The following is a 57,671-nucleotide window of genomic DNA, read 5'->3' as shown; positions in this document are numbered from 1 at the left end:
ATGCCGTGCTGCGTAAGTACGGCTTTAATGGCGAAGCCTACCCCCAAAAGCACTTTATCATCACGGAAACCAACGTCAGCCGCCGCACGGCCGAATGGCGCTACGGCTCCGATGAGATGCAGCGTAACTTTGGCATGAAGGCCTTGGTTACGGCCCAAAAGAATGGCATTCGGCAGGTGCATTTCTACAGCGTGGGTGAAGCCACCAGCGCCCCCCGGGAGCCCGCCGGCATCCCCACCGACGATGAGTTCAAGCTTATGGGTCTCTATGAAAATATGAACCGCGACCTGCCCGGCCGTGAAAAGCTGACCCAGTTGGGGCAGGGCTTCAAAACGACGGCCGAGCTGTTGGCGGGCTGGCGCTACGATGCCGACCGCACCGCCGCCCTGCACTTGCCCAAGGAGGTGGATGGGGCCGCGTTCCGCCGCGCCGACCAGTACCAGTACGTGCTCTGGGCCAAAACCCAGCTCGACCAGCAGGAAGATGCCACGGCCCGCTATGCCTTCCCGGCCAGCTGGCCGGTAGCTGGAGTGGAGCGTCGGGGCTGGGATTTCGGGATATCTGGCACGAGCATGCGCCTGCCCGGCCGCGAGGTACTGCTGGATGGAGCGCCCGCCTTCTTTACCATTCTGCCCCTGACGGGCCTGCAACTGGCCACTGTTGCCCGGCCTCACCCTAGCCCAAAGCAGTGATACCCCGACCACCATGCATCGCAAAATGCACAGGGGACAGTGTGCGTTAATGGCGGCTAATCAGCTGAATGTTATTTTTGTATTATTAAGTTAATGATTTTTGAATTATATATAAAAACGCGTTAAATCAGGTATTTATAACCGTAATTAAATTTGGCAATTGTATTTTTAACGAAAATTGAGCGGTTGCTAAATAGGGCAGGGCAGTACGAAAGAGTCTGCACTTAGTAGGGGATAATGAGGCGGGCCGCCCGATGGCGGGCCCAGCCTTGGCATGTAACGCGGGGGTAGTCCGGCTACTCTCCTGGGGGTAGTGGGAAAAAAATACGAGTACGGACGCAGTTTGCTTCTGCTATACCAGTGGCAAACGATGGGGCTTCCCACGAGGAAGAGCGGGCGCTTCACAGGGTCCCGGCGGCGGTTTACTAGTCGGCGGGCTTGGTCAGGAAGCCGGGAGGCAAGAGCAGACATTACAGCTTCCGCAGTGGCGGAAACCACACCAGCGCACTAGTCTAATACACTACTCAGTCTGGCGCATAGCGGATTGGCCAACCAAAACGAGGGTAGCGCCCAAGCCAGACGCTACCCCACACCTTCACTAAACTTCTTTTGAAATGGGGAAATTTTCCAGATGTATGGCGCTATTGGCCTGCATGGTGGGCTTTTTGCTGGCCCTTACGGCCCAGGCCCAAACCGAAACGCGCGTCAGCATCACCGCCATTACGCCCAGCGTACATACGGGCCAGGACTACTCGCCCTGGCTGAACGACAACCTCAACGACCTGGTCCGCAACCATTGGGAGCCAGCCAACTTTCAGTACATCGACGTAACGCTACCCCTGGCCCAGCGCACGAACGTTACCCGCGTGCGGCTCTATGATTTCGAGGGCTCCTTTGCCGACAACCCTGCTTCCATTTACGCCCTCAACGGCACCCAGCGCACGCTGCTGGGCACCTTCACCGGGGACCTTTACCAGCAATGGGTGGAGCTGAAAACCAGCGCGCCGGTAACCGCCGAGGCCATCATCGTGCGGAAGTACTGCAACAACATCCCGCAGAAAATTCAGGTGTTTGGCTACGCCAGCGGCACTACAGCTCCCACGCCAACTCCTGCCCCAGCGGCGGCGCCAACGCCGGCCGTTATCAGCTTTGGCCCGTTGGCAGGCAAAACCGTGGGTGAGGCACCGTTTGTCCTTAGCGCCACCAGCAACAACCCGGCTACGCCCATCACCTTTACCTCGTCGAATCCGGCGGTGGCCTCGGTTTCCAATGCCGGCGGGCAGTGGCAGGCCACGGTGGTCGGGGCGGGCACTACCACCATTACCGCCTCCCAGGCCGCCAGCGCCGCTTACCTGGCGGCCAGTGCCAGCCAGAACCTGGCCGTGCAGGCCGCGCCCGCCCCGGCGCCTACCACGCCGGCCCCCACTACCCCAACCACGCCCAGCACCGCGGCCCGGCCCATCAAGCTCAAGCAGTCCTTCGGGGTGAATGCCTTCGAGTGGGACCTGGAAGACCCCAACCGGCCCTGGGAGGTGGAGGCCACGCGCTTGGCTGCCATGAAGAACTTCACTGGTATGCGCCACTACCTCGACTGGGAGCGGCTGGAATCCACGGAGGGCAGCTACACTTTCAACCCTACCCACAGCGGGGGCTGGAACTACGATGCCATGTACCAGCGCCTCAAGGCCGAGGGCATTGAAGTGCTGGCCTGCATCAAAACATTGCCGGGCTGGCTGCTCAACACCTGGCCGGCCGACCAGCGCGACCACGAAAACGTGCCCGTGCGCGGCGGCGCCGACTTTGGCAACCCCGCTTCCTACCGCGAGCAGGCCCGCATGGGGTTTCAGTTTGCCGCCCGCTACGGCCGCAACACCGGCCTCAGCCGCAGCCTCGTGACAGTGAATACTACCCCGCGCTGGCCCGGCGACGGTATTAATGAGGTGAAGATTGGTCTGAACCTGATTACCTACATGGAGTGCGACAACGAGCGGGACAAGTGGTGGAAGGGCGCCAAAGCCTACCAGACGCCCGCCCAGTACGCGGCCAACCTCTCGGCCTTCTACGACGGGCACAAGAACACTATGGGCGCGGGCATTGGGGTGAAAAACGCCGACCCCACCATGCAGGTGGTCATGGCCGGCCTGGCCAAGCCCGACCCGGAGTACGTGAAAGGCATGGTGGAGTGGTGCCGCCAGAACCGCGGCTACCGTCCCGATGGCAGCGTAAACCTCTGCTGGGACGTCATCAACTACCACAACTACTCCAACGACGCGGGTACCTCCCAGGGCGGTAACTCTACCCGCGGGGCGGCCCCCGAGGTGTCGGATGCCGCGCCCGTGGCCCGCAGCTTTGTGCAGATGGCCCGCCAGCACTGCGGCAACATGCCCGTCTGGATTACTGAAACCGGCTTCGATACCAACCAGGGCAGCCCCTTCAAGGCCATTGCCATTGGAGGCCGCTCGGTGCAGGAAACCCAGGCCGATTGGATTCTGCGCACGGCCCTGCTCTACCCGCGCTACGGCGTGGAGCGTGTGTTCTTCTACCAGCTCTACGACGACAACCCCGGCAGCTCCACGCAGTTTGCCACCATGGGCCTGCTCAACGCCGACCGCACCCCGCGCCTGGCCACCCAGTACCTGCGTCAAACCAACCAGCTGCTGGGCGAATACACCTTCAAGGAAACCCTGAACACGGACCCCGTAGTGGACCGCTACGAGTTGAACGGGCAGCAAGCCTACGCCCTCGTGGTGCCAGATGAAAAGGGCCGCACCGTGCAGTACACCCTTAACCTAGGCACCGCGGCTTACGCCGATGTGTACCGCCCTACCAGCGGCAGCGCCCTGGCCGTGCAGCGCATCAACCTAACGAACGGGCAGCTGAGCATTCAAGTAACGGAAACGCCGCTGTTTGTGCTTCCGGCGGCGGGTAGCACCGTAGGCAGCACCCCACCGGCCACGACGGCCCCGGCTACCTGCTCGGCCACGGGCAGCATCTTGCGCGAGCAGTGGAACAACGTGGGCGGCTCGGCCGTGACCGACATTCCGGTGCAGACTACCCCAGCCAGTACCACGCCGCTCACTCAGCTTGAAAGCAGCCGCAACCTCGGCGACAACTACGGTGCCCGCATCCGGGGCTACCTCTGCCCGCCCCAAACCGGCGCCTACACCTTCTGGATTGCCGGCGACGACAACTGCGAGCTGTGGCTGAGCCCCGATGGCGACCCCGCCCGCAAAGTGCGCATTGCCTCGGTCGGCGGCTACACCAACTCCCGGGAGTGGAACAAGTACGCCAGCCAGAAATCGGCCCCCGTTACCTTAACGCCCGGCCAGCGCTACTACGTGGAGGTTCTGCACAAGGAGCAGGGCGGCGACGACCAGGTAGCCGTGGGCTGGCAGCTGCCGGATGGCACGATGGAAGGCCCGATTCCGGGCAGCCGGTTGTCGCCCTACGTGGGCGGCGCCGCCAGCCTGACGGCCACGGCCAGCAGTGCGCTGCTCGGCGAGGGCACCGCGGCCCTCGTAGCGGCCAGCACCTCCGAGGCCCTCGCCTTCACGGTAGCGCCTAACCCCTTCAGCACCAGCACCGAAATCACCTTCCGCCCGCTAACAACCGGTCGGGTTACCCTGGCCGTGTACGACTTGCAGGGCCGGCTGGTACGCCAGTTGCTGGCGGGCCCGGTGGAAGCCGGTAGTACGCAACGCGCTACGCTGCACGCCCAGGGCCTACCCACCGGCGTGTACATCATCCGGCTGACCACTCCCTCGGCCGTCCTGAATCAGCGGGTAGTGCTGGCCGAGTAGCGGGCACGGCCCCCAGGCAACGCCCGCCCGCTATTCCGAGCGGGAGCGAGTAACCTGCCCCCACGCCTTGGGCGTGAACCGGGCGGGCTCGCTCCGCCCGGGATGGTGGGCGGGTTTTGCCGTTGGGACTGGTGCTAGCGTGCGCCGGCCCATCACCAGCAAACGGTGCAGAAAATAGCGGCTGAACGGGGCCTTGATCAAAGACTTTAGCGTGTACTTGAGGCCTGCCGTCGGCTGGCGGTTGGCAAAGGCGTAGAGGGCTCCCTCGCGGAGCCGGTCGGCCTCCACTCGCCGCTGCCAGGGGCCCGTCAGCTGCCGCACCTGCCGCAGGCGCTCCGGTAAGGGGGCCTGCTGAAACCCGGCCCGGAGCAGGAGCGCCAGCTGCGCGTCCATCAGGCCCTTCTGCTGCCGGCCCCAGTAGTGCAGCAAATATGCCTGGCAGCCCAGCAGCTGGGTTTGGTTTTGCAGCACCAGCGAGAAAGCCAGCTGCTCGCTGACAAACCAGCGGGTACGGGCAAAAAACGTATCGGTTAGCGCCAGCACATCGGGCAGCAGATCGGCGTGCTGGCAGCTGAGGCCCAGCACGCCGGAGTTCCAGGCCATCTGGCGGGAGTAGAACCGGGTCGGCTGCCCGGCCACCCGAAATGCCTCCCGGGCCAGCAGTTCCAGCAGTTGCTCGGGGTAGTGCTGCTGCCCAAACTCGGCAAATACGCCCACGGCATCCTGCAACAGGTATTCGGGCTGGTGCATGAGGCTGGTGCCCGGCCCCAGGCGGGCGAGCAGGGCCGCGGGATCGGCCACGAAAAACGTGTCGGTGTCGATGTAGAGAATGTCGCGGGCCGGAAAGCGGGCGAATATCAGCTCCAGCAGCCGCACCTTCACCCGGTGTACGTAGCGGGCCGGGCCTTTCATGTAGGTGAGCTGCTCCGGCGTCAGCAGCTCGTAGTGCACGGGCAGCCCGGCCAGGTAGGGCTGGAAATAGGCCGGATTATCGGTGTAAATAATGGTTTGTACGCTTGCTCTGTCCCCCCTATACCACGCCCAGAAGCTCAACACCGCAAACACCGCCCGCTGATACTCGTTTTGCCTGCCGTAGGAGAGGACGATAAAGTTCTTCATAACGTAGGGTTGCGGTGCGTGATGAGCTTCACCTTTTGAAAGAGCAGCGCCAGCCGGCTCCGAAACTCGGCCAGGGCCAGCGGAAACGTATCCTGGTAGTGCAGGGGCAGGTACTTGTTCAGCACCCAGTAGCCGTAGCCCAGGCTGGCCACCAGGGTAAAGCCCGAGGCCACCGCCGCCCCGTAAATGCTACCCGAAAACTTGATGCACAGGATGTCGGCGGTGGTGTTGATGGCCAGGGCAATGAGCACCTTGATCAGGTTGAGCTGGGGCTTGTTGATGATGTCCAGGGTTACGCCCAAAAACCGCTCGATGGGAAACAGCAGGGCGCACACAATCATGATGCGGTAGAGGTTGGCCGCTTCGGTGTGCACGTACTTCGAGCCCCCGATGGCCAGCACAATCACGTCGGCAAACACCAGCACGCCCAGCATAATCGGGATGAAGAGCAGGGTCAGGGAGCCGGCGTACTTTTTCAGGGTGTGGGCTACCTCGTCGTGGCGCTTGCGGTTCACGGCCGCCGACATATCGGGCATGGCCGTGGCCAGGCCGCTGCGCAGGGGAATCTCAATGATTTCGAGCAGGCGCTGGGGCAGGTTGTATACGGCCAGGGCGGCCGGCCCGAGCATGAACTTGATGATGAAGGTATCGGAGCTGCGCAGCAGGGTAGCGCACAGGAACGTGCCGAAGCTGAACTTGCCGAAGTGGAATACCTCGGCCACGCACGCCCGGGTTTTGTGGCGCAGCGCCCCCAGCCGGGCCCAGCCCATGACCAGGGCTACCACGCTGGTGAGCAGGGAGCTGGCCAGAAAGGAGTACACGATGCCCGGCAGGTTGATTTTGTTCAGCAGGTACAGCAGCACCGTCAGCAGAATAAACGAGCCCTGGTTGAGCAGCCGGATGGTCAGGATGGCATCGAAGCGCTGCTGGGCCTGTAGGAGCCACACGGCCACGTTGAAGGGCAAAGTCACAACCAGGCTGATGCCGAAGTAGGTGAGCAGCAGCAGCACGCCCGCGTCGGAGGTGTGGGCCGCCAGGGGCCAGGCCAGCAGGTTGAGCAGCACGAAGCCGCCCGTCACCAGCAGGCCAATAAACCACGAGGAGCCGGCCACGGTGGTCTGACGGGCCAGGTCGGCGCCGGCGTAAAACTTAATGAGCGGGGTTTGCAGCAGGCCCGTGCGGAAGGTGTCGAGCAGCAGAAAGGCAAACTGAAAAAACACCCAGTTGCCCATGTCCGTCTCGGGCAGGAAGCGGTACAGAATGCTGTACGTGAGGATGCTGAACACGGCCATCACGCCGTTCCCGGTTAAGGATAAGATGTGTCGGTTTTTAAACAAGGCGAGCATCAGCTACCGGGTAAAAAATGGTGGGAATAGAAGGAGCGGCGGGGCAACGGAGCGGTGGGGGAGTGCGCGGGGCCAGCGCTTAGGCGTGCGCCACAGAAAGTGGGGCAGCGGCCGGGGCCACGGCGGCCGCAATGGCCGCGTAAATCTGCCAGACGCTGTTTTCCCAGGTGTGGGTAGCGGCAAAGGCGGCCCGGCGCTGCTGCTGCGCCGCGGAGTCTTCCCGGAGGGCCTGCTCAATCAGGGCCCCGTAGTCGGCGCCCGAGTCGGCCAAGTAGGTGTGTTCGGCGAAGATGTCCATGGCCTGGGTGCGGGTAGCCACCACGGGTCGGCCCAGGGCCAGGTACTCGTCAATCTTGCGGGGGTAGTTGCCGATGGTCATGTCGTTGACCAGCTGGGGGTTAAGGCACACGGCAAACTCCCGGATGTAGGCCGGCAGCTCCGCAGGCGCCTTGGGCCCTAGGAAATACACGTTGGGCAGTCCGTGCAAGGCGCTGGCTTTGAACGCCTCATCCTCGGGACCCACCAGCACCAGGCTCCAGTCGGGGCGCTGCCGGGCCAGGCTCACCAGCAGCTCCCCATCCAGGCGCAAGCTCACCAGGGCCCCCACGTAGCCAATCAGCGGCCCGGGAATGCCCGCCAGGTCGGCGGGGGCGTCGGTGGTTGCGGCGGGCGCTACGTCGCAGCCCTGGCCCACGTAGTAGGAGCGGGGGTTGTAGCGCCGGCAGTAAGCGGCCAGGTAGCTGGAGTTGGCTACGCACACGTCGGCTTTGGCAATAAGCTGGGGCTCCAGGCGGCGGCCGTGCTTGCGCCAGTAGTCCACGGCCAGCATGTAGTCGCGGGAGTAGTACACGCTCACGGCGGGCCGGAGCAGCTCCTTGAGGTAGAAGCTGCGGAAGATGTCGTTGTCGTTGAAGAGCACGAACTCCCGGAAGCCCAGGGCCTGGATGCCGCGCGCAATGGCGGCGGCAAAGCGGCGGTTGTTGCGCCGGTTGAGCAGGTCGTAGAGCGGGGAGGCCGGCAGCCAGTTGATTGATTCCATCACGGCATCCGGGGTGAGCACCCACAGGTTGTCGCCGGCCATGTGCAGGGGCTGCTCCTGGCCCCGCACCACCCGCAGGCGCTGCTGCACCCAGCCCGCGCGGCGGTGCCGGAGCACGGTGTTGCGGTCCAGGGGAGCATTCACGTAGAGCACCCGGTTGTGGCGGGCAAACTCCAGGGCAATGTTGCGGCAGTTGCTGCCGATTTCGGTGTCCCAGGGCTGCTGGCCCACCACCACAATATCACGGCCGAGTAGGGTATTCTCCATAGGAAAGCAGGCTAATAGTAGGCGCGGCCACGGCCGCCAGGAGCATCAGGAAACGGGTTGCAGCGGGGCCAGGAGCAGCTGCTCGTCCACCAGATCCAGGACGGTAGCGTCCACTGCCGGGTCAAACTTGCGGGCGAACAGCTGGGGGCTGGCGCGCAGGCGCTCGAAGTCGGCGGTGGTCAGCACCTTGGGGTTGGCCCCGCCCTGGCTCCAGTCGATGTAGCGGTAGTTGTTGTTGATGATGGTGGGGCGGTAGGGCGAGTTCATCAGGATGGTAGAAATCAGAAACTCGTCGGAGCCCCAGGTAAACATGGTGAAGCGGCGCAGGGCGGGGTTATCATCCAGGAAATCAACCAGGTACTGGGCGCAGGTGCGGCTCAGCGTCCACCAGGAGCCGTCTTTGCCCCCGTACAGGGTGTAGGGCAGCGGAAACCGGCGCTTGGGCAGCAGCCAGTTCAGGGTAGACTGCAGCACGTACTGGCCCTTGAACTGGAAGTAAGTGGAGTGGTACTTCTCCACGCGGGTAATGGCGTGGGCCCACCACTCCGAATCGTCGGCATTGGCCTCAAACGAGAGAAAGGAGCGCCCCCGGTGGCGGGCGAAAAAGCGGTAAATGGTGTCGGCGGGCTTGATGGGGTAGTCCTGGGCGCTCATCAGGTTGATGAAGTCGTAGCCGATGCCCGTGGCCAGGATTTCGCGGGTGCACTCCACAATGGCCTTGGTGAAGCGGTAGGAGGCCCAGCGCACGTAGAGGCGGGTGGTAGTCAGGCGCACGCCCGGCAGCTCCTCCAGAAAGGCAAACTCCCGGCGGTCGGCCTTGGCATCCAGGTGAATGTAAAAGTCGAAGCCCTCGTGGGCCATGGCCGTTACCAGGCGGGCAATCTGCTCCGGACCTTTGTGGGCCATAATCAAATGGGCTATTCGCATCGCCGAAGGAAAGTTGGGTGAACGGCTACTGAATGGCGGGTGGGCAAGGAGCGGGGCGGGGTCAGGCTTTCGGGATGCTCAGGTTGCCTTCCAGGGGCTGGGTGCGGGCGGCCTTCTCCCAGGCCGCCGACTGCGTACCGCGCAGGTAGCGGCGGAAGCCGGCAAACACGGCCACGTTCATGCTGGTGAAGTACAGGGGCACGAGCAGCAGCTTGGGGCTGCGGCCCCGGCTTTCGGCGCGCCAGCCCAGGTAGGCCAGCCCGTAGAACAGCACCTGGGCCGCAAAAAAGGCCGCGTAGAACCCGCCGTGCAGGCCGGCCAGGGCCGCGCCCAGCACCAGCAGCAGCACCAGGGCCACCGGCGTAAGGCTCCAGCGCAGCACCCGGTGCGACACGTACAGGAACGTGACCAGCGGTTGGCGCAGCGGGTTGAGCAAGGAGCGCAGCCGCACCATCGACTGCCAGCCGCCGGCGCAAATGCGGATTTTACGCTTCATTTCCTCGGCCAGCGAAGCCGAGGGAGCTTCGGCGGCGTAGGCGGCCGGCTCGTACACTACCCGGTAGCCCTTCTCCACAATGCGCAGCGACTGAATAAAGTCGTCGAGGATGGTATCCTTTTCCAGGGGCTGGAACAGGTTGGAGCGGAACGATACCAGCTCGCCGGCCGCGCCCATGAGGGAGTAGATTTCCGAGTCGCAGCGCTTGAGGAAGGACTCGTACTTCCAGTACAGCCCCTCGCCGGCCCCGGAGGCCGAGTCGTGGGCCAGCACCTTTTTCTCGCCCGATACGGCCCCCACCTGCGGGTCCTGGTAGTGCTTCACCATTTCGCGTACGGCTTCGGGGTTCAGGAAGGAGTTACAGTCGGTGAAGATGACGTAGGGGGTGCGCACAAACTCCATGGCCCGGTTTTCGGCCAGCGACTTGCCGCCGCGGAAGGGGGAGTGCAGGTGCTCTACCTGGGGGTAGCGGGCCAGCACCTCGGCCGAGTTGTCGGTGGAGCCGTCGGTAATGAACACGAGCCGCAGCTTCTGGCGGGGATAGTTCAGAGCCAGGCAGTTAGCTACTTTGTCGGCGAGAATATCGGCCTCGTTGTAAGCCGGCACCACCAGCGTCACGTCGGGCTCGAAGAAGGCCAGGGGGCGGCGGGGGCGCACCAGCCGGCGGAGGCGGGCCAGGGCCCAGGCTACCAGGCCGTAGCCCACGTAGGTGTAAAACGCCACGGCAAACGCCGCCCAGAACAGATAGAGGTACACGTTGCTCATCATGGGAAAGGGTAGCTCAACAGCTGCTGAGGAGGTTGGGCGTCACGTGGGAGGAAACGCGGGTGTGAGGTAGAAGGAAGGAGGTAGGGTGGAAGAGCGGTCAGGACTGCTGGCGGGCCCGCAGGCCCCGGATAAAGCCGAACACCAGGCAGGCGGCAGCTGGCAGGGCAATGAGTTCGAAAGGCATAGCGCAGGAGAAGCTTAGTGGTCCAGGGAAGCGTCCAGGGCCTGCACCCGGTGCGGCGTGGCTAGGAAGGCCGTTTTGGAGCGGTTGATGCGCAGCAGGGCCAGCACCATGCACAGCAGGGCGTAGGGCAGGCGCACCACAGCCGTGAGCAGCTGCCGGTTGTAAAGCCGCGCGGGTAGGGAGATGAGCAGGGTTAGGGCCAATACGGCCAGCAGCCCGGCCCAGAACCAGGGCGTGGGCCCGGCGGGCAGCACCAGGCTCAGGCCCCCGGACACCACCAGCAGCAGCCCGAGCACGCCAATGAGCAGGGTGCGCGGCACCAGAAACGCCTGCACTACCTTGTTGAAAAACTCGAAGTTGTCGTGCTCAAGGAGCTGTTCCAGCCCCTCGGCGGCGTACTTCTTCAGGAACTCGAACTGCGAGGCCAGCCAGCGGCTGCGCTGCTGGGTGAACACCTGGGCGTTTTCCACCTTCTCGTCGTAGACGTACACGCTGTCGAGGTAGCAGATTTTCTCCTGGTCGCGGGCAATGCGGAAGTCCAGCTCCTTGTCCTCGCCCACCGTTTCACCGATGCCCTGCAGCAGCTGGCGCAGGTAGCCGAACTCAAAGGCCATGCCCGAGCCGATGAGGGCCGCCGAGAGGCCCACCGCAAAGTGGCCCTTGCGGTAAATGTGGTTGTTGATTTCCTCGTTGCAGGCGTCGAGCAGGGCAAAGGCCGAGTCGGTGTTTTTGGCCGTGCGGTGGGTTTGTATTACCTGGTAGCCGGCCTCAAAAGCCTCGTTCACTGCTTCCAGGCAGCCCCGGCCCATGAGGTTGTCCACGTCCAGGACCATGGCTACCTCAAAGGTGCGCTGGGGCAGGGTTTCCAGGGCGTATAGCAGGGCCTTGCCCTTAGTGCTACGCTCGAAATGCACTTCCAGCACCTGGGCGCCCATTTCGCGCAAGGCTACCACCGTTTCGGGCTGCAAGCCATCGGCAATAACGCAGACGGTGTGCGGGCCGCGGTAGGCGTGGCGCAGGGCGGCGCGGGTGGTTTCCAGCACCACCGTGTTTTCGCGGTAGGCCGGAATCAGTACGCACATGGCGCGGGCCGGGCGGGGGCGCGAGGAAGCCAGCGCCGGTAGGGAGGCTGGGCGCAGGTGCCCGGCCACGGCAAAGAACAGCAGGTAGGCGCAGTTCAGCAGCAGGTAGATACCCAGCACCCACAGCAGCCCATCCAGAACAAGCGTAAAAAAGGTCATAGCGCGGGGGTTAGGTAGTAGCGGAAGAAGTGCCCAGGTGCTGCAGATTCCACCACAGCCCGCGGCCCAGGGCCCGCAGGTGGCTCCACTCCGAGCGGCGGGAAAAGGCCACGGCTTTCTTGGGCAGGGCCGCCAGCAGAAACACGCAGGTACTGGTCCAGAAAGACCAGCCGGTGAAGTTGCGGCGGATGAACAGCAGGCGGTTGCGGTTCATGTAGTAGGTTTTCAGCACCGAGGCCTTGCCCACCGACATGGACTCCTTATGGTAAATAGTGGACTCGGCCACGTAGTGGCAGCTGTAGCCCCAGCGCTTGATGATTTCGCAGTAGTCCAGCTCCTCGTAGTAGAGAAAGTACACCTCCGGCATCAGGCCTACCTCGTCAATCACGCGGCGGGGCACCATCATGGCGGCCCCGTCGGCGAGCTGGGTAGGGCCGGAAGTGTTGTGCTGGCCGGCGTCGGGCTCCAGGTGGCCGATGGTCACGCTGCGGCCCGTCCAGGTGTTGATGCCCCGGGAGCCGGCGTACTGAATAATGCCCTCCGAGCCGTGGAAGATGATTTTGGGCGAGGCAATGCCGGCCTCCGGGTTGCTTTCGAACAGGGCCACCAGAGGCTCCAGAAAGCCGGGCGCTACCTCCGTGTCGTTGTTGAGAAACAGGATGTATTTGCCCCGGGCTTGCCGGATGCCCAGGTTGTTGCCCCCGGCAAAGCCCAGGTTCTGGGCGGACCGAATCAGCTGCACCTCCGGGAACTGCTCCCGGATGATGCCGGGGTCGTCAGTAGGGGAGGCGTTGTCCACGACAATGATTTCAACGGCCGGGTACGTGAGCTGGCGCAGGGACGCTACCATCTCGCAGGTTACCTGGGCTTGGTTGTAGTTGATGGAAATGATGGATACCAGGGGCGTTGCCATAGGCCGATTACTGCGGTGCAGGTTCAGGGTTTGAATCCAGCCGGGGCCCCAGAAAAATGAAGGCCCAGGAGATGTACACGATGATGGCCGAGGGCATGAAGTTGATAACCTCGTTGCCGTAGCTGCAGAAGAGGATGCCCGCCGCGCCGGCCGTCAGGGCGTTGAGCTTGACGCGCAGCTTGGGGTCGCGGATGTTCCAGACGATGCCGCAGCCTTTGCCCACGATGTAGAGCATGATGCCAAACCAGATGATAAAGCCCACGATGCCGTACATCACCCACACCTTCACCCAGTAGCTGTCGGGCGGGATGGTGGAGAGGTAGCTGCCCGGGTTGTACTTGATGCCCCAGGCCCCGATGGTGCCCACGCCGCCCCCGAAGGGGTGGGAGTCGAGGTAGTTGCGCAGCACCAGCTGGTTGTTGAGGCGCACGTTCAGGGAGGCATCCTGGGGGTCCAGGGCCGTGCGCATGCGGTACACGTTGTAGTTACTGTCCCCGATGTTGGTGTACTTGAGCACGTACAGCGCCGACAGCGCCAGCATGGTGCCCACCACCAGGGCCTTGATGTTCTTGCTGATGAGCAGGGCTACCCCAATGCCGACCAGCAAGGCAAACAACGCCCCGCGGGTACCGGAAATGAACATGCCCGTAATCAGCAGGGCGGCCGCCACCAGCAGCAGGGTTTTCTGCCACTTCTTAAACGGCCCGAACCCCAGAATCAGGGCCACTAGGGCAATGTGGGCCTGGGAAGCTCCGAACTGGCCCGCGTCGCTGTAGAAGGAAAACACCCGCAGCTTGCCCCAGAGCAGGTGGGTTTTGGCGTTGCCTACGTCCAGAAAGTGCTGCTCGCCCGGCGAGAGGCCGATATAGAGCTGCTTGAGCCCGTTGAGCGTGCCCAGCACCGACAGCCCGATCAGCAGCATCAGAAACAGGTTCAGGTCCTTTTTCTGGTTGAAGAGCAGCAGCGAGAGGGGCACCGTGAGCAGCCAGTAGAACGAGGCGCTCCGGAACTCCTGCACCCAGCCCATCAGGCTGGCCCCCGAGGGGTTGCCCAGCTCCAGAATGTTGACTCCGAACCAGAACAGGGTCAGCAGCACCAGGTCGTTCTTAATGTAGCTCCAGTCGAAGCGGCGGTGCTGCACCAGCACGGCCACGGCCGTAGTCACCAGCAGCCCATCAATGGCCATCCCAAAGGGCGCCCCGCCTACCTCCCGGTCGATGATGAAGAACAGGAAGCAGTAGCAGAGCAGGGCAATAATGCCCACCCGCGGCGTAGTGAACAGGATAATAACAAACGGCACCACCACCGCCAGCGCAATCAACAGGGCCGGCACCAGCACCCCGGCCTGCGCCGTACCCCAGCCCAGCACCACGGCCGCCAGCACCGCCAGCAGGAGCTGCGCCCCGCGGCTTTTTGGGCTGGCTGATGATGCGAATTGACTCATAATGGAGGAAGCGGGCTGGAGGGCGGGCCGGGCCCGCGGGTCAGGAAAAGGGGAGGCTAGGGGTTGAGCAAGCCTTGGAGCGGCCGCGGAGGGAGGCCGGCCCGTTTGCCAGTGCTCGATTTCACCCGGGCCCCGATAAAGTCCGTCACGTACTCGGGCAGCACCCCGTTGAGTACTACCTCAATCGGGGCTTTTGACACGTTCCGGATGTTCTCGAAAATCTTTTTGTCGGCCTGCTCCCAGCTGCGGGTGGCCTTTACCGCCACCAGAATCAGGTCGAGGCTTTGCAGCAGGGAGGCGGGGTAGGTGGCCTCCAGCAGGGCCGGAAACTCCACGATGATGACGGCATTGTTGTAGGTGCGCGTGCCCACCAGGTCGGCTACCGTCACGCCCTGCGAGAGGCCCTGCAGGGGCGAGTAGTAGGAAGTATGCCCCTCCAGCCAGGCGTGGTCGGCGTGGTCATTCGGAAACAAGCCCAGGGTTTTGATTTTCATGTTGTTCAGGCTGGCCGTGAGGGAGGTAGCCAGGGTGGTTTTGCCCTCGCCACTCTGGCTGCTGAGCACCCCAATCATAAAGGGCTTGGTGGAGTCGTCCTTCTGGTGCATCTTCAGCAGCAGCTGCCGCGCCAGCTGGTCCTCGGCCCGCTGGGCGTCCAGCAGCTGCTTCTGGTTGAGGTTGGTCGTATTCGGGATGATGCCCATCACCGGGAAGCTGGTCACTTTGGTAGCCAGGGTGGGCTTCTGCAGGGAGTTGTTGAGCAGATCCGCCACTACCACCCCCGCCCCGGTAAACAGGAAGGACCCAATCAGGCCACCCAGCAGCAGCACCAGCAGCCGGGTACCGCCCGCCGTGGCCGGCAGGTTCGGCGGGTCCACTACCTTCAGCTGGGAGGCCAGCTCCACGTTCTGCTGGGAAAGCTTGCTCTGCTTCAAGCCTTCTACCTGCGACATGTACTCTTTCTCGGCTATTTCTACCTCGCGGCGGATTTTGCGGATTTCCGCCCCCAGCGGCACCAGGCTGTTGTACTGGCTGGTGAAGTTTTCCTTCTGCCGGCGCATGGAGCTGAGCTGCCCGCGCAGGTCTTCCACCTGCAGCACGTTCTTGGTGTAATCCTGCAGCAAATCCTTCACGGCCACGCCCTGCGTGGAGCGGGTGTCGGCGTCGTAGCTGCTTACGGCTTCGTCCAGGCTGTTGCTGACGGTGGCTACCTGCTGGTTAAGGTTGGCCAGGCGGGCGGCGCCGTCGGGGCTGGTGGCGCTTTTGTTTAGCAGCTCTACCTCCGAAATCTGACCGTTCAAATCGGCCAAACGGTTGCGCAGCCGCAGAATCTCCTGGCTTTTCAGGTTCGACACGCCCCGCTTGCCCAGGGCCGACTCCGTCGACTTCAGGGCCGAGCTGGCCCCGGCGTACTGCATTTCCAACTCGTTGAACTTGTCGGCCGTCAGCTGGCGCTCCTCCGTGGAGGTAATCATCTGCTTGTCGTAGTCGACGATGTTGTGCTTCTGGTGAAACTGCAGCAGCTTCTGCTCGGCGGCCTGCAGCTTGGTGTACGCCTTCTGGGTAGCGGCATCGAAGTAGCCGATGACGTTTTCATTCTGCCCCACGAACAGCTCCTTGTGCTTGCGAATAAACACCTGGGTCAGAATGTCCAGGGTTTCGCGGCAAATTTGGGGGTTCTTGGCGCTGTACTCAATCCGGAGCAGGTCGCTGTCCTTGACGCGGTTGGCGGAAATATTCCACATGGCTGCCTCCGAGTAGTACGGGTGCTTGGAGTAAAACAGCTTGTAGACGGCGTTGGTGTTGCTGGCCCGGTAAGCGGCCGTCAGGTTGGCCAGGGTTTCCTCCTCGGTGCTGCCGGCCAGGGTAGCGGCCAGCGAATCCAGCAGGGGCTGGTCGGCGGTGGCCAGCTTGGCCGGCAGCAGCACGCGCTGCACGGCCGCCAGCACGCCGCTCGGGGCCGCCGAGGCCGTTTGGGGCCGGGCCGCACCGGCGGCCCCGCTGGCTTTGCGCTCCAGCAAGTGGCGGGCCAGCAGGCGCAGGCACACTTCCTCGCGCGTGTCGCGGGAGGTAATCAAGGACAGCAGGTTGTCGAAGGCCGTGGAAGCGGCGTTCCACCCGCCCCCGGCCGCGTTGTTGTCGCCGTCTATCTTGTAGCCCGAGGCAATGCCGGTGTAAATGACCGTGTCGGAAGTATACTTTTTATCCCGGTTGCGGCCAAAGTAAAACACCGAGGCCGTGGTTACCAGCGGCACCAGCAGCAGCAGCAGCCAGTGGCGCCGCAACAGGCGGTAGAGGTCTTTCAGCGTCATTTGCCGGTCATTAATACATGAAGGGGAGTGCCCAGAAAATCTTCCAGCAGCAGCATGGCCGTCTGATACTTGTTGCGGGCTTCGGCCTGCGCCAGCAGGGCCTTGCCGTGCAGCTCCGTGGCCGCCATCTGCTCGTCTACCTGAATTTCGCCGCTGCGGAACTTGCTATCCGCCAGCTTCTTGCTGATGCTGGCCGACTGCACGGCATTCTGGTGGTGCTGCAAGTTGGCGTGGGCCAGGGCCAGCTCCTGATATAGCAGAATAACCTGGCGGCGGATTTCCGTTTCGCCCACGGCCCGCTCCGCCACCGCTTGTTGCAGCAGCAGCTCCTGCTTGTGCACGGTAGCGCGGCGGTTGGCCAGCAGCTCAAACGGCACGGCCATGTTCAGGCCTACCGTGTACTGGGCCCGCGCGCTCAGCGAAAAAGCGTTGAGCTGCTGAATGCGCTCCGTGGAGCCGTTGGTAGCAAAGTAAGGCAGCGTGCCGTAGCTGTAGCTCGAGGTCAGGGCCAGGGTGTTCAGAATCTTCTTCCGGGCCAGCCGAATGTCCTCATTGGCTACCTGCTTGGCCAGCTCCAGCTTCTCAATGCCCGCTGAGTGACTGATGGCGGCCTGGTGCAAAATGGGCAGCACGGCCTCGGGAGCCTTAAAAAAACGCTCCTCCCAGGTGTCGGTGGGCGGGGCGGGCGGGCCCGTTTGGGCGCAAGCCAGCAGCGGGCCGGCGGCCAGGGCCAGGCAGCAGAGTAGTGTTTTCATCAAACGTTTTCCTTTTGCAGCAGGGCCGGAAAAGTCCGGAGCAGAATCTGAATGTCTTTGCGAAAGGAGTAGTTGGTGGCGTACTCCACGTCCAGGGCTTTGCGCTCCTCGGCCGACATGTCGCCGCCCTTGCCGCGCTTGCTTACCTGCCAGAGGCCCGTAATGCCGGCCGGGGCCAGAAAGCGGGTCGCAAACTGGTCGGTGGTAAGCTTCTCGGCCTCGTACAGGGGTAGGGGCCGGTTCCCCACCAGCGACATATCCCCGCGCAGCACGTTGAAGAGCTGGGGCAGCTCATCAATGCTGGTGTTGCGGATGAACAGCCCAATGCGCGTGATGCGCGGGTCGTTGGCAATTTTGATGAAGGTGGCCTGCTCCCGCGCTTTTTTGGCCTGGGCGTAGTGCTTCTCGCAAATCGGGTGGCCATTTTTATCGATTAACTGGTTCTGGCAGGGCCCCTGCTGGCCCGCGTGGCAGGCACAAACGCCCGGCTCCGGAGCGGCATCAGCGGCCGCAGCCTGGTACTGATTCAGGTTTTTCACCGAGGCCAGCAGCTGGTCGGCATCCTGGCGCATAGAGCGGAATTTCCAGAAGCGAAACTTGCGGTAGCCCGTGCCCACGCGGTAGGAGTAATACAGCACCGGCCCCTTCGATTCCAGCTTAATCAGCAAGGCTACCAGCAGAAACAGGGGAAGCAAAACCAGCAGAACAGTGGCAGAAAACAGAATGTCGAAGGCCCGCTTGGCCAGGGGCATGCGCAGGGCGCGGGTGGCGGCGGAGCGCTTGCGGGCCGCCGCTTTTCTAGATTTACGGTGTGTTAGCGGCCGCCAGCTGGGCAGCAGGGGCTGAGGCGGAGGGCCGGAAGGGTAGAGGTTAGGCGCGGTAGCATTCATAGCCAAAGAGTGTTGGTAGGGGTCGACCAATACAGAAAGGGAATTTCGGGTAGGACAGAACGGTAGCAAAAGGGCCGGTATCAGGCGCCGGCCCGCACGCGGCCCAGCACATTTTTAATCCTGATTTCCAGCTCCTCCGGGTTGAAAGGCTTCACGATATAGTCGTCGGCGCCCTGCTTTAGGCACAGAATTTTCTTGCTGCTTTCATCGGCTACCGACAGCATCAGCAGGGGCGTAGTGGCGTGGGAAGCGTGGGCCCGCAAACGCTTCAGAAACTCCAGCCCGTCCATCTGGGGCATCTCGTAGTCAGCCACAATGGCGTCGGCCTGGTGGCCTTTCTGCAGCCAGTTGAGCGCCTCCTGTCCATTGGAGGTCACCACCACATCATACTCGCTGGAGAAATAGTGCTCCAGAATCAGACGAATGGAGGGCTCATCGTCGACGATGAGCAACTGTTTCTTGGGTACTACCATACGAGCGGCTGGTTATGGTGAGAGGAAAAGTTGGAAAACAACTTATTTCAATATTATTAATTCAATAAATTTTTGTCCTTTTATGGGCGTAACGAGCCCATACGACACAGTACAGCGCACCAAAACGCCTTAGCGCAGCAGGGGCTGCTGACCAAGGTTATTGGGTAGATGCAGGGTGGGAGAGGTAGGGGGCTAGGCGCCAGCCGGAGGGCTCACAGCGGTAGCAACACAGAGCAGAAAGCAAACACAATCTGTTTGCCGGGTAAACAATAGTAGAAGGTGCCCGCTCACAGTGCCAAGGGCTGTTTCTACTGGGGTTGCAATAGGAAGGTGATGAGCAAGTAAGGACGAAAAAGCAAGGGCGTTACACCTCTTTGTCCAGCAAGGAGGCACTAAACCAGTGTTTTCCGAAGTACTCGTTTATACGCAGCTCAGGAGTTAGAGTTGATGAATATGTAATTATAACAATTAAAAATTTAATTAGATATAGTATAAAGAAAAAAATATCGTGAAATAAGATTAAAATATTATTGCCTTAACATTGGATAATCTTCGTTCCGATTCTACGGGGCTGCTTATTTGAAGGTGACTTATTCGTAGGTCATTGATTTGCAAGGCTTCAGAGGGGATTATGCAAGCTAGCAGGGCTGCTCAGAAGCCCGCAGTATGACGTCTATGCTGCTCGTGACGCGGGCCGGGAGTGGCAACCATCTGCTCAGGGGCAGGCGCGCGCAGATGCTGAGTAAATAGCTCAACTGTGCGACTGGTAATGGCCCCGAGTAGTTCCAGCAGGCTTATCAGGGGGGGAGTGGCCGTTACCGGTGGCTGCAGGGCCTGCTCCAGGCGCTTGAGGCAGCGGATTGCTTCCTCCATCTGCATGCTGCCGTAGGTTGATTTCAGGCTGTGAATCAGCTGGGCTGCCGTGGTCCATTGGCCGTGGCCCACGGCGCGCTTAAGTTCTTGGAGCTGCCCGGGCACCGTATCCAGAAAAAGCTGCTGCATCTTCCGGATGAAGCCCTCATCGTGCGCCAGCCGGCCGAGTTGCGAAAAGTCGTAGGTGGGCTGGGGCAGGTCGGGGGCGGCCTCCGTCCGGCCCGCGGTGCGCACCAGCAGCCGGTACAGGTCAGCTTCGTGGTAGGGTTTAATCAGGAAGTCTGTGAATCCGTGCTGGCTGAAGGTCTGCACCTCGGCCGGCATGGCATTGGCCGTGAGGGCTATAATGGGGGTTTGCTGGTTGGGGTTGGGAGTAGCGCGCAGGCTGGCCGTGGCTTCCAGCCCCGTGAGTAGCGGCATCTGAATATCCATCAGAATCAGGTCGTAGGGGTGGCGGCGGGCCAGATCGAGGGCCTGCTGCCCATCCGTTGCAATGGCTACCTCCACGCCCCAGGTGTGCAGTAATGAGGTAGCCAGCAGCTTGTTAACGGGGTTGTCTTCCGCCAGCAGCACCCGCAGGCCCTGTAGTAGGCCGGGGGCCAGCGGGGGCAGCACGGCTTCGGCGTAGGGCCGGGCGGCGCTGGTGGGGTAGGCCAGCGAGAAGCGGAAGCAGCTACCCTGCCCCGGCCGGGCTTCCAGCCAGATGCGGCCGCCCTGCAATTCAATCAGGCTCCGGCAGATGGCTAGCCCCAGCCCCGTGCCGCCGTAGCGGCGGGCGGTGCTGCTGGTGGCCTGGTCAAAGGCCCGGAATATCTCCTCGGCCTTGTCCATGCTGATGCCAATGCCGGTGTCGTCCACGCAAAACTCCAGGTGAACCAGGGCCGCGTCCTGGTGCTGCACTTCCACCGAAACCGTAATCTGGCCTTCCTCCGTGAACTTCAGGGCATTGGTGAGCAGGTTGAGCAGAATTTGCCGCAGCCGTAGCGGGTCGCCTTCTATGGTGGGCAGCCCGGCCGGACTTTTCACAATGGTTTGCAGGCCAATGCCCTTTTTCTGGGCCATGTGCTGCACGGAGCGGGTGGCGTCGCGCACGGTTGCTTCCACGTCAAACGGCACCCGCTCCAGCTCCATCTTGCCCAGCTCTACCTTGCTGAAGTCGAGAATGTCGTTGATAACACTGAGCAGGTTTTCGGCCGTGGAAGTGATGATGGCCAGGTTTTCCTCCTGCTGGGGCGTAATAAAGCTTTCCTGCAGCAGCCGGCTTAACCCCATAATGCCGTGAATGGGCGTGCGGATTTCGTGGCTCATGGCGGCCAGAAACGCCTGCTTCCGCTGCACCGACGCCTCCGCCGCCAGCCGGGCGCGCCGGGCCAGGCGCAGCTCCAGGGCCTGGCTGGCCTGCTGGGCCAGCAGCCGCAGAAACTGCTGCTGCTCGGGGCTAAACTCCCGCCTTGCCACGTCACTTACGCTCAGCACGCCCACCGCGTAGCCCTCGCCCGTCCGTAGGGGGTAGCCAGCGTAGGCCGCCACCGGGGTATCGTGGTAGGTGAGGGGGGTAGCGGCAAACAGTGCCGGCGCGCTTTCCGGGTCCAGCAACAGCAGGTCGTTGGCCAGCAAGGTGCGCGCGCACAAAGACTGGTCGCGCGGTATTTCGGGCAGCCAGCTGCCGGTTTGGGCCTTCAGCCACTGCCGGGTTTCGTCCAGGAAGCTCAGGCAGGCTACCGGCGTCCCGCACAAACGGGCCGCCTGTTCTACCAGCTCATCAAACTCGGGCTCGGGTTCGGTATCCAGAATATCCAGTGCCTGCAGCGCCAGTAAGCGCTCCTGCTCCAAAAAATAGCCCGGGGAACCACTGGCTTCCGCCGGTTGCCCCGGCCGTTCACGGGTAACTATCACTTCCATACGCCTTCTTCAGTAAGCGCGCCGCTTGCGTGTAGCGCCCAGGTACTCTTAGTAAGAACTCCCGCGGCCCGGCCTCCGGCCCGTACCCCGCTGCTAACAGCAAGTGGTCGAAATTACTACAAGTGTTATAAGATAGAGTTTTATTATTTATTTATATAGTTCTATTGTTTCCAAAGTGCTGCCCGTGGCTTAAGGTGGGCCCGTGCGGGTGAGCCGGCGGCGGCCTATCTTGCCAGCTGGAGCCGTCGCACATGCCCGCATTATGCCACACACCGAATCACTACAAACCGCGCTAACGCAAACCCACGCGCGCATCAAGCCCTATATCCACGATACGCCGGTGCTTACCTCGCGCCTGCTGAATGAGCTGGCCGGGGCCTCGCTGTATTTTAAGTGTGAGAACTTCCAGCGTATGGGCGCCTTTAAAATGCGCGGGGCCGTCAACGCAATCATGCAGCTTTCCCCCGAGCAGCAGCGGCACGGGGTCGTGACCCATTCGTCGGGCAACTTTGCCCAGGCCCTGGCCCTGGCGGCCCAGAGCCTGGGCGTAACGGCCTACATTGTGATGCCCAGCAACGCGCCCCGCGTGAAAAAAGAGGCCGTGCTAGCTTACGGTGGCCAGGTGATTGACTGTGCGCCTACCCTGAGTGCCCGGGAGCAAACCGCGCAGCAGCTCGTCACCGAGCGCGGGGCGGCCTTCATCCATCCTTCCAACGACCTACACGTTATTCTGGGGCAGGGGACGGCCGCCGTGGAGCTGCTGGCCCGGCAACCCGACCTGACCTACCTGTTCACGCCAGTGGGCGGGGGCGGGCTGCTGGCGGGCACCATTCTGGCCGCCCAGGGCTTTGGCCGCAGCTGTCGGGTAGTAGCCGGCGAACCGGAGACGATGGACGATGCTTTCCGCTCCCTGCAATCGGGCCGCATTGAGGAAAACGCCAGCGGCGACACCATCGCCGACGGGCTGAAAACCCAACTCGGCGACCTTAACTTTCCGATTATTCAGCAGGGCGTTGAGGAAATTATTCTGGTTAGTGAGGCCGAGATTGTGGCCGCCATGCGCCTGATCTGGGAACGGCTGAAAATTGTGGTGGAGGCCTCCAGTGCGGTGGCGCTGGCCGCCCTGCTTAAGAACAAAGCCGCGTATGCCGGCCAGTCCATCGGTATTATCCTTTCGGGCGGGAATGTGGACCTTGGGAAGCTGCCGTTTTAGCCGCCCGGCAGGGCAGGTAGGGCCGCCCTTAGCTCCCTGGGCCGAACCATTCCACACTGCCCACCGGCGTAGCCCACCACCGTTTTTCAGAGTTTACTTACAGCGTAGACCAGGTAACCTTTGCTTTTGCCTAAACAGCCCCCGCCTCGAGCCTGCGCCCGGGGCGGGGGCTGTTTGGTTACGGGCTGATGGAAAGTGTGCTAGTGTGCTTCTTTAGATAAGTTCTAAAAAATATCTGCGCCTATTTGGAACTTGTATAGATAGGCTTTTAGCTTTGTCGCACTGTTCTCCCATTCCCACCTCTTATGTCTTTTAAATACGCTTCGGTTGCGCTGGCTGCGCTGGCTTTCGGTTTCACTTCCTGCGACAAGAACGATACGGAATCGGCGCCGGCCCTGCGGGCTAAAATGGACGCGGCTTCCCTAACGGCCTCCTCCAAGTACACGGAATCTTTCAAGGATGCCAGCGGGCAGTCGACGGTAACCCTGACCAGCGCCAACCAGCGGCTGGATATGTTCTCGGAGTTTAACTCCTACATGGCCCTGGTTGCGGTGGCCCCGCCGGCTACTCCCTCTACGCTGGACGTAGCGAAGCTGCGCGGCCTCTACGCCAACACCGGCAACTACTTCACGGGCGCGGGCCTGAACGCATCGGGTTTGTCGTTGCGCGGCACCACGGCCGCTTCTTTCTCCGCCACGGGCGCCGAAGCCGTGCGCACCTACATCGACCAGCAGATTACGAAATTGGCCACCGCCAGCCAGTCGGTAAACAGCGTGGCCGTGCCCGGCCAGGCCGGCCGCCTGGGCCGCTACCTGGTCGACGAGAAAGGCTACGAGGTAAACCAGATCATTCAGAAAGCGCTGATTGGGGCCGTGCTGCTCGACCAGATCGACAACGTGCTGCTGACGGACAATGCGCTGAAGGCCAACAACAGCAAGGTAGTAGACGGCAAAACCTACTCGGAGCTGGAGCACAACTGGGACTTGGCCTACGGCTACCTGACCAGCAACGCCATCATGACCACGGACATCAACCTGACTCCGCGGGAGCGTTTCCTGGCCGGCTACCTCAACGAGAAAAACGGTCCTGCCTCGCCCGGCGTGTATATGGCCTTCCTGAAGGGTCGCGCCGCCATTGTCAACAACGATGCCGCTGGCGTAAGAGCCCAGGCCGACATCATCCGCACCGAGCTGGAGAAAACCATTGCCTTGTCGGCCGTGTCGTACCTGACGAACTGGAAAGCTGCCTCGGCCCTCGATGTGAAGGCCCACGCCCTGGGCGAAGGCCTGGGCTTCATCTACTCGCTGCGGTTCTGCACGAAGTACGGCGCGGATGCTGCCTTCTCCGACGCCATTCTTAATGGGCTGACCTCGGGTAGCCAGGGCGCCTGGAGCCTAACCAATGCCCAGGCCGACGCGGCCATCAACGCCATCAAGGTCAAGTTCAAGATTTAGTACTGCGGCCCTGCCTGCCCCGCGCAGCCGTTAGGCCAACCCGTTTGCCGGCCCCCGGCCCGACGGGTTGGCCGTTGCCCCTACTCATACGCCCGCATGAAAAAGCCCGTTCTATTAGTTGTTGCGCTGTTGCTCGCGGCCCTTGGTATTCTTAGCTGCGGCAAAGACCCCAGCGGCGGCACGCCCGCGCCCGATACGGCCGTGGACCGCAAAGCCCTGCTGACGTACTGGGCTGACAGCCTAGTGAAGCCCGGCTACCAGCGCCTCAACGACAAGCTGGTCGTACTGAAAACCAAGACCACCGCCTTTACGGCCGCCCCCACCACGGCCACGCTGCTGGAAACCCGCCAGGCTTGGCAGGCGGCGTACGTGGAGTGGCAGAAGGTGGAGCTGTTTGAGTTCGGGCCCGCGGAAGCCGTAAGCCTGCGCAACCACTTTAATATTTACCCCGCCGACGCGGCCGGCATCAACCGCAATATCAGCTCGGGCACCTATGACTTCGAGCTGTCCACGGCCATTCCGCAGCAGGGTTTTCCGGCCCTGGACTACCTGCTCAACGGCGTGGCTACCGGCGACGCCGCCATTGCCCAGCAGTATGCCACCTCGGCCAGCCACCGCCGCTACCTCACTGATGTGGTGGCCAAGATGGAGCAAACCTTTGGCACGGTATACGGGCAGTGGAACGGCGGCTACCGCGACACGTTCATCAACAGCACCGGCACCGACGCCAGCTCCTCGCTCTCGCGCGTTATCAATGCCTACTCCCTGTACTTCGAGCGCTACCTGCGCGCGGGCAAAGTGGGCATTCCGGCCGGCACGATGACGGGCACTCCCTTGCCCGCCAAGATGGAAGCCTACTACCTGCGCGGGGCGCTGCCCCTGCAGTTAGCCACCACCGCCCACACGGCGGTACAGCAGTTCTTTAACGGTCGCCCCGGCCGGCCCTCGCTGAAAAGCTACCTCGATGCCCTGGGCGCCAAGGACAGCCGCAGCGGCCAGCCCCTGAGCAGCCTGATCAGCACCCAGCTGGGCGCCTCGTATCAGCAGCTAAGCTCCCTGGGCCCCGACCTGCACACTACCTTCACCGCCCGCAATGCCGACGCAGTAGCCTCGTACAACGAGATGCAGAAAGCCGTGCGCATGATTAAGGTTGACATGACCTCGGCCCTGAGCGTTACCGTCACCTATGTCGATAACGACGGCGACTAAGCCATGCCCGGCAGCCCCCTGCAGCGCTACCTTCATTCGTTTATCCCAGCCGCCCCGCTGGCTACGTTCCGGTTGGCCTTTGGCCTGCTGGTGCTGGCCAGCGTGGTGCGTTTTTGGGCCAAGGGCTGGATAGCGGAGCTGTACCTGCAGCCGAAATTTTTCTTCAGCTACTACGGCTTCGAGTGGGTGCGCCCGCTGGGCGGGTACACCTACGGGCTGTTTGTGGTGTGTGTGCTGTGTGCCCTGCTGGTGGCCGTAGGCTACTGGTACCGCACGGCTGCCGTCGGGTTGTTTCTGAGCTTTACGTACATCGAGCTCATGGACAAAAGCACCTACCTGAACCACTACTACTTTGTGAGCTTGGTGGCCTTGCTGCTCATGGTGCTGCCCGCCGGCCGCTACTTTTCCCTGGATGCTTACCGCCACCCCGCGCGCTGGCGCAACCAGGTGCCCCGCTGGACGGTGGACGCCCTGCGCCTGCTCATGGGCATCGTGTACGTGTACGCCGGGCTGGCCAAGCTCAACTCCGACTGGCTGGTGCACGCCATGCCGTTACGCATCTGGCTGCCGGCCAAAAACGATCTGCCCTTGCTTGGGCCCCTGCTGAGCCAGGTGTGGGTGGCCTACGCCTTCAGCTGGTTTGGCGCCTTCTACGACCTGACCGTGCCCTTCTTCCTGCTCAACCGGCGCACCCGACCCATGGCCTACGCCACCGTGGTCGTGTTCCATGTGCTGACGGCCGTGCTTTTTCCCATTGGCATGTTTCCGTACGTGATGATGGTAGCGGCGCTGATTTTCTTTCCCGCCGCCTGGCACGAGCGGGTGCTTGGGCATCTGCGCCGGCTGCTGCGCCGGCCGGCCCCAGTGGCTCTGCTGGCCGCGGCGCCGCTGGTATATCGGCCGGCCGTGCGGCACGCGCTGCTGCTGGGACTGGGCGTGTTTTTCTTGGTGCAGCTGCTGCTACCCTTCCGCTACCTGCTGTACCCGCGCGAGCTGTTCTGGACCGAGGAGGGCTACCGCTTCAGCTGGCGGGTGATGCTGATGGAAAAGATGGGCCAGGTGCAATTCAAAGTGGTAGACGGCCGCACCGGTCGGGCTCGGCTGGTGAATAACTACGAGCACCTGAGCCTGCTGCAGGAAAAAATGATGAGCACCCAGCCCGACATGCTGGTGCAGTTTGCCCACTACCTGCGCGACTACTACGCCCGCCGGGGAGTGCACGCTCCCCAGGTGTACGCCGATGCCTACGTGAGCCTGAACGGCCGCCTGGGCAAAAGCCTTATTGACCCCACCGTGGACTTGGCCCGCGTCCGCGACGATTTGCGGCCCAAGCCCTGGATTCTGCCCTTCGACGATGAGATTACCGGTTTATAGCGCGGCCCTGGCCGCCAGCGTGCTGTCTACTACGGCGGCCTTTGCCCAGCAAGTCACCTTGCAGGGCCGGGTGCGCGAAGCCGCCACCAACCTGCCCGTGGCGGGCTGCGAGGTGTACGTGCGCGGCTCCCGCCAAATTGCGCGCACCGACAGCGCCGGCCTGTTTACCCTCACCAAGCTGACGCCCGGCCGCCAGCAGCTGCAGCTGTCCTCCCTCGGCCACCAGCCCCTGCGCACCGAGGTAGAGGTATCTGCCGCTGGTGGCGTGTTCGACTTTTCCCTTACCCGCCGCGAGCGGCAGCTGCAGGAAGTGGTGGTAGCCGCGCCCCCGGCCCGCTTCGGCCAGACGCGCCTGCGCGAGGTGGAAGGCACGGCCATCTTCGCGGCCAAGAAGTCGGAGGTCATTGTGCCCGATAACTTGGTGGCTAACCTGGCTACCAACAACGCGCGGCAGGTGTACGGGCGGGTAGCGGGGCTCAACATCTGGGAAAGTGACCAGGGCGGCCTGCAGCTGAGCATTGGCGGGCGCGGGCTCGACCCCAACCGCACGGCCAACTTCAACGTGCGCCAGAACAACTACGACATTTCGGCCGACGCGCTGGGCTACCCGGAAAGCTACTATACCCCGCCCATCGAGGCCGTTAAGCGCATTCAGCTGGTGCGTGGGGCCGCCTCGCTGCAGTACGGTACTCAGTTCGGTGGCCTGCTCAACTTTGAGCTGCGCGGCCCGGAGCCCGACAAAACCTTCACCGTTACCTCCCGGCAAACGGTGGGTTCCTTTGGGTTCTTTAACTCCTTTACTAGCGTCGGCGGCACGGTCAAGAAGCTTAGCTACTACGGCTTTGCCCAGTATAAGCGCGGCGACGGGTGGCGGCCCAACTCCCACTTCGACAGCAAAACGGCCTACGCCGACGTGCGCTACCAGCTGACCGAGAACCTGAAGGTAGGCGCCCAGGTTACGCACATGGACTACCTGGCCCAGCAGCCCGGCGGCCTCAGCGACCGGCAGTTTGCCCAGAACCCGCGCCAGTCGAACCGGGCCCGCAACTGGTTTGCCGTCGACTGGAACCTGTTCAACCTTTCGGCCGACTGGAAGCTCAGTTCCCGCGCCAACGTTAACCTTACCACCTTCGGGCTGGTGGCGGAGCGCAAAGCCTTGGGCTACCGCCCCAACTTTGTGGAGCGCGCCGACGACGAATCGCAGCTGCGCGACCTGATTACCGGGGACTTCCGCAACGCGGGCCTGGAGGCGCGCTACCTGAACCGCTACCCCTTGAGCGACACCAAAAGCGGAGTGCTGCTGGTGGGCACGCGCCTATACCGGGGCAATAACCACAGCATTCAGGGCTTTGGGCCAGCGGGCCGCGGCGCCAACTTCCGCTTCGTGGGAGCTGAGGAAGGGCAGAGCAGCCAATCAGCCTATTCTGACTACCGCTTCCCTAACTACAACGCGGCCCTTTTTGCCGAGAACATCGTTTACTTCGGCGAGAAGTTTTCCCTGACCCCCGGCTTGCGCTACGAGTACATCCGCACCCGCGCCAAAGGTGCCTACGGCAGCGTAGACCGGGATTTGGCCGGCAACATCATTGCCGTGCGCACCTTTAGCGAGGAGCGTAGCAGCCCCCGCGGCTTCGTGATTGGGGGGCTGGGGGCCAGCTTCAAGCCCGTGGAGCAGCGCGAGTTCTACACCAACGTGTCGCAGAACTACCGCTCCATCACCTTCAGCGACATGCAGATTGCCAACAACTCGCTGGTCATTGACCCCAACCTACGCGACGAGCGGGGCTACTCCGCCGACCTGGGCCTGCGCGGCGACCAGGGCCAGTGGCTAACGTACGACCTGAGCCTGTTTGCCCTGCGCTACAACAACCGCATCGGGGAAGTGCAGACCTATGACCGCAACGACCGGACCCTGCGCCTGCGCGGCAACATCGGCCGGGCCCTGATTCTGGGCGTGGAATCGTACGCCGAGGCCGACGTGCTGCAGCTGCTCCGGCCTACTGCCGAGCCCAAGCGTTGGCGCTTGTCCTCCTTCGGTAATCTAGCCCTGATTCGCAGCCGTTACACCGCCAGCCAGAACGCCGAAGTGGTGGGCAAGCAAGTGGAGTTCGTGCCGGTCGTCAACCTGAAAACGGGCGTGCAGGGCGGTTACGGGCCGCTGAAGGCTTCCCTGCAGTTCACCTACCTCTCCGACCAGTTTTCGGAAGCTACCAACGCCCCCAACAGCCCCCAGGACGCGCGCCCTGACCCCAACTTTGCCGTCGTTGGGCTGATTCCGGCCTACCAGATTCTGGACGCCTCCGTGTCGTGGGAACGGCGTTGGCTGAAGCTGGAGGGTAGCGTCAACAACCTCGGCAACGCCCGGTACTTTACCCGTCGCGCCACGGGCTACCCCGGCCCCGGCATCCTGCCCTCCGACGGGCGCAGCTTCTTCCTGACGGCCGCCGTGAAATGGTAGACTAGGGTCGCGCCCGGCCTTACTTGCTCGCCCGAATCCGGCCTAGTCAGATTCAGCGCTAGAGAAGCTCTCCAGCTCCTGCCGGCGCCGCCCCGCTGCCGGAGGCCGCGGCGAGAGGTCCTATCTATTCCTAACACAAAAAAGTGCGTCGACCTATGAGCCGACGCGCTTTTTTGTGCGTTTGTTTGAGGCAGGGATGTAGCCTGATCAGCCGGGCTTCTTGCGCCGCGGCGGCAAGCCAATGGCTACCGCACCCCCAACCGGTTGCGCTTCCAGGCCGAGCCGGTAGTGGCCGGTACCTCTGCCGGAGCGGGAGCAGCGCCGGGCTTTTTCTCCGTCAGGAGCATGGCCGTGAGCACGGCGGCGAGGGTGGCGCTGGCTTCGTCCGGGGCGGCGGGCTTCAAGGACTCGGGAGTGAAGTGGTCCTTGATGAAGTTGGTGTCGAAGTTGCCGCTCACGAAGGCGGGGTGCCGGAGCACGTAGCGGCCAAAGCCCAGGGTAGTTTCGATGCCGGTAATCTGGTACTCGTCGATGGCGCGTAGCATCCGCTCAATGGCCTCCTGCCGGGTAGCCCCGAAGGTGACGAGCTTGGCAATCATGGGGTCGTAGTAAATCGGAATGTCCATGCCCTGCTCAAAGCCGTCGTCCACGCGCACGCCGGGGCCCTGGGGGCGCACGTAGGTAGTCAGCGTCCCAATGTCGGGCAGGAAGTTGTTCTGCGGGTCTTCGGCGTACACGCGCAGCTCCAGGGCGTGGCCCTGAATGGTTAAGTCTTCCTGCCGGAAGGCCAGGGGCTGGCCCTGGGCTACTTTGATCTGCTCCTTTACCAGGTCGAGGCCGGTGATTTGCTCCGTCACGGGGTGCTCTACCTGCAGGCGGGTGTTCATCTCCAGGAAGTAGAAGTTGCGCTGGTCGTCGAGCAGAAATTCCACGGTGCCGGCGCCGGTGTAATTGCAGGCCCGGGCCACATCCACGGCGCAGCGGCCCATTTCGGCGCGCAGCTCGGGCGTAAGCACGGCGGAAGGCGCCTCCTCAATTACTTTCTGGTGGCGGCGCTGAATGGAGCATTCCCGCTCAAACAAGTGCACAATGTTGCCGTGCTCGTCGCCCAGCACCTGAATCTCGATGTGGCGCGGCCCGGTCACAAACTTTTCAATGAACACGGCCCCGTCGCCGAAGGCCGACACGGCCTCGTTGATGGCCAGCTGCATCTGCTCCTCAAACTCGTCCACGTGGTGTACCAGGCGCATGCCCTTGCCGCCCCCGCCGGCCGAGGCCTTAATCAGGATGGGAAAACCTACCTGCTGGGCAATCTGCTTGGCCTCGGCTACGTCGCTGATGGCCTCGGCGGTGCCCGGCACCAGCGGGATGTTATAGGCCTGCACCGCCTGCTTGGCCGAAAGCTTGTCGCCCATAATATCCATGGCCTCGGGCGAGGGACCCACGAAAATCAGCCCCGCTTCCTTTACCATGCGGGCAAACTCGGCGTTTTCGCTCAGGAAGCCGTAGCCCGGGTGAATGGCATCCACGCCCAGCTGGCGGCAAACGTCCAGAATCTTGTCGCCGCGCAGGTAGCTGTCCTTGCTGGCGGGCGGACCCACGCACACGGCCTCGTCGGCGTAGCGCACGTGCAGGGCGTTGCGGTCGGCTTCGGAGTAAATAGCCACGGTTTGCAGGCCCATTTCTTTGGCCGAACGCAGTACGCGCAACGCAATTTCGCCCCGGTTGGCAACAAGCAGCTTGGTGATTTTCTTCATGTAGGAGAGTGGGTAGCGGGTGGGAGGGAAGAAGGAGGGTTCTGATGTAATTAATCGAGAACGTCATGCTGACGACAGGAAGCATCTCTACCGCTGGCTAATGAATGCTACTTCAACGAAGCGGAAGAGAGGCTTCGACCAGCTCAGCAGGACATTCCTTTTACCTGGGATGGGCATTCCGGTACCCAAAGAAACGCCATTCCGGCGGCTCCGTAAAACGCGCCGGTGCATTTGTGCCGGGCAATTTCACGGTTGGATGCCTCCCAAAAGGCCGCTACCTTCGCGGATTGCCATAACTTTGTACATTACTCGGGCGTTAGGTCTTGGGGCATAACCGCTCGTTTTCGTTTCACATTCAACCTGTTCCCTCGTGGATCTATTTGAGAAGATTGCCGCCAACCGCGGTCCGCTGGGTATCCATTCTCACTACGCGCACGGCTATTTCGCCTTCCCCAAGCTGGAAGGCGAGATTAAGCCGCGCATGATTTTTCGTGGTAAAGAAGTGCTCACCTGGAGCCTGAACAACTACCTGGGCCTGGCCAACCACCCCGAAGTGCGCCAGGCCGATGCCGAAGGTGCCGCTGAGTACGGCATGGCGTTGCCCATGGGCGCCCGCATGATGTCCGGCAACTCCAACTTGCACGAGCAACTGGAAAACGAGCTGGCCGAGTTCGTGATGAAGCCCGACTGCATGCTTCTGAACTTCGGCTACCAGGGCGTGGTGAGCATCATCGATGCCATGGTTGGCCGCCACGACGTGATTGTGTACGACGCCGAGTCGCACGCCTGCATTATTGACGGGGTGCGCCTGCACGCGGGCAAGCGCTTCGTGTACGTGCACAACGACATGGCCAGCCTGGAAAAGCAGCTGGAGCGGGCCAAGCGCATCACCGACGAAACCGGCGGCGGCATTCTCGTTATTACGGAGGGCGTGTTCGGTATGTCGGGCAACCAGGGCGACCTGCGCGGGGTAGTGAAGCTGAAGGAGAAATACCAGTTCCGCCTGTTCGTAGACGACGCCCACGGCTTTGGTACCATGGGCACTACGGGGGCCGGTACGGGCGAAGAACAGGGCATTCAGGACGGGATTGACCTTTATTTTTCGACGTTTGCCAAGAGCATGGCCAGCATCGGTGCCTTCGTGGCGGGCCCCGAGAACGTAATTGAATATTTGCGCTACAACATGCGTAGCCAGATTTTCGCCAAAAGCCTGCCCATGCCGCTGGTAGTGGGCGCTTTGAAGCGGTTGGAGCTGCTGCGCACCCGCCCCGAGCTAAAGGAAAACCTCTGGACCATTGTGCGCGCCCTGCAAAGCGGCCTGCGCGAAAAAGGCTTCAATATTGGCACCACTACCTCGCCCGTAACGCCTGTACTCTTGGAGGGGCAGATTTCCGACGCCACCCAGGTAACATTCGATCTACGTGAGAATCACGGTATTTTCTGCTCTATTGTGGTGTATCCGGTGGTACCGAAGGGGGTAATTATGCTGCGCATTATTCCCACGGCTTCGCACTCGCTCGACGACGTGGCCATTACCATCAAGGCCTTCGAAGCGGTGCAGGAAAAGCTCAGCAAAGGTCTTTACTCCAAAGCTGAGGTTCCTGCCGGGCTGCAGAACTAGATTCGGCTTCGCTAAGTGCAAAAGCCAGCCTCCTGCTCGGGGGCTGGCTTTTATTTTGGTATTATTCCGATATGTCCTTCGGGAGTGTTGGGACTAGTGAGGAGGTGTTTACTGGTAAAAAGTGCCTTGTTAGGCCCGAAAACGGGTTTAAGAAAAAAACTTGCCAACTTGCTTGTATTTGAAATCCCTGTATATTAGGGCCGGTTAAACACATTTTTCCACACCAAACAACCCCTCCCAAATGAGCAATTTTAGCCAACTGAAAGACCTCGTGATGTCGCTGGAAGCTGACTTCGAGAAGTTCTACGACAAGGGCAACTCGGCCGCTGGCACCCGCGTGCGCAAGGGCATGCAGGAGCTGAAGAACATGGCCCAGACCATCCGCACGGAAGTGCAAAACAAGAAGAATGACGGTGGTGGCGATGCCGCTCCTGCCAAGGCTGCTCCGGCTAAGAAGGCCGCTGCTCCCGCCGCTAAGAAAGCTGCTCCTGCTAAAAAGAAGTAATTCGACACCGCAGTTCCTGCGGTGAGAATAACTCAGTGTGAGGCCCCGCCGGTTATCGGCGGGGCCTTATTGTTTCCGGGTGGGTAGGTGGCTGCCGCTATTAGCTTCGGGCTGAAACCCAGGAGCCATGCAGGGCCTTCGTATTTAGGCTCCTACCTCCATAAAGCGCACACCCCCCTGATGCCTATAAACAGGCATCAGGGGGGTGTGCGCTTTATGGAGGTAGGCTTACACTACTTTGATTAGGTAGTAGTTCTTCTTGCCTTTCTGGGCTACAATGTACTGGTTCAGTAGCAGCGGTACTTCGGTGGCTTGCTGCTCCAGGGTGGCTTTGGCTCGGTTCAGGCTCACGCCGCCTTGCTGAATCATTTTCTTGGCTTCGCCCTTGGAAGGGAAAATAACGCTGTTGGTAGCTTCGCTCAGCAGGCCGATGACGTTCTGCTCGGTTAGCGCGGCGCGCGGCACTTCCAAGCGGGGCACGCCGGCAAACACGTCCAGTAGCGTTGCCTCGTCGAGGGTAGCTAGGTCGCCGCCCCCGAAGAGCACCTGCGAGGCGGCCAGCGCCGCTTCGTAGGCCGCTTCGCCGTGCACCCGGATGGTTACGTCTTGGGCCAGGGCTTTCTGCAGGGTGCGCAGGTGCGGGGCCTGGGCGTGCTCGGCTTCCAGGGCTTCGATTTCCGCCTGGTCGAGCAGGGTGAACACCCGAATGAGGCGGGGTACGTCGGCGTCGGCGGCGCCCAGGAAGAACTGGTAGAACTGGTAGGGCGAGGTCATGGAGCCATCCAGCCACACGGTGCCGGTTTCGCTCTTGCCGTACTTGGTGCCGTCGGCCTTGGTGATAAGCTGGCCGGTGAGGGCGTAGGCTTTGCCCTCGCCGCCCGACATGCGCCGGATCAGCTCCGTGCCGGTCGTGATGTTGCCCCACTGGTCGGAAGCGCCCATTTGCAGGGTGGTGCCCAGCTCCTTGTAGAGGTGGAAGAAGTCGTAGCCCTGCAGCAGCTGGTAGCTGAACTCGGTGTAGCTGATGCCCTCCGCGCCGGAATCCTCGTTGCCGCCGATGCGGCGCTTCACTGAGTCCTTGGCCATCATGTAGTTTACGGTCAGGTGCTTGCCTACCTCGCGCAGGAACTGCAGGAAGCCAAACTCCTTGAACCAGTCGTAGTTGTTCACCACGCGGGCACCGGTAGGCGAGTCATCGAATACCAGAAACTTCTCCAGCTGAGCCCGAATACCGGCCTGGTTGCGGCGCAGGGCGTCTTCATCCAGCAGATTACGCTCGGCCGACTTGCCCGAGGGGTCGCCAATCATGCCGGTGGCGCCGCCTACCAGGGCCAGGGGCCGGTGGCCGGCCCGCTGCAGGTGCACCAGCAGCATAATGGTAGCCAGGTTACCGATGTGCAGGGAAGGTGCCGTAGGGTCGAAGCCGATGTAGCCGGTGATGGGCGCAGACTGGCGCAGGTGCTCGTCGGTACCGGGCATCATGTCGTGAAACATGCCCCGCCAGCGCAGTTCTTCTATTAAATCCACTGAGTAAATGGGTGAATGAGTGAATACGTGAGTTGGCCCTGGCAAACACTGAAGGCCGCCAGTGGGCCCCGCCAGCACTCTTTGAGAAACCAGCTGAGGCCTATTACAACTGGACAAAGGTAGCAGTACCTTTGCTTTTTGAGAGTGAAAATCACCAATTGCTTCCGTTGGCAGTACGCCTGGCGCCAACCCGTGTCCACTTCACTCATCCACTCTTTTACGCCTCCACTCCGTGACCCTCACCGCCGACGAAATTCTGAAGCAGCTCCAGCAGCGGCAGTTTGCGCCCGTGTACTTTCTGCAAGGGGAGGAGCCGTACTATATTGACCTGGTAGCCGATCTGCTAGAGAAAAACGTGCTGCCGGAGCACGAAAAGGGGTTTAACCAGGTGGTGCTCTACGGGAAGGATACCGATGTGGCCGGCATCCTGAACCAGGCCAAGCGCTTTCCCATGATGGCCGAGCGGTCCGTGGTTATCGTGAAGGAAGCCCAGGCCGTGGCCGATCTGGAGGCGGAGAAGGCGTGGCCGTTTCTGGAGGCCTACCTCAAAAACCCACTGCAAAGCACGGTGCTGGTGCTGTGCTACAAGCACAAAACCCTGGATGCCCGCAAGAAGCTGGGCAAGCTGCTGACCGGCGACAAAAACAACCCGGCCCCGGCTGGCACCGTGCTGCTCACCAGCAAAAAGCTCTACGACAACCAGGTGGCGCCCTGGCTCACGAACTACGTGCGCTCAAAGGGCCAGCAGATCACGCCCCAGGCCACCAACCTGCTGGCCGAGTACATCGGGGCCGAGCTGGGTCGGCTCACGAACGAGGTCGACAAGATGCTCATCAACCTGCTGCCCGGCCACAGCATCGACGAGGATCTGGTGCAGCGCATGGTGGGCATCAGCAAGGAGTATAACATCTTCGAGCTGCAGTCGGCCCTGATTCGGCGCGACGTGCTCAAGGCCAACCGCATTCTGCTCTACTTCGAGGCCAACCCCAAGAACAACCCGCTCATCCCCAACCTGACGCTGCTGTTCAACTACTTCTCCCGCCTGCTGGCCCTGCACCAGCTGCCCGGGAGCCCCACCGAAGCCGACTGGAAGCGCCTGAACCTCGCCAACGCCTACGCCCGCCGCGACTATCAAACCGGCCTGAAAGTATTCGACTTCCAACGCACCCGCGACATCGTGCACTTGATCCGCCGCGCCGACGCCCAAAGCAAAGGCATTGAATCGGGCTCCATGACCGACGGCGAAATCCTGCGGGAGCTGGTGTGGCTGATTCTGCACCCCGTGCCCTTACACGCCGTGGTAGGCATGTAGTGACGCAATATGTTGCATCTTCTTGTCGGTTGAGGTTGTCACAACAGTTCAGGGCCAGTTGTTCCACAACCAGATACGATACATTGCGCCTCTACCATGAGTGAGTTCCCGCTTCTTGTGTGGTCTGGTGGTTACGGCACATTCCGAAACGTTGCTCTCCAAAGTCATGTGTCCTAATTGCTTCTCGGCTGGCATATACAGTTTTCCGTCGTGGTGGGAGTACGAGGCATTTGAGCAGCAACTGTTACGCAAGCCGCTGAAGTTGCTGCCCGTCTATGAAGCATGGCCTACGGAACGTACGATCCGCTACCGCTGCTCACGCTGCCAGGAAGTATGGGTGCTGTCAGAGCCGGAGAATTCCTGGCGCGGTTACTTTTTGCCAGAAGAGTTAGCCGCTAGGTACAATGATAAGCTCGGTAGGCAAGACAAATTCAGGCGTACAGGTTGCCTCGTCTTACTAGGCATGTTGGTTGCCTTCCTCCTGTTGAAATGGCTCACCTGAGTACGGTAGCCAGCCTGCGGCTCGGCGGCGTAGTATAGAAGTCGAACCTAAAGAAAAATTTCCGCGTTAATCGGAAAAATTTCTTTAGGTTCGACCTGTCAAACTGCAACACCTATGGCTGCCACTGCTCATCACCCCAAAATTACGGCTACGATGCCCGCTGCTCTGCGCAAGAAGTGGGCGGCTTGGGGGCAGGCCGGACAGGATTCCTTCGCCCTGGTGATGGAGGCGCGTAAGGGAGTGCCGGCCGCCACGGCGTTTGAGGTAGCCGAAGCATTTCAGCTGCAGGCCAACGAACTGGAAGCCATCTACGAGCTTTCCACGAAAACCCTGCGCTCGTATTCCCAGGAAAAGAAAACCCTGAGCGTGGCCAGCAGCGAGAAGACCCTGAAGATTATCAGCCTCTACAACCTGGGGCTGGAGGTATTTGGGGAGGCAGCCGCGTTTCTGCGGTGGCTGGATAAGCCCGCCCACGGCCTCGACCAGGAGGTGCCCTTGCGCCTGCTGGAAACCAGCGGCGGCATTGATCTGGTGGCCGAGGAGCTGACTCGCATTGCCTACGGTGACTTATCCTAGCCGCGGGGTATGCTGGTATACCGCATCTGCCTGGCCCGCTACGCCGACGACCTGTTCGCCTCCGGCTACCGGGCCCGCTGGAATTACAAAGATCAGTTCGTGATTTACACGGCCTCGTCGCGGGCCCTGGCCTGCCTGGAGAACGTGGTGCACCGGAGCGGGGAGGGCCTTAACGACCAGTTTCGGGTGCTGGTGATTGACGTGCCCGACGACCTATTGGTGGAAGAAATCAGCCTGGCCCAGCTGCCCAAAAACTGGGAAAAAGCCAGCCGCTACGCCCTCTGCCAGCCCCTGGGCGCGGCTTGGTACACGGCGCGCCAGTCGGCGGTGCTGCGGGTGCCCTCGTCCATTATTCCGCAGGAGCACAACTACGTGCTCCACAGCCGCCACCCCGAGTTCAAGCGCATCCAGATAGTAGGGCGGGAGGAATTCAGCTTCGACGCCCGCATCAAGGCGGCCGATGTGGGGTAGCAACAACGAGCTAGGCTGTAGAGACGCAACATCTTGCGTCTCGGCGTCAGAACGAGCGCTCCAGTACGACCAACATCACCTGTCATTCCTCCTGCGGCGGAATGACAAAAGAGCTAACCTCAGCAACGACGAGACGCAAGATGTTGCGTCTCTACACCGACCACCGAAGCCGGAGCAATGCCCAACACGCCGGAGCCACCCTACAGCCACCAGTTCACCTTCCCTGGGCTTACCCTCCCGGACCTGACCAGCGCCATCATTGAGCAGCACAGCAGCGCCGGTATGCTGCCGGAGGGCAGGGCCCTGAACGCGGTGCTTCCTGAAGACTTGAGGATAAACCACGGGCGGTTTAACCTGGGCGCCGGGGTAGGGCCGACGGTGACCGTAGAGCAGACCGGCGACCTGCTGGTGGGCTGTACGTGCTTAACTCCGGCTGGCCGGTTGTGCGCGCACCAGGCTCTGGTACTGTTGGCCCTGGTGCAGCGCCGGGAGCTGCGGATTTTCTTTGATGCCCCGCTGCGCCAGAGTCGGCTCCGGGCCGTGGCGCGGGACTACGGGCTGGAGCAGCAACCCAACCTCGACGAGCATTTTCAGCTAACCTACGCCGAAGGGCAAACCAGCATTACGCCCCGGCAGCCGGAGCTGCTACCCCTCACGGCGGCTACTAAGCAGGAACTAGTGCGCCAGCTCCTGCCCGAGAAACGGCAGTTGCCCCCAGCCGGGCCCGCCACTACGCGCGCCGTGCTGCTAACCCGTCACCGCTACTACGGCCACCTGACCCTGCAACTCATCGAAGCGGAAACCACCGCCGCGGGCAAGCTCCGCAATCCGCTGACCCTACTAAACCCGCTGGATGGCATCTGGAGCGTATCGGACCCCGAGGTGCTTAAGTTTTACACCGGTCTGGCGCGCTTCCAGCATAATTACGAGGAAGAACGGTCGGCCCAGGCCCTGGAGGCCCTGCGGGCGGTAGTGAAAAACCCTTTGGGGCTGCCCGTGTACGCTCACCAGGCCGCCCAGGGCGAGAAACCCACGGCCCAGTCGGTGGCGGCGGTGCGGGTGCACCGGGCCCGGCTGGAGCTGCGCCTGCTGGTGACCGAGCAGGGCGAGTTTTACCGGGTGTCGGGCCAGCTTAGCGTGCTGGATCAGCTGCTGGCTTTGCAGGACGTGACCATTCGCTACGACTACTTCGTGGCCCTGCACGACGACCTGTACCTGCTCGATGACCTAGACGTGTGGCGGGTGGTGGAGTTTTTTAAGAAGCGCAGCAACACCCTGCTGCTGCACCAAAGCAAGTTCCCGGAGTTTCAGCAGGACGTGCTAGCCGGCCTCGAAGACAAGCTCCACATCCACTACACCTACGTGCGGCCCGCCACGCCCCAGCAGCTGGCCCTGGGTGGTTACCAGGAAGAACCCCGGCCGCTGCTCTACCTCTCCGAGGCCGGGGCGCACGTAGAGGTGCTGCCCGTGATGCGCTACGGCGAGCGGGAAGTGTCGGTGCTCTCGCGCAAGCAGCTCCAGGACACGGACGCCCTGGGCCAGCCCTTTGCCGTGACCCGCGACGCGGCCGCCGAAACCCGGCTATTAAAAGCCTTGATGCGCCACTACCCCCACTTCGAGGAGCAACTCCACCTCGACGCCTTGTACGTACCAAAAAAGCAGTTTCTGGATGAGGACTGGTTTCTGGAAGCGTTTGAAGACTGGCGCACCCAGGGCATCACCATTCTGGGCTTCAACCAGCTCAAAGGCAACAACCTCAACCCCCACAAGGCTCACATTACGGTGCAGGTGAGCCGGGAAACGAACTGGTTTGACACCAAACTGGGCGTGCGCTTCGGCAAGCAGCAGGCCACCTTGCCCCAGCTCTACCAGGCCGTGCGCAACCAGCGCCGCTACGTCACCCTCGACGACGGCACCCGCGGCATCCTACCCCAGGAGTGGCTCGATAAGTTCACCCGCTACTTTGCCGCCGCCGAAGTTGTGGAGGAGCAGTTGCGCACGCCCGCCGTCAACTTCGCGGCCGTGGAGGAGCTCTATCAGCCCGAAGAACTCACTCCCGAAGCCCGCGTCCAGCTCGCCGACTACCGGGCGGCCCTGGCCGATTTTGGCGGCATTCAGGCCGCGCCCGTGCCAGCTGGGCTGCAGGCAACGTTGCGCGACTATCAGCGGCAGGGCCTGAACTGGCTGAATTTCCTGGATACCTTTCAGTTTGGGGGCTGCCTGGCCGATGATATGGGCCTGGGCAAAACCCTGCAAGTGCTGGCGTTTCTGCTGCTCCAGCGCGAGAAGGTCGAGCGGGCCGCCAGCCTGGTGGTGGTACCCACTTCCCTGGTGTTTAACTGGCAGGCCGAGGTAGCGAAATTCGCGCCCACGCTGCGGGTGCATACTCTGCACGGAGCCAGCCGCACCAGGCACGCGGCGGAGTTCGACGGCTACGATATCGTGCTGACGACGTACGGCACGCTGGTAGCCGACGTGCGCGCCCTGCAGCGCTACCAGTTCAACTACGTGATTCTGGACGAGGCCCAGGCCATTAAAAACCCCGACTCGCAGCGCTACAAGGCGGCGCGCCGCCTGCAGGCCCGCAACCGGCTGGTGCTCACGGGCACGCCCCTGGAGAACAATACCTACGACATCTACGGGCTGCTGTCCTTTGCCTGTCCGGGCTTGCTGGGCAGCCGGGCCCACTTCAAGGCCCACTTCGCTACCCGCATCGACAAGTTCAAGGACGACAGCCAGGCCCGCGCTCTGCAGCAGAAAATCAGGCCCTTTGTGCTGCGCCGCACCAAAGCCCAGGTAGCCCCCGAGCTGCCCGACAAAACCGAAATGGTGCTCTACTGCGACATGGGCCCCGAGCAGCGCCGGGTGTACGAGGCCTGCAAAGAGGACTACCGTAACCTGCTGTTAGGCCGCCGCGAAGACGTGCTCGGGAAAGACCACCTGCACCTGCTGCAGGGTCTGACCCGGCTCCGGCAAATCTGCAACTCACCCGCTCTGCTTCCCGACGGACCCGATTACGGCGCGGCCTCGGCCAAGCTGGAAGTGCTGCTGGAAGAGCTGCAAAACCACGCGCCCCAGCACAAAATCCTCATCTTCTCGCAGTTTGTGGGCATGCTCGACCTGATCCGGCCCATGCTGGAAGCCCACGACATTCCCTACCAGCAGCTTACCGGCCAAACCCGCCACCGGGCCGCGGCCGTGCAGGAGTTTCAGCAGAACGAGCAGGTGCGCGTGTTTCTCATCAGCCTGAAAGCCGGCGGCACCGGCCTCAACCTCACCGAGGCCGACTACGTGTACCTGGTGGACCCCTGGTGGAACCCCGCCGTAGAAAACCAGGCCATCGACCGCGCCTACCGCATCGGGCAAACCAAGAAAGTGGTAGCCGTGCGCCTCATCTGCCCGCGCACTGTGGAGGAGAAAATCATGCAGCTCCAGCAAACCAAGCGCGAGCTGGCCCAGGACCTCATCCGCACCGACGCCGCCCTACTGAAAACCCTCTCGAAGCAAGAACTGCTGGAGTTATTCGAATAAGTCTGTCATTCCGACGCAGGAGGAATCTGGGTCAAGCATTAGGATACTAACCCAGATTCCTCGTCCCTGGCTTGATGCGCCACATGTTCGGAAGGACAGGTGGTTTGGCAGCAGGCGCGTAACTTGGCCCTGCCTGTTATCCGCTCTCCATTATCTTTCCTATCCCATGCCCGAAACCCCCACCATGCAAGTGCTCGACATCATTGTCATGTCGCCGAAGGAAACCTTTCTCGTGGGCCGGCTGGACGGGCCCCTGAAGCCCGGGCCGTGGGAGCTGCGCCTGAACGAAGAGGTAGTCGCCACCCTGGACATTACCGGCGAGGCCCAGATTGAAGCCGGCCGCAAGGGCAAGCTTCAGCCGCCCCGCGTGGCCGTCAGCCGCACGCCCGTTGAGAAAAGCCGCTTTGACTTCACCCGCGACGAGGTGACGCTGGTGCGCCAGGGGTAGGGCTAGCCTAGGCAGATCGTAATAGATAGAGAATATGTCATGCTGAGCGCAGCCGAAGCATCTCTACCTCTGGCTAATCAAGTGGCCTTGGCCTCTGCAACGTCAGCACGCGAAATGTCTCGACCAGTTCGACATGACGTTCAAGCGAAGTGGTAGAGATGCTTCGACAAGCTCAGCATGACACGAAGCAGTTGGATTAAGCATGACTTTGTTTACATGCTATTCACTCAACCCGACTGAGTAAGCCGCTAGCGTTGCTGCAGGAACCGCAGCACGGCTTTATTAAATGCCTCCGGGGCCTCTTGAGGAGCGTAGTGGGTGGTGTTGGGGAGGATAACCAACTCGCTTTGGGGCAAGGCCTTCGCCAGGGCCCGGGTATGCGCTTCCAGAATTACGTCGTGCTGACCGGCCATGACCAGGGTAGGAGCCGCTACCCCTTGCAGCTCAGCAAACGTCAGCTGGGGCTCTTGCAGCAGGATGCGCAGTAAGCGCGTACGGTTCAGATCAGGGGTGGGGAGCTGCTGTTCTTCCCGCAGCTGCCGGCGCAGAAGCGCCAGGAAATCGGGTTCAATAGCCTCGGGAGCGGGAAATAGGTTGGCGCCCATGACGGCAAGGCGCCGCACGTACGTGGGGTGGCGGAGCGCCAGCGTCAGGGCCGTGTTGCCCCCGTCGCTCCAGCCCAGAATATCTACCTGGCGTAGGCCCAGCGAGTCGAGCAGCTGGCGCGTGTCCTCCGCAAACAGGTCGTAGGTGAAGTCGGCGGTGGTGTGGTCCTGGCTACGGCCCTGGGCGCGGGTGTCCACGGCAATAACCTCGAAATGCTGAGCCAGTTCGCCGATCTGCCGCTGGAAGGCGGCAATGGATTGGCCATTGCCGTGCAGGAGCAGGAGCGGGGTGCCCTTCCCGTACCGCTCGTAGTACAGCCGTCCGCCCTTCACGACTACGTAGCGGCCCGCTTGCGCATTTTCGCCGTAGTGATGGGGGTTGGTAAGATTGGGCAGGGTAGGCGCCGCGAGGTAGCGCAGATACCGCAGGCTGTCGGGTAGTTCGTAATCAGCGGGAGTAGTGGGCGCGGCTTTGCTGGCACCGTAGGAGTCGGCAGTGAGGTAGAAGCTGAGGTAGCTGGCCTTCAGTTGCTGCCAGGCCGCTTGGCTTTTGTTGCGGGTAAGGATGCTATGGCCCGGCGCGGGTACGGCCGATATTCCAAAAGCCTTCGGGGTGCCTTCCTGGGCCTCGCTCTGCAGCCACTGAATGGTTACGGCTACCTCCCGCTGGCCCTGCAACTGCACCTGGTAGGGCGACAGATCCACCCGCACCCAGCCGCGGGGCTGGGTCACGTCGAAGCGCACATCCTGGCGGAGCAGGGGCTGGTCGGGCAGGCCGGCTTTTACGCTGTACAGGTTTAGCCGGAACTTCACGGATTTGAAGCGGTTGAAGGCCACGTGCATGTTGAAGTCGCGCAGGCGGCAGTCTTTATCAATACCGATGATGGTGCCCTGCTCTTTGGCCAGGGCGTCGCTCACTAACCCGGCCTCGGTGTACATGCTGGCCCCCATCAGCGAGGAGCTGCTGGTGCGGCCAAACGTTTTGGTTTTCACCTTGCCCGGCCGCACCGTCACGGCTGCCAGACTAACGCCGCTGGGGCGCAAGCGCACTACCTGCCCGGTGGCCTGCAGCGTGGCTGCGGGCAAGGTGGCCGACTGGTAGCCCACGCACGAAACAATTACGGGGTCGGCTAGGTCGGTGGGGATAGTAAACTGGAAACGCCCCTGCTCATCGGCCACCGTCCCGAGCGGCTTGCCTGTTACGCCCACTGAGGCAAACGGCACCGGCGCCTGGGTCTGCGCATCCAGCACGGTGCCCTGCAGCAAGGTTTGGGCAAGTACATGGGGGGTAGTAACTAAACTCAGCAGGCAGAGCAGGTATAGGAACAGACGCATGGAAAGAAGGTAGGGAGTTGGCAAAGGGAGCCGCCAGGCAGGCGGAAGGTTGCCTTTCTGTTGCCCAAATGCCTAATCCGAATCAGTACCGCTCCTCATTGCGCGCTGAACTCAACTCGATAAGATATTCGCAGGCTTTCCGGAAACCATCCCGCTTATCTGGGCTATGGCGAAAAACCATGTGGTAGCTGTTGGCTTGGTGGGATTCGAATACCCAATAAGCCCCATCCGTTGCGGTAAATAACTCGCAAGGCGGCAATTGCTGAAAGCTACTCGTCGCTAGCAGCTGTTCAACCTGTTGCCACTGCCGCGGCGTAATAGAATGAACAGTCTCTAGCTGAGGTAGCGGCTCCGCTGGACGGTTATGTTCAGCTAGTTCGCGCTGCACCTTTGGGGCTTTGCGTTTTGCATCGAAATCCTATTGTAATCGTGCAGCTTCAGCTTGCGAGGCAGTAGGTGGAACGAACAGAATTTGCTCAAGCCTGGGCGCTGTAGCCGATTTAGTGAGAAACTGGGTCCGTAACGTGGCGCCGCCGGCCTGCTGAGTCAGCGTCAGCAGTACGGGCCGGTGGAAGGAGCGCAGCCACAGAAACCGGTAGGTATCGTTGCCCAGGTAATAGTTCGATAGTACTGGAGCCTTAAAGAAAAACAGATTGGCCGAGGCAGAAGCCAACGCCATCTGACAATAAGCGGTCTGCGAATACTGCATTTTGTCCGTCAACTGATCAACACATGATAAAGCTGCCGGAAAATAAAACGTGGTCGTATCCCGGGGCCGGCCCTGCGCATCGGAAATGGCGGGGTTTTGTGGGTAGGCGGGGGTAGGAGAAATAGGAGCAGAGGCCCCACCGAAGCAGAGGCCGGTAAGCCCGGCGAACAAAGCAGAATAGAACCGTTGCATAGAGCTATACAGGAAATAGGTTCTCTAAACACGGCAGAATCCTCGGGTTTTCTACACTAAACCAGCCGCGTACCGACTTAAAATCGGTTGAGCTTTTCACTACATTTAGCGGCGCCAGTAGCAGTCCAAACACGCTCTAACAACTAAGTAGCGCTATTGGTAAGGGAAGTAACTAGCTCTGATTTTTACCGGAAATAAAGATGAACAAGTATTTGCACTACTGGACTTTGCTTCTCTTAAGCGCAGCAATGCTAAGCGCTTGCCAAACAACGATGGATGAGGAACAGAAAGGCGTTTTTATTATTAGCAATCAGTCCGGCCATGACCTTGAGCTGAAAATATACAGCACCAGAAACCGCCAGCAATTGCCTTTGAGTCTGCGGTTGCCTAATAACACAAGCGTAGAGCGTGTGAGCTATGGCGGGGCGGGCAATATTGCGTATCCTGAATTGTTTTCGCAGGGTGATTCCGTTCGGCTGCTATTCCAGGACGGGAAGCAGTTGCTGCACTATTGCCCCCAGGCCCAGCAGCTCAACGGCCAGTGCCTACCTGCTCGCAACCTTCTAGCCCTGAATCAATACCAAGTGGAGACCTTGAGTGAACATACTAGTCGGTTCAGCTACACAATAACCGCTGCGGACTACGCTTTGGCGCGTTAAAAATCAGGTGACAACAGAGTGAAACGAGAGGGGAAACCTGAGCTGCCGATCCGCTTATGTACACCAAACCGGCCGCGCCCCGCGTTACCACCGGCAAAAAGGGCCGTTTCCGGGCAACCTCGGCCGAACTTTTCGCTACTTTTGGCTGATTCCCGGTGCCCTGGCGGCGCCGGCCTCCCTTGTGCGTAACGCTTTCTGATGAAACTATTCCCCCGCCTGGCGCTGGCCGCCTCCCTTTCCGCTGCCGCCCCCCTGGCCGCGCAGGCCCAGCAAACGCAGGTGTTCACCGCCGACGAACGCCACTACCAGGAAGGCCTCGAACTCTTCGACCGCGGCAAGTACGGCGCGGCCCAGCAAGCCTTCCAGCGCTACCTCGACCTCACCCAGCGCCGCACCGGCGAGCTGGCCCCCGGCCGCACCACCGATGCCGAGTACTACTACGCCGTGTCGGGCCTGTACCTGTTCCACCCCGATTCGGAGTCGCGCATTCTGGCTTTTGCCACCAATAATCCGGCCCACCCCAAAGCCGCGCAGGCCTATTTCGAGCTGGGCAAGTTCTACTTCGACAAGAAGGACTACGTGAAGGCCATTGACTACCTGCAGAAGGTAGGGCCCGACAACCTCAGCGACGACCAGCGGGCCGAGGCCGAATTCAAGCTCGGCTATGCCTATTTCGCCCAGAAGGAGTTCGACAAGGCCAAGCTGCAGTTCGACCGCAACAAGGCCGGGGCCAGCGAGTACCGCTACGCCAGCTCCTACTACGCCGGCTACCTGGCCTACCGCGCCGGCGACTACCAGGGGGCCCGCAAGGACCTGGCCGTGGCCGAGCAGAACGACGCCTACAAGCCCGTGGTGCCGGCCGTGATGTCGCAGATTTACTACAAGGAAGGCGACTACGAGGGCCTGATTACCTACGGCACCCAGGCCCTGCAGCAAACCCCGCCGCCCCAGAGCGCCGACGAAATTCAGCTGCTGGTGGGCGACGCTTACTACCAGAAGGAAGATTTCAAGCAGGCCGCTGAGTACTTCGATAAGTACGCCGCCGGCCGCAAGAGCATCGACCCCAAGGTGCAGTACAAAATCGGGTACGCCAACTTCAAGCAGGGCGACTTCAAGGGCGCTATCGGCAGTCTGAAGGGGGTAGCGGCCCGCCGCGACTCCCTGGGCCAAAACGCGGCCTACCACCTGGGTTTGAGCTACCTGAAAACCAACCAGAAGCCCCTGGCCCTGAACTCCTTCGATGCGGCCCGGAAGGTGACGTTCGATAAGGTCATCACCGAAAACGCGACCCTGAAGTACGCCCAGGTAAACTACGAGCTGGGCAACACCCAGGAAGTTATTGCCGCCCTGCGCGACTTCTCGAAGCGTTTTCCCCGCTCCAAAAACCAGGCGGCCGCCGACGACATTCTCAGCGAGAGTTTCCTGAACTCCTCCGACTACGCCCAGGCCCTCAACTACCTCGACAACCTCGACGAGCGGAGTGCCAAGCTCAACGCTACCTACCAGCGCGTGGCCTACCTGCAGGCCGCTACCCTCTACAACAACAACCGCTACCAGGACGCGCTGCCCGTGCTGGATAAGAGTCTGAAATACCCCCAGGACGAGGCCCTGCGCGCCGCGGCTCAGGTGTTGAAAGGCGAAATCTACAGCTACGGCCAGCAGTACCAGCCCGCCATTACGGCCTACACCGCCGCCGCCCGCACGGCCCGCACCGGCTCGGCCTCCGAAACCGACTTTGATCAGAAAGCCCGCTATGGCCTGGGCTACGCCTACTACAACACCAAGCAGTACGACCGGGCCCGCCAGCAGTTCCAGGCCTGGCTCCAGGACCCGGTAGCCAAGCCCGCCGACCCGAACTACTATGACGTGACCCTGCGCCTGGGCGACACCTACTACGTGGCCAAGCAGTACCAGCAGGCGCTGGATCAGTACAACAAAGTCATTCAGGCCAACGCCGCCGATAAGGACTACGCCTACTACCAGAAGAGCGTAACGCTGGGGCTGATGGGCCGGCGCGAGGAAGCCAGCAACACCCTGAGTACCCTGCTGAAAACCTCGCCTACCTCGCGCTACGCCGACGATGCGGTGTACCAGCAGGCCCAACTCGATTTTGAGGCTGGCTCGTTCCAGCCCGCCGTGGAGGGCTTCTCCCGCCTGATTACCAACCGCCCCAACTCCCCCCTGATTCCGCAGGCCCTGCAGAAGCGCGGCGTGGCCTACCAGAACCTGGAGCAGCACGCAAAGGCCGCCGAGGACTTCAAACGCGTGCTCAGCCAGTACCCGCGCACCAAAGCCGCCGGCAGTGCCATCTACAGTTTGCAGGAAAGCCTGTCGGCCCAGGGCAAAACCGAGGAGTTCGACCAGTACCTGGCCCAGTTCAAGCAGCAGAACCCCGACAGCAAGGCCACCGAAAGCGTGGAGTTTGAGGCTGCCAAGTCCTTGTACCTGGCCGAGAAGTACGCCCAGGCCATTCCGCGCCTGGAAAGCTACCTGCAGCAGTACCCCAGCACCACCCTGGCCGCCGACGGCCGCTACTTTCTGGCCGACGCCTACCTGCGCACGGGCCGCAAAGCCGACGCCCTGCCCCGCCTGAGGGCGGTGGTCGAGGAAGGCAAAAGCGAGTTCGTGAACCGGGCCGTGGGCCGGGTGGCTGATCTGGAGTTTGAAAACAAGAACTACGCCGAGGCGGCCCGCTACTACAGCCGTCTGCGCGAAGTGTCCCAGAACAAGCGGGAGGTAGCCAACGCGGGCATCGGGCTGATGAAGAGCTACTACGAGGCCGGCGACCTGGAAGGCACCCGCCGGGTAGCGCAGGAGCTGCAGGCCCAGGGCGGAGCTTCCATCAACGCCACCAATCTGGCGCTGCTGTATCTGGGCAAAGCCAGCTACAAAGCCGGCAGCCTAGAGCAGGCCATCGGGGAGCTGACCACGGCCGCCAACACGGCCAAGGATGAAAGCGGGGCCGAAGCCCAGTACCTCATTGCCAGCGCGCTCTACCAGCAGAAGAAATACCCCGAAGCCCTGGACGCGGCCTACAAGAGCAACTCCGACTTCTCGAACTACGACCTGTGGCTGGGTCGGGCCTTCCTGCTGATTGCCGACGTGTACAAGGAGCAGAACGAAATCTTCCAGGCCCGCGCCACGCTCAACTCCATCATCGACAACAAATTTCCGGTAGCCGAAATCGTGGAGGGGGCCAAGCAGCGCCTCTCGGCCCTGCCTGCCGACCCGGCGGCTACGTCGGCCCCGGGCGCGCCCAAAACGCCGCCGGCCAAAACCCCGCCCAAAGCCACCACTCCGGCTACCAAACCAGCCACCGGCAAAACCACCAGCAAGCCTGCCACCGGCAAAACGCCCGTGCGCAGCTCCCTGGTGCCGAGCGACGCCGTACCCGCCGATTCTTCCACCAACTCCACGGCCTCACCCCAGGAAGAGTAAATCGGTGTAGAGACGCAACATGTTGCGTCTCGGCGTTGCTGACATTGTTTTGCCAATGCAGTGCCGGTTGTTCAACGACGAGACGCAACATATTGCGTCTCTACAGTATTAGTAATCTGAAGCAAGCATTCAGGCGTAAGACTGTAACGTATTTAAAGTCAGAAAATAATAGGAGAGGGGGTAGCGGGAACAGATGCGCCCGGAGCGTCATCCAAGTCCCTAAGCCCCCAAGTTCCCAAGTCCCCATATGAAGCATAAACTACTGGCCGCCGCGGCCCTGCTGACTACCACCGTTTCGGCTACGGATGCCTGGGCGCAGAAGACGCGTGGCAAGATTGAGGACGCCGAAATTGAGATTGTGAAGGAGCGGGTAAATGAGCTGCCCGAGGCTACCCGCAACTTCGAGAAAGTAAAGATTGAAGCCCCGGCCAAAACCGGCGAGGCTGTCGGCTACACCTACCCCGACTTCCGCCTGCCAGCCGATAAGCTCAACCCCTCAGTGCGGGTGCTCACCATTCGGCAGGAAGAATTGGCTCCGCTCACGGGCAACTACCTCAAGGCCGCCCTGGGCAACTACGGCACCGCCTACGGCCGGGCCTACCTGCACAACACCCGCTCCGAGTCGGCCTCCTACGGGCTCGACTTCCAGCAACTCTCGTCCTCGCGCGGGCCCATCGACAAGAAGAACTCCAGCCAGGCCCAAACGAGCTTGGGCCTTAACGGAGAAACCTACAGCGGCCCCGTGGCGCTGGGCGCCAAAATCGACTTGGGCCGTGAGCGGTACAACTTCTATGGCTACAACCGCAACGTCGCCGATTTGCCCACCCAGGACAGCATCAAGCAGGTGTTCAAGCGGGCGGCCCTGAAGGTGTACGCCCGCAACCGCGCCCAGGATGCGGCCTTCCAGTACGACCTGGGCCTGGGCTTCAACTACTGGAGCGACTACTACCAGGCCCGGGAAAGCAACGTGTACGCTTCCCTGCGCTCGGGCTACCGCCTGGGTGAAACCAGCCGCGTGAGCATCAACGGCGACGTGTCGTTCCTGTCCCACAAGGATTCTCTGACCGTGAGCCGGCCCTTCGTGCAGGTAACGCCCGCCTACGAGGTAACCCTGAACCGGCTGGCCCTTTCGGTGGGCGCTACCCTGGGCTACACCGGCGACACCATTGGCAAAGCCCGGCAGTTCAACGCCTACCCGGCCGTGCGGGTCGCCTACACTGTAACGGAGGATAAGTTCGTGGCCTTTGCCGGCCTGGGCGGCGCCATCCAGCGCGTGACGATGTACGACCTGACCACCGAAAATCCCTGGCTGGCTCCCAACGTGCGCGTGGCCGACACTCGCCGCGGGCCTACTCTGTACTTTGGTTTCAATGCTACCCCGGCTCGGGCCCTGCAGGTAAACGCCCGCGTAACCCTGGCCAACGACCGGAACCTGTACTTCTACAACAACTCCCGCCGCGACTCCAGCAAGTTTGACCTGGTGTACGACCCCAAGGCTACCCAGCTGGTGAACGTGCACGGCGAAATTATTTACAACGCCGCTGAGCAATTTCGCCTGGGCTTTAAGGCCGATTACAACGGCTACAACGTGAAAACCCTGGCCCAAGCCTTCCACCGTCCGGCCTTTCAATCGGTGCTGTTCGGCACCTACAACCTCTACGACAAACTCCTGCTGGGCGCCGAGTTGTACACCTATAGTTCGAGCTACGGTACGGGCTACCGGCGGCCGGCTTCGGTAGGGCTACCCTTCGAAGCCGTGGTGCGCCCTACTGACACGGTCATCGACCTGAATCTGCGCGGTGATTACCGCATTATGGAAAATCTGTCCATATTTGCTCTGGGCAACAACCTCATCGGCCAGAAATACGAACGGTTCCTGAACTACCCCGTGAAAGGAATTAACGTTCTGGCCGGCGTGACCTACGACTTTTAATCTGACGCTGATCTAATGCGGCAAGGCACTTCTAACATTCCGTCATCCTGAGCTCAAGCGAAGGACCTTGTCCCGCCAGAACGATGCACGTACCAACGTACAGTTCGGCGGGGTAAGGTCCTTCGCTTGAGCTTATTGCGCGTAAGGCGCAGAAGTATGGATGCCACTTGCTTGAGGTAATCTGCCAGCCCATTTTCTTACGTACCCACCGAATGCTTTCTGACCATATTCGCACCTTGCTCCGGGACCATGACTGCGTCATCATCCCCGATTTTGGCGGCCTGATTGCCGATTACGCGCCCGCCCAGATTCATCCGGTGCGGCACACGCTGGCTCCGCCGGCCAAGCGCGTAGCCTTCAACCAGTCCCTGACCCGCAACGACGGGCTGCTGGTAGATGCCCTGAGCCGGGAGCTGAACGTGAGCACGGCCCAGGCCCGCCAACTGGTGCGCGAAGCCGTGGTACGGATGGAAACCGAGCTGGAAACCGGACAGCGCACTGAGCTGCAAGGGGTAGGCGTGTTCCGCCGAGCCCCCGGCCGCGGCCTGGACTTCGAATACACCGGCGGCCAGAACCTGCTCAACGCCAGCTTCGGACTACCCGAGTTGGTGTCGCGCCCCGTGCGCGCAACCGACGCCCTGCTGGCCCGCGAGCGGCCAGTGGCGGCTCCGCTCTTGGCTTCGAGCCGCTCGGCCCGGGCCGCCCGCGCAGTCCGCGTTATCGGTTCCGTGGCTATTGCGGGGCTGGTATTGTCGGCTAACTACATTTTCGCCGATATGTTCGGCTACCTGCCGGACAACCTGCGCCTGCATCCGCTGTCAGCCCCCACCGCGGAGGCTCCGGTAGCTGCTCCTCAAGCAGCGGCCAAACCCGCGCTTCGTCAGCAAGCTGATTTGGTTAACACGGCCCGGCCCTCAGAACTGGCCGCTACCCCCACGCCCGCCATAACTGCCGCTAACGAGGAGTGGGAAAAAGCAGCTACCCCGGCTGCCGCGCCCAAGGTGGTGGTTGCCAAGGTAGTAGCCAAGCCAGCCGCTACCCCGGCCCGCAAGGTTACCGTACCCGCCTCGGCTATTAAGCCCGCCGTAACGGTAGCAGCCGCCCCTGTACAAACTGCAAAAGGCAAACCCGCCGCCAAGCCCAAAGCTCCGGGCTGGGAAAAAGCAGCTGCTACCAATGCAACCGCCGGGGCCTCCGGCGCGACAATTAAAAGCCGGACGGGCCGTTACTACATCGTGGCCGGCTCCTACACGAGCTTGGCCAATGCCGAGAAGGGACGCCAGGCGCTGGTACGGTTGGGTCACCCGGCCCGCGTGATTCTGCCCGCGCCCGGTAGCCGCCAGTACATGCTGTCCGCCGCCGATTATCCCGACCGGGCTTCGGCCGACCGTCAGGCCAGCATCCTGCGCAAACGCATGGGCGACCTGTGGATTAAAAACTACTAACCCGAACTTGACTCCATAAATTGAAATTTTGAATAGCTAAAACGCTCAGGCAAAGCGAAATAACGCCTGGGTGTTTTAGCTATTCTTTTGCTTCTCACTTCATCCCACGCATGACGCACCTGCTTTCCCTGCTGCTGCAACTTCAGGTTGGCAGCGACGCGGCTCCCGCCGCTTCGCCCGCCGCTGCCGACTCGGCCGCTACGGCAGCCAACGCGGCGGCCAATGCCGCTTCCGGCCTCTCGCTCATCGACCTGATTCTGGCCGGGGGCTGGATTATGGTGCCGCTGTTCCTGCTCTTCTTCGTTTCCGTCTACATCATTCTGGAGCGCTACCTGACCATCCGCAAGGCCGGGGCCGTGCCCGAGTCGTTTATGCCCGGCATCCGGGGGCTGATGGTGAAAGGTGATTTGCAGGGAGCCAAAATGCTCTGCGCCCAGAACCCCACGCCGCTGGCCCGCATGATTGAGAAGGGTATCCGCCGCATTGGCCTCCCCCTCAAAGAAATCGAAACCAGCGTGGAAAACGTGGGCAAGATTGAAATTGCCCGCCTCGAGAAGAACATCAACGTGCTGGGCATTGTGGCTGGTATTGCGCCCATGCTCGGTTTCGTGGGTACGATTATTGGCGTAATCAAAATCTTCTACGCCATTAGCTCCACCGGCGACTTCGGCATTGCCCAGATTTCGGGCGGTCTGTACACCAAAATGGTTACCTCAGCGGCCGGCCTCATCGTGGGTATCATCGCCCACATTGGCTACCACTGGCTCAGCATTATGGTAGAGCGCATGGTGTTCCGCATGGAGAACTCGGCCATCGAGTTCATGGATATTCTTCAGGACAACTAGTGAATGAGTAATTGAGTGAATGAGTGAGTTGGTTTGACCAGCTGCTCCTTTGCTCATCAACCTCACTCATTCACTCAATTACTCATTCACCGCATGGACCTCAGCCGGCGCCGCAAGGTTTCTTCCCACGTGGAAACCAGTTCGATGAACGACATCATGTTCTTCTTGATGCTGTTCTTCCTGATTGTTTCCACGATGGTGAACCCCAACGTTATCAAGCTCATGCTGCCCAACGCCCGCTCGGGCAAGCAGGCCATGAAGCAGCCCATCACGGTTTCCGTGGATGCGGCCGGAAAGTATTTCATTGACCGCCAGAACATCACCCCCGATCAGCTGGAGCCTGAGCTAGCCCGCCGCGTGCAGGGCCTGGAAAGCCCCACGGCCGTGCTGCGGGTAGATGCCTCGCTGAACGTGCAGAAGCTGGTGGATATTCTGGAGGTAGGCAACCGCCTCAAGATAAAGATGGTCATGGCTACCCAGGCTCAGCAAGCGTCGGGTAAGTAAACCGCTCCCATCAGTGGCGCGTGAACCAGCAGCGCTGGTCTGACCGTTACGTAGTGCAAAACAAGCGCCCCGTCTGCCGTTTTTCGGAGCGGGGCGTATTGATTACCAGAAGCTGCGCTGGCCGGCTGTTACCGGTGGGGTAGCTTCCTCAAACGACAAGTCCCATGGCAACCGAATATCGGGAAGAGCATCGGCGAGAAGCCCTCCTGGGCACAGTAATGATTAATGCGGCGCTGGCTGCCTTATTCTTCTTTACCGTGTTCAAAGGCCCCGATCCGCCCCTGGATGAGCTGGCTGGCGGCGACGGGGTCGAGCTCAACTACGGGGTCGATGAGGTCGGCTCCGGCGACATCCAGAGCCAGGCGCCCGCCAATGAGTCGAAGAACCGGGAGGACAGCCGCCCGCCAGCCGCCCAGCCCGACCCTACGCCGCCCCAGCCCGTGGCCCAACCCGACCCCACGCCGCCCACCGAGCAGCGGGTCGTCACCAGTGAGGCCGAGGAAAGCCCCGTCACGGTGCCGCCCGCCAAGAAGGTAGCTGAGGCGCCCAAGGAGGAAGTAAAGCCCGAGCCCCCGCGCCCGAAAGTGGACCAGCGGGCCGTGTTTACGCCGCGCGCCAACCGCGCCGACGGGGGCGGTAACGGAGTAAACGGCACCAGCAACGCGCCCACCGGCAACAACAACGGCGACAATCCCGGCACCGTCGGCGACAAAGGCGACCCGCGCGGCACCTACGGCGGCACGGCTTACTCCGGCGAGCCGGGCAAGGGTGGCCGCGGCACCAGCCCTGGCAGCGGCGGGCTGGAAATGGCCGGTTGGGCCGTGGTCAGCAAGCCGAATCCGCAGTTCCTGGATAACAATTCCGGCTTCGTGCGCTTCAAAATCAAGATCAACGCCGATGGCGAGGTGGAGTCCGTGACCAAAGTTTCGGGCAACGTGACGCCGGCCCAGGAAAAGGTCTGCCGCGACGCCCTGGAAAATGTGGAGTTCCGCCGCACCAGCTCGGCCGAGGGCGGGGCTACTGGGTTCTACACCTTCCGCTTTACCGTTCAATAAACGTGTCATTCCGAGCGAAGCGAGGAAGCTGGGTTACTCACTAGAAGCTAATTCAGATTCCTCACTTCGTTCGGAATGACAGCCGAAAGCGCCGCTCTACCACGTAGGGCGGCGCTTCGTGCTTTTAATGGTAGGAACACAAAGCAGATGTAGCCACTTACCTTTGCAGCCTGAATATTTGCTTCGCTCCCCATGACCTACCAGCAAACCCTCGACTACCTCTACCAGCAGTTGCCCATGTTTCAGCGGGTAGGGGAAGCGGGCTACAAGCCGGGGCTGGAGCGCACGGAGGCCCTGGCGGCGGCTACGGGCAACCCGGAGCGGAAATTTAAGAGCGTGCACGTAGCCGGGACCAACGGCAAGGGCAGCTCCTCGAACTTACTGGCGGCCGTGCTGCAGGCGGCCGGCTACAAGGTCGGGCTCTACACCTCGCCCCACCTCAAGGAGTTTACCGAGCGCATCAAAGTAAACGGCCAGGACCTGAACCCCGACTACCTCGTGGCCTGGGTGGAGCGCTGGCGTGGCTATTTCAGTGAGGTGCAGCCCTCGTTCTTTGAAATGTGCGTGGCCCTGGCCTTCGATTACTTCGCCGCGCAGCAGGTGGACATTGCCGTGGTGGAAGTCGGCCTGGGCGGGCGCCTCGATTCCACCAACATCATCTGGCCCCTGGTGTCTTTGATTACCAACATCAGCTTCGACCACCAGAACCTGCTGGGCAACACGCTACCCCAGATTGCCGGCGAAAAGGCGGGCATCATCAAGCCCGGCGTACCGGCCATCATCAGCCAGACCCAGCCCGAAGTAGCCCCGGTGTTCGAGCAGAAAGCCCGGCAGGAAGGCGCCCCGCTGCTGTTTGCCGATGCCCACTACCGCGCCGAGCTGCTGCAGGAGCCTACCCCCGAGGACGACACCCAACGCCTGCGCCTGACCTACCAGCATGCGCCCTACCTGGAAAATGTGGACCTGGGGCTGGTGGGCGACTACCAGCGCCTGAACCTGCCCGGCGTGCTGGCCGTGCTGGAGGAGCTGCGCCGCCAGGGCTTCGTGATACCAGAAAGCGCCGTGCGCGAGGGCTTGCGGGAGGTGAGCCGCCTTACCGGTTTCCGCGGGCGCTGGACCATCCTGGGCCGTCGGCCGCTGGTGGTCTGCGACACGGGCCACAACGAAGCCGGGATTCGCTTTATCACCGGGCAGCTGGCGCGGCTGCCGCAGCGACAGTTGCACATCGTGCTGGGGGTAGTCAACGACAAGGACGTGAGCAAGATGCTGAGCCTGCTGCCCCGGCACGCCACCTACTATTTCTGCCAGGCTACCATTCTGCGGGCAATGCCGGCGACGGAGCTGTTTGAAAAGGCGGCGGCCTTTGGGCTGCGCGGAAAAATCTATAGTCCGGTGCAGGTAGCCGTCCGGGCCGCGCGCGCCGCCGCCGCGCCCGATGATGTGGTCTTCATCGGGGGTAGTACTTTTGTGGTGGCCGAAATCGAAGAGCTGTAAAGCTGTCATTCCGAGCGTGAGCGAGGAATCTGGGTTCCCATCCAACGGATTAATCCAGATTCCTCGCTCACGCTCGGAATGACACCTGCTTCAGTTCCGCCAACTCACTATTTCACTATTTCACCACCTCTCCGTTTTGAGTCGAGTTAAACTGAAGCGCTTCGCCGATAACGCCGGGCGCCCCGATGTAATTGAACCCGGTAAAGCCACCTACCAGCAGCTGGGCGGGCGCTGGCACGCAGAGTTTTTTCGCAACTCCAACCCCATTACCCTGGAGGTGGGCTGCGGCAAGGGTGAGTACACCGTGGGGCTGGCCGAGCGCTACCCCGAGCGCAACTTCCTAGGCCTCGACATCAAGGGGGAGCGAATCTGGCGGGGCAGCACCCGCGCCGAGGCCCTGGGCCTGACCAACGTGGGTTTCCTGCGCACCCGCGCCCACGATTTGCTTACCCACTTCGCCCCCGGCGAGCTGCACGAAATCTGGATTACTTTTCCCGATCCGCGCCCCCGCGACCGGGACATCAAGCGCCGCCTCACGGCCCCGCGCTTTCTGGACCTCTACCAGCAGGTGCTGCCCCCCGGTGGGCTGGTGCACCTCAAAACCGATAACGAAGGCCTGTTCGATTTCACCCTCGAAACCCTGCAGCAGCGGCCTGGTGCTACCATCCTGGCCCACACCAAAGATTTGTATGCCACCCCTGAGCTGCTCCCGCACGCCGAGGACATCCAGACCACCTTTGAGCGCAAGTACCGCACGCTCGGAGTGCCCATTAAGTACCTGCAGTTTCAGTTGAGCTAGGTTGTGAGGACAGTGAGCTAATAGGCCGTCATGCAGAGCGCAGCGAAGCATGACGGCCTTCTATGAATCAAAAGTTATTATTGTCCACTCGGCTTAAAATGGGTGAATAGTCAGGGCTTCTGACCAGACTTGAGACCTCCCCGCAGATGCCATCTACTTAGTAGATATTCCCTAGTTGCGGTACAGTGGTGGGGTAGGAGAAAAGCGCCAAACTGCTAGTTTAGCGGCATGACAGCTGCTTCCATCCCCGCCACGCTACCACTATTCCCGGAACTGGACCGCCTGTTGGTGGAAGTGCTACGTAGTCTTGCGCCCGCCGAATGGGAGAAACCCACGTTGGCCCCAGCCTGGACGGTGCGCGAGGTGGCCCTACACCTGCTGGATGGTAGCCTGCGCAGCCTTTCCATGCTGCGCGATGGGCACTTCGCTGGCCCTGGTCCGGCCAGCGGAGAATACGCCGACGTGGTGCGCTACCTCAACGAGCTGAACAACTCCTGGGTAAGGACGGGCCAGCGTCTGAGCCCGGCCGTGCTGACGTGGCTGCTGGAGCTGGTAGGGCCAGCGTACAACAACTTCCTGGCATCCCTGGACCCGGCGGCGCCGGCCGCTTTTTCCGTGGCCTGGGCCGGCGAGGCAGAATCGACAAACCATTTCCACGTAGCGCGGGAGTACACCGAAAAGTGGCACCATCAGCAGCAAATCCGGCAGGCAGTAGGGCAGGAGGCACCGCTATTTGACCCGTTGCTATACCGGCCCTTTTTGGCTACCTGCCTGCAGGCCTTGCCCCATCATTACCGCGCGGTAGTAGCCCCGACAGGCACAGTCGTCCGTTTTCACGTCACCGGTGAGGGTGGGGGTACGTGGTTTCTGCTTCGAGCTGAGAGCGGCTGGGTGCTGAGGCAAAACTACGAGGCGGAGCCGGTAGCCGCCGCTATTGAACTACCCGGCGAGGTAGCGTGGCGGCTGTTCACTAACAGCCTACCCCCGGCCGAGGCTGCCGGCTGCGTGGTGCTGCAGGGCCCGCCCGCGCTAACGGCTCCCGTTTATTCTCTGCTCACGGTCATGGCGTAGCGCGCCGGTCAGCCCGCAACTCCAACACAAGCGGAAGCCTTTTCGGCTAGAAAAGGCCCTCCGCTTGCTTGCTAACAGGCCCCTGATTAGTCCTCTAACTGCTCGAACACGGCTTCCATTTCGTCGAAGTCGCGCAGGCCGGGCTTGATTTCGTCGCCGCCCTGGAGCACGATGCCCGCCGGGTTGAGGGC

At 61.7% G+C, this 57,671-nt stretch carries 41 protein-coding genes and 1 pseudogene (2 of these 42 only partly in view); 24 read left to right on the top strand and 18 right to left on the bottom strand.

Annotated elements, in window-relative coordinates:
- Together IEW18_RS14395 and IEW18_RS14390 are read left to right on the top strand one after the other, a co-directional pair.
- On the top strand, window positions 1-692 hold the final stretch of the coding sequence (locus IEW18_RS14395) for a hypothetical protein (protein WP_188558561.1). 967 nt of this gene lie to the left of the window's left edge; 692 of the gene's 1,659 nt are visible here — the last part of the coding sequence; its start codon lies beyond the left edge, outside the window; the stop codon is at window positions 690-692.
- Window positions 693-1,306: 614 nt separating this feature from the next.
- Window positions 1,307-4,492 carry a T9SS type A sorting domain-containing protein gene (locus tag IEW18_RS14390; RefSeq protein WP_188558560.1) on the top strand — a complete coding sequence of 1,062 codons (3,186 nt, stop codon included), beginning with the start codon at window positions 1,307-1,309 and terminating at the stop codon, window positions 4,490-4,492.
- A 30-nt stretch (window positions 4,493-4,522) separates the two neighbouring features.
- Here IEW18_RS14390 and IEW18_RS14385 read toward each other — a convergent pair whose 3' ends face one another.
- The 13 genes from IEW18_RS14385 to IEW18_RS14325 all read right to left on the bottom strand — a co-directional run bounded on the left by IEW18_RS14385 (window position 4,523) and on the right by IEW18_RS14325 (window position 21,438).
- Window positions 4,523-5,611 carry a hypothetical protein gene (locus IEW18_RS14385; RefSeq protein ID WP_188558559.1) on the bottom strand — a complete coding sequence of 363 codons (1,089 nt, stop codon included), beginning with the start codon at window positions 5,609-5,611 and terminating at the stop codon, window positions 4,523-4,525.
- Entirely contained in the window at window positions 5,608-6,957 is a 1,350-nt protein-coding gene (locus IEW18_RS14380) for a lipopolysaccharide biosynthesis protein (RefSeq protein WP_188558558.1), read from the bottom strand. Before IEW18_RS14380 ends, IEW18_RS14385 begins: the two co-directional genes overlap by 4 nt.
- A 79-nt stretch (window positions 6,958-7,036) precedes the next feature.
- A complete protein-coding gene (locus tag IEW18_RS14375) occupies window positions 7,037-8,263 on the bottom strand; it encodes a glycosyltransferase (RefSeq protein WP_188558557.1) in 1,227 nt (408 codons plus the stop codon).
- A 45-nt stretch (window positions 8,264-8,308) separates the two neighbouring features.
- Window positions 8,309-9,190 (bottom strand): beta-1,6-N-acetylglucosaminyltransferase, encoded by an 882-nt coding sequence (locus tag IEW18_RS14370; RefSeq protein WP_188558556.1) that lies wholly within the window; start codon window positions 9,188-9,190, stop codon window positions 8,309-8,311.
- Window positions 9,191-9,251: 61 nt separating this feature from the next.
- Window positions 9,252-10,454, bottom strand: coding sequence for a glycosyltransferase family 2 protein (locus tag IEW18_RS14365; RefSeq protein WP_308428052.1), 1,203 nt, complete (start codon window positions 10,452-10,454; stop codon window positions 9,252-9,254).
- A gap of 198 nt (window positions 10,455-10,652) precedes the next feature.
- Entirely contained in the window at window positions 10,653-11,879 is a 1,227-nt protein-coding gene (locus IEW18_RS14360; RefSeq protein ID WP_188558555.1) for a glycosyltransferase, read from the bottom strand.
- 10 nt (window positions 11,880-11,889) lie between these two features.
- Complete coding sequence (locus IEW18_RS14355) at window positions 11,890-12,792, bottom strand: glycosyltransferase family 2 protein (protein ID WP_188558554.1); 903 nt, start codon at window positions 12,790-12,792, stop codon at window positions 11,890-11,892.
- A gap of 7 nt (window positions 12,793-12,799) precedes the next feature.
- Complete coding sequence (locus IEW18_RS14350) at window positions 12,800-14,236, bottom strand: O-antigen ligase family protein (protein ID WP_188558553.1); 1,437 nt, start codon at window positions 14,234-14,236, stop codon at window positions 12,800-12,802.
- Between the two features lie 56 nt (window positions 14,237-14,292).
- Window positions 14,293-16,545, bottom strand: coding sequence for a GumC family protein (locus IEW18_RS14345; protein ID WP_188558552.1), 2,253 nt, complete (start codon window positions 16,543-16,545; stop codon window positions 14,293-14,295).
- Window positions 16,542-17,300 (bottom strand): TolC family protein, encoded by a 759-nt coding sequence (locus IEW18_RS14340; RefSeq protein ID WP_188558551.1) that lies wholly within the window; start codon window positions 17,298-17,300, stop codon window positions 16,542-16,544. Before IEW18_RS14340 ends, IEW18_RS14345 begins: the two co-directional genes overlap by 4 nt.
- The gene (locus tag IEW18_RS14335) at window positions 17,300-18,190 is read right to left on the bottom strand and encodes a sugar transferase (RefSeq protein ID WP_308428051.1); all 891 of its coding nucleotides are present in this window, start codon (window positions 18,188-18,190) and stop codon (window positions 17,300-17,302) included. Before IEW18_RS14335 ends, IEW18_RS14340 begins: the two co-directional genes overlap by 1 nt.
- A gap of 80 nt (window positions 18,191-18,270) precedes the next feature.
- Window positions 18,271-18,663, bottom strand: coding sequence for a response regulator transcription factor (locus IEW18_RS14330; protein ID WP_188558550.1), 393 nt, complete (start codon window positions 18,661-18,663; stop codon window positions 18,271-18,273).
- 651 nt (window positions 18,664-19,314) lie between these two features.
- Complete coding sequence (locus tag IEW18_RS14325) at window positions 19,315-21,438, bottom strand: GAF domain-containing hybrid sensor histidine kinase/response regulator (RefSeq protein ID WP_188558549.1); 2,124 nt, start codon at window positions 21,436-21,438, stop codon at window positions 19,315-19,317.
- Between the two features lie 262 nt (window positions 21,439-21,700).
- Between IEW18_RS14325 and IEW18_RS14320 the strand changes: the two genes are divergently transcribed.
- From IEW18_RS14320 to IEW18_RS14300, 5 genes are all read left to right on the top strand, one after another.
- Entirely contained in the window at window positions 21,701-22,651 is a 951-nt protein-coding gene (locus IEW18_RS14320; RefSeq protein ID WP_188558548.1) for a pyridoxal-phosphate dependent enzyme, read from the top strand.
- A gap of 305 nt (window positions 22,652-22,956) precedes the next feature.
- Window positions 22,957-24,105, top strand: a complete 1,149-nt coding sequence (locus IEW18_RS14315; RefSeq protein WP_188558547.1) for a DUF4856 domain-containing protein — start codon at window positions 22,957-22,959, stop codon at window positions 24,103-24,105.
- A gap of 96 nt (window positions 24,106-24,201) precedes the next feature.
- Complete coding sequence (locus IEW18_RS14310) at window positions 24,202-25,314, top strand: imelysin family protein (RefSeq protein ID WP_188558546.1); 1,113 nt, start codon at window positions 24,202-24,204, stop codon at window positions 25,312-25,314.
- A gap of 3 nt (window positions 25,315-25,317) precedes the next feature.
- Window positions 25,318-26,688, top strand: coding sequence for an HTTM domain-containing protein (locus IEW18_RS14305; RefSeq protein WP_188558545.1), 1,371 nt, complete (start codon window positions 25,318-25,320; stop codon window positions 26,686-26,688).
- Window positions 26,669-29,146, top strand: coding sequence for a TonB-dependent receptor domain-containing protein (locus IEW18_RS14300; RefSeq protein ID WP_188558544.1), 2,478 nt, complete (start codon window positions 26,669-26,671; stop codon window positions 29,144-29,146). The genes IEW18_RS14305 and IEW18_RS14300 overlap by 20 nt, the downstream gene beginning before the upstream one ends.
- A gap of 245 nt (window positions 29,147-29,391) precedes the next feature.
- Here the strand turns inward: IEW18_RS14300 and accC are convergent, their stop codons facing one another.
- Entirely contained in the window at window positions 29,392-30,903 is a 1,512-nt protein-coding gene (accC, locus tag IEW18_RS14295; RefSeq protein ID WP_188558543.1) for an acetyl-CoA carboxylase biotin carboxylase subunit, read from the bottom strand.
- A gap of 370 nt (window positions 30,904-31,273) precedes the next feature.
- On the opposite strand from accC, the gene IEW18_RS14290 reads away from it, so the two are divergent.
- Window positions 31,274-32,524, top strand: a complete 1,251-nt coding sequence (locus tag IEW18_RS14290; RefSeq protein WP_188558542.1) for an aminotransferase class I/II-fold pyridoxal phosphate-dependent enzyme — start codon at window positions 31,274-31,276, stop codon at window positions 32,522-32,524.
- A gap of 241 nt (window positions 32,525-32,765) precedes the next feature.
- Window positions 32,766-32,933, top strand: a pseudogene (locus IEW18_RS21960) (BF3379 family histone-like protein); the annotation flags it as partial.
- Between the two features lie 324 nt (window positions 32,934-33,257).
- On the opposite strand, the gene tyrS reads toward IEW18_RS21960, so the two are convergent.
- Entirely contained in the window at window positions 33,258-34,556 is a 1,299-nt protein-coding gene (tyrS, locus tag IEW18_RS14280; RefSeq protein ID WP_188558540.1) for a tyrosine--tRNA ligase, read from the bottom strand.
- Window positions 34,557-34,788: 232 nt separating this feature from the next.
- Between tyrS and holA the strand changes: the two genes are divergently transcribed.
- The 5 genes from holA (at window position 34,789) to IEW18_RS14255 (ending at window position 41,396) form a co-directional block, all read left to right on the top strand.
- Window positions 34,789-35,868, top strand: coding sequence for a DNA polymerase III subunit delta (gene holA, locus IEW18_RS14275; protein ID WP_188558539.1), 1,080 nt, complete (start codon window positions 34,789-34,791; stop codon window positions 35,866-35,868).
- A gap of 616 nt (window positions 35,869-36,484) precedes the next feature.
- Window positions 36,485-36,946, top strand: a complete 462-nt coding sequence (locus tag IEW18_RS14270; RefSeq protein ID WP_229728752.1) for an Xre family toxin-antitoxin system antitoxin — start codon at window positions 36,485-36,487, stop codon at window positions 36,944-36,946.
- A 9-nt stretch (window positions 36,947-36,955) separates the two neighbouring features.
- The gene (locus IEW18_RS14265) at window positions 36,956-37,417 is read left to right on the top strand and encodes an RES family NAD+ phosphorylase (protein ID WP_188558538.1); all 462 of its coding nucleotides are present in this window, start codon (window positions 36,956-36,958) and stop codon (window positions 37,415-37,417) included.
- Between the two features lie 177 nt (window positions 37,418-37,594).
- Window positions 37,595-40,948, top strand: a complete 3,354-nt coding sequence (locus tag IEW18_RS14260; RefSeq protein WP_188558537.1) for a DEAD/DEAH box helicase — start codon at window positions 37,595-37,597, stop codon at window positions 40,946-40,948.
- Between the two features lie 166 nt (window positions 40,949-41,114).
- On the top strand, window positions 41,115-41,396 hold the full coding sequence (locus IEW18_RS14255) for a hypothetical protein (protein WP_188558536.1): 282 nt from the start codon (window positions 41,115-41,117) through the stop codon (window positions 41,394-41,396).
- Between the two features lie 248 nt (window positions 41,397-41,644).
- Here the strand turns inward: IEW18_RS14255 and IEW18_RS14250 are convergent, their stop codons facing one another.
- Both IEW18_RS14250 and IEW18_RS14245 read right to left on the bottom strand, forming a co-directional pair.
- On the bottom strand, window positions 41,645-43,336 hold the full coding sequence (locus IEW18_RS14250; protein WP_188558535.1) for an alpha/beta fold hydrolase: 1,692 nt from the start codon (window positions 43,334-43,336) through the stop codon (window positions 41,645-41,647).
- A 418-nt stretch (window positions 43,337-43,754) separates the two neighbouring features.
- Window positions 43,755-44,237, bottom strand: coding sequence for a hypothetical protein (locus tag IEW18_RS14245; protein ID WP_188558534.1), 483 nt, complete (start codon window positions 44,235-44,237; stop codon window positions 43,755-43,757).
- 200 nt (window positions 44,238-44,437) lie between these two features.
- Here IEW18_RS14245 and IEW18_RS14240 point away from each other — a divergent pair, with 200 nt between their 5' ends.
- The 10 genes from IEW18_RS14240 to IEW18_RS14195 all read left to right on the top strand — a co-directional run bounded on the left by IEW18_RS14240 (window position 44,438) and on the right by IEW18_RS14195 (window position 57,480).
- A complete protein-coding gene (locus IEW18_RS14240) occupies window positions 44,438-44,896 on the top strand; it encodes a hypothetical protein (RefSeq protein WP_188558533.1) in 459 nt (152 codons plus the stop codon).
- Window positions 44,897-45,094: 198 nt separating this feature from the next.
- On the top strand, window positions 45,095-48,334 hold the full coding sequence (locus IEW18_RS21880; RefSeq protein ID WP_188558532.1) for a tetratricopeptide repeat protein: 3,240 nt from the start codon (window positions 45,095-45,097) through the stop codon (window positions 48,332-48,334).
- Between the two features lie 247 nt (window positions 48,335-48,581).
- The gene (locus tag IEW18_RS14230; protein ID WP_188558531.1) at window positions 48,582-50,267 is read left to right on the top strand and encodes a TonB-dependent receptor; all 1,686 of its coding nucleotides are present in this window, start codon (window positions 48,582-48,584) and stop codon (window positions 50,265-50,267) included.
- A 212-nt stretch (window positions 50,268-50,479) separates the two neighbouring features.
- Window positions 50,480-51,712 (top strand): HU domain-containing protein, encoded by a 1,233-nt coding sequence (locus IEW18_RS14225; RefSeq protein ID WP_188558530.1) that lies wholly within the window; start codon window positions 50,480-50,482, stop codon window positions 51,710-51,712.
- A 110-nt stretch (window positions 51,713-51,822) separates the two neighbouring features.
- Window positions 51,823-52,557, top strand: coding sequence for a MotA/TolQ/ExbB proton channel family protein (locus tag IEW18_RS14220; protein WP_188558529.1), 735 nt, complete (start codon window positions 51,823-51,825; stop codon window positions 52,555-52,557).
- 93 nt (window positions 52,558-52,650) lie between these two features.
- Entirely contained in the window at window positions 52,651-53,061 is a 411-nt protein-coding gene (locus IEW18_RS14215; RefSeq protein ID WP_110979256.1) for an ExbD/TolR family protein, read from the top strand.
- 164 nt (window positions 53,062-53,225) lie between these two features.
- On the top strand, window positions 53,226-54,116 hold the full coding sequence (locus IEW18_RS14210; RefSeq protein WP_188558528.1) for a hypothetical protein: 891 nt from the start codon (window positions 53,226-53,228) through the stop codon (window positions 54,114-54,116).
- Window positions 54,117-54,308: 192 nt separating this feature from the next.
- Window positions 54,309-55,610, top strand: coding sequence for a bifunctional folylpolyglutamate synthase/dihydrofolate synthase (locus tag IEW18_RS14205; RefSeq protein WP_188558527.1), 1,302 nt, complete (start codon window positions 54,309-54,311; stop codon window positions 55,608-55,610).
- Window positions 55,611-55,746: 136 nt separating this feature from the next.
- A complete protein-coding gene (trmB, locus tag IEW18_RS14200) occupies window positions 55,747-56,409 on the top strand; it encodes a tRNA (guanosine(46)-N7)-methyltransferase TrmB (protein WP_188558526.1) in 663 nt (220 codons plus the stop codon).
- A gap of 228 nt (window positions 56,410-56,637) precedes the next feature.
- Window positions 56,638-57,480: a maleylpyruvate isomerase N-terminal domain-containing protein gene (locus IEW18_RS14195; RefSeq protein ID WP_188558525.1), complete on the top strand. Its 843-nt coding sequence runs from the start codon at window positions 56,638-56,640 to the stop codon at window positions 57,478-57,480.
- A gap of 86 nt (window positions 57,481-57,566) precedes the next feature.
- Here the strand turns inward: IEW18_RS14195 and IEW18_RS14190 are convergent, their stop codons facing one another.
- A protein-coding gene (locus IEW18_RS14190) for a beta/alpha barrel domain-containing protein (RefSeq protein ID WP_188558524.1) crosses the window boundary here: on the bottom strand, window positions 57,567-57,671 show its final stretch. It continues 516 nt past the right edge of the window; the window shows 105 of its 621 coding nt (coding positions 517-621); its start codon lies beyond the right edge, outside the window; it ends in the stop codon at window positions 57,567-57,569.

This window comes from Hymenobacter glacieicola (genome assembly GCF_014640315.1).
Taxonomy (GTDB): domain Bacteria; phylum Bacteroidota; class Bacteroidia; order Cytophagales; family Hymenobacteraceae; genus Hymenobacter; species Hymenobacter glacieicola.
The sequence above is the reverse complement of the archived record's forward strand: the minus strand, read 5'-3'. Positions and strand labels throughout refer to the sequence as shown.

Excerpts from the sequence above, each read along its gene's own strand:
- IEW18_RS14370 (WP_188558556.1), bottom strand. The coding sequence starts at position 9,190 with ATGCGAATAGCCCATTTGATTATGGCCCACAAAGGTCCGGAGCAGATT.
- IEW18_RS14250 (WP_188558535.1), bottom strand. The coding sequence starts at position 43,336 with ATGCGTCTGTTCCTATACCTGCTCTGCCTGCTGAGTTTAGTTACTACC.
- IEW18_RS14315 (WP_188558547.1), top strand. The coding sequence starts at position 22,957 with ATGTCTTTTAAATACGCTTCGGTTGCGCTGGCTGCGCTGGCTTTCGGT.
- IEW18_RS14380 (WP_188558558.1), bottom strand. The coding sequence starts at position 6,957 with ATGCTCGCCTTGTTTAAAAACCGACACATCTTATCCTTAACCGGGAAC.
- IEW18_RS14305 (WP_188558545.1), top strand. The coding sequence starts at position 25,318 with ATGCCCGGCAGCCCCCTGCAGCGCTACCTTCATTCGTTTATCCCAGCC.
- IEW18_RS14350 (WP_188558553.1), bottom strand. The coding sequence starts at position 14,236 with ATGAGTCAATTCGCATCATCAGCCAGCCCAAAAAGCCGCGGGGCGCAG.
- IEW18_RS14240 (WP_188558533.1), top strand. The coding sequence starts at position 44,438 with ATGAACAAGTATTTGCACTACTGGACTTTGCTTCTCTTAAGCGCAGCA.
- IEW18_RS14245 (WP_188558534.1), bottom strand. The coding sequence starts at position 44,237 with ATGCAACGGTTCTATTCTGCTTTGTTCGCCGGGCTTACCGGCCTCTGC.
- IEW18_RS14195 (WP_188558525.1), top strand. The coding sequence starts at position 56,638 with ATGACAGCTGCTTCCATCCCCGCCACGCTACCACTATTCCCGGAACTG.
- IEW18_RS14355 (WP_188558554.1), bottom strand. The coding sequence starts at position 12,792 with ATGGCAACGCCCCTGGTATCCATCATTTCCATCAACTACAACCAAGCC.
- IEW18_RS14215 (WP_110979256.1), top strand. The coding sequence starts at position 52,651 with ATGGACCTCAGCCGGCGCCGCAAGGTTTCTTCCCACGTGGAAACCAGT.
- IEW18_RS14360 (WP_188558555.1), bottom strand. The coding sequence starts at position 11,879 with ATGACCTTTTTTACGCTTGTTCTGGATGGGCTGCTGTGGGTGCTGGGT.
- IEW18_RS14210 (WP_188558528.1), top strand. The coding sequence starts at position 53,226 with ATGGCAACCGAATATCGGGAAGAGCATCGGCGAGAAGCCCTCCTGGGC.
- IEW18_RS14375 (WP_188558557.1), bottom strand. The coding sequence starts at position 8,263 with ATGGAGAATACCCTACTCGGCCGTGATATTGTGGTGGTGGGCCAGCAG.
- IEW18_RS14220 (WP_188558529.1), top strand. The coding sequence starts at position 51,823 with ATGACGCACCTGCTTTCCCTGCTGCTGCAACTTCAGGTTGGCAGCGAC.
- accC (WP_188558543.1), bottom strand. The coding sequence starts at position 30,903 with ATGAAGAAAATCACCAAGCTGCTTGTTGCCAACCGGGGCGAAATTGCG.
- IEW18_RS14340 (WP_188558551.1), bottom strand. The coding sequence starts at position 17,300 with ATGAAAACACTACTCTGCTGCCTGGCCCTGGCCGCCGGCCCGCTGCTG.
- IEW18_RS14335 (WP_308428051.1), bottom strand. The coding sequence starts at position 18,190 with ATGAATGCTACCGCGCCTAACCTCTACCCTTCCGGCCCTCCGCCTCAG.
- IEW18_RS14205 (WP_188558527.1), top strand. The coding sequence starts at position 54,309 with ATGACCTACCAGCAAACCCTCGACTACCTCTACCAGCAGTTGCCCATG.
- IEW18_RS14260 (WP_188558537.1), top strand. The coding sequence starts at position 37,595 with ATGCCCAACACGCCGGAGCCACCCTACAGCCACCAGTTCACCTTCCCT.
- IEW18_RS14390 (WP_188558560.1), top strand. The coding sequence starts at position 1,307 with ATGGGGAAATTTTCCAGATGTATGGCGCTATTGGCCTGCATGGTGGGC.
- IEW18_RS14365 (WP_308428052.1), bottom strand. The coding sequence starts at position 10,454 with ATGATGAGCAACGTGTACCTCTATCTGTTCTGGGCGGCGTTTGCCGTG.
- IEW18_RS14325 (WP_188558549.1), bottom strand. The coding sequence starts at position 21,438 with ATGGAAGTGATAGTTACCCGTGAACGGCCGGGGCAACCGGCGGAAGCC.
- IEW18_RS14255 (WP_188558536.1), top strand. The coding sequence starts at position 41,115 with ATGCCCGAAACCCCCACCATGCAAGTGCTCGACATCATTGTCATGTCG.
- IEW18_RS14345 (WP_188558552.1), bottom strand. The coding sequence starts at position 16,545 with ATGACGCTGAAAGACCTCTACCGCCTGTTGCGGCGCCACTGGCTGCTG.
- IEW18_RS14225 (WP_188558530.1), top strand. The coding sequence starts at position 50,480 with ATGCTTTCTGACCATATTCGCACCTTGCTCCGGGACCATGACTGCGTC.
- IEW18_RS14230 (WP_188558531.1), top strand. The coding sequence starts at position 48,582 with ATGAAGCATAAACTACTGGCCGCCGCGGCCCTGCTGACTACCACCGTT.
- IEW18_RS21880 (WP_188558532.1), top strand. The coding sequence starts at position 45,095 with ATGAAACTATTCCCCCGCCTGGCGCTGGCCGCCTCCCTTTCCGCTGCC.
- IEW18_RS14330 (WP_188558550.1), bottom strand. The coding sequence starts at position 18,663 with ATGGTAGTACCCAAGAAACAGTTGCTCATCGTCGACGATGAGCCCTCC.
- IEW18_RS14320 (WP_188558548.1), top strand. The coding sequence starts at position 21,701 with ATGCCACACACCGAATCACTACAAACCGCGCTAACGCAAACCCACGCG.
- IEW18_RS14310 (WP_188558546.1), top strand. The coding sequence starts at position 24,202 with ATGAAAAAGCCCGTTCTATTAGTTGTTGCGCTGTTGCTCGCGGCCCTT.
- IEW18_RS14300 (WP_188558544.1), top strand. The coding sequence starts at position 26,669 with ATGAGATTACCGGTTTATAGCGCGGCCCTGGCCGCCAGCGTGCTGTCT.
- IEW18_RS14265 (WP_188558538.1), top strand. The coding sequence starts at position 36,956 with ATGCTGGTATACCGCATCTGCCTGGCCCGCTACGCCGACGACCTGTTC.
- IEW18_RS14385 (WP_188558559.1), bottom strand. The coding sequence starts at position 5,611 with ATGAAGAACTTTATCGTCCTCTCCTACGGCAGGCAAAACGAGTATCAG.
- IEW18_RS14270 (WP_229728752.1), top strand. The coding sequence starts at position 36,485 with ATGGCTGCCACTGCTCATCACCCCAAAATTACGGCTACGATGCCCGCT.